55 protein-coding genes and 1 other RNA gene (2 of these 56 running past the window's edge) are annotated in these 57,671 nt (G+C 44.8%); 46 read left to right on the top strand and 10 right to left on the bottom strand.

What is annotated here, in order from left to right:
* Both D2910_RS02940 and recU read right to left on the bottom strand, forming a co-directional pair.
* Positions 1-2,820, bottom strand: partial view of a penicillin-binding protein 1A gene (locus D2910_RS02940; protein WP_117312356.1) — the 5' portion only. Its footprint begins 264 nt before the window's first position; 2,820 of the gene's 3,084 nt are visible here — the first part of the coding sequence; it begins with the start codon at positions 2,818-2,820; its stop codon lies beyond the left edge, outside the window.
* A 30-nt stretch (positions 2,821-2,850) separates the two neighbouring features.
* On the bottom strand, positions 2,851-3,462 hold the full coding sequence (recU, locus tag D2910_RS02935) for a Holliday junction resolvase RecU (RefSeq protein ID WP_117312355.1): 612 nt from the start codon (positions 3,460-3,462) through the stop codon (positions 2,851-2,853).
* 190 nt (positions 3,463-3,652) lie between these two features.
* Between recU and D2910_RS02930 the strand changes: the two genes are divergently transcribed.
* The 12 genes from D2910_RS02930 (at position 3,653) to D2910_RS02875 (ending at position 20,024) form a co-directional block, all read left to right on the top strand.
* Complete coding sequence (locus tag D2910_RS02930) at positions 3,653-4,018, top strand: YppE family protein (protein ID WP_117312354.1); 366 nt, start codon at positions 3,653-3,655, stop codon at positions 4,016-4,018.
* Complete coding sequence (locus D2910_RS02925) at positions 4,015-6,285, top strand: DEAD/DEAH box helicase (RefSeq protein ID WP_117312353.1); 2,271 nt, start codon at positions 4,015-4,017, stop codon at positions 6,283-6,285. The genes D2910_RS02930 and D2910_RS02925 overlap by 4 nt, the downstream gene beginning before the upstream one ends.
* A 6-nt stretch (positions 6,286-6,291) precedes the next feature.
* On the top strand, positions 6,292-7,551 hold the full coding sequence (locus D2910_RS02920; RefSeq protein ID WP_117312352.1) for a ribonuclease H-like domain-containing protein: 1,260 nt from the start codon (positions 6,292-6,294) through the stop codon (positions 7,549-7,551).
* Between the two features lie 190 nt (positions 7,552-7,741).
* Positions 7,742-8,035: a cell division regulator GpsB gene (gpsB, locus tag D2910_RS02915; RefSeq protein ID WP_084245584.1), complete on the top strand. Its 294-nt coding sequence runs from the start codon at positions 7,742-7,744 to the stop codon at positions 8,033-8,035.
* A gap of 48 nt (positions 8,036-8,083) precedes the next feature.
* Positions 8,084-8,464: RNase P RNA component class B (gene rnpB / locus D2910_RS02910), an RNA gene on the top strand.
* A 177-nt stretch (positions 8,465-8,641) separates the two neighbouring features.
* The gene (locus D2910_RS02905; RefSeq protein ID WP_117312351.1) at positions 8,642-9,775 is read left to right on the top strand and encodes a THUMP domain-containing class I SAM-dependent RNA methyltransferase; all 1,134 of its coding nucleotides are present in this window, start codon (positions 8,642-8,644) and stop codon (positions 9,773-9,775) included.
* Between the two features lie 53 nt (positions 9,776-9,828).
* Positions 9,829-11,745 carry an ATP-dependent DNA helicase gene (locus tag D2910_RS02900; RefSeq protein WP_117312350.1) on the top strand — a complete coding sequence of 639 codons (1,917 nt, stop codon included), beginning with the start codon at positions 9,829-9,831 and terminating at the stop codon, positions 11,743-11,745.
* A 44-nt stretch (positions 11,746-11,789) separates the two neighbouring features.
* Complete coding sequence (locus tag D2910_RS02895) at positions 11,790-13,292, top strand: carboxypeptidase M32 (RefSeq protein WP_117312349.1); 1,503 nt, start codon at positions 11,790-11,792, stop codon at positions 13,290-13,292.
* 183 nt (positions 13,293-13,475) lie between these two features.
* Entirely contained in the window at positions 13,476-14,051 is a 576-nt protein-coding gene (locus D2910_RS02890) for a lipoprotein BA_5634 family protein (protein WP_117312348.1), read from the top strand.
* A gap of 109 nt (positions 14,052-14,160) precedes the next feature.
* Positions 14,161-14,919, top strand: a complete 759-nt coding sequence (locus D2910_RS02885) for an SDR family NAD(P)-dependent oxidoreductase (protein ID WP_117312347.1) — start codon at positions 14,161-14,163, stop codon at positions 14,917-14,919.
* Between the two features lie 584 nt (positions 14,920-15,503).
* Positions 15,504-19,088 carry a dynamin family protein gene (locus D2910_RS02880; RefSeq protein WP_117312346.1) on the top strand — a complete coding sequence of 1,195 codons (3,585 nt, stop codon included), beginning with the start codon at positions 15,504-15,506 and terminating at the stop codon, positions 19,086-19,088.
* 3 nt (positions 19,089-19,091) lie between these two features.
* A complete protein-coding gene (locus D2910_RS02875; protein WP_117312345.1) occupies positions 19,092-20,024 on the top strand; it encodes a sulfurtransferase in 933 nt (310 codons plus the stop codon).
* An 80-nt stretch (positions 20,025-20,104) separates the two neighbouring features.
* Here the strand turns inward: D2910_RS02875 and D2910_RS02870 are convergent, their stop codons facing one another.
* Positions 20,105-21,403: a hemolysin family protein gene (locus tag D2910_RS02870; protein ID WP_117312344.1), complete on the bottom strand. Its 1,299-nt coding sequence runs from the start codon at positions 21,401-21,403 to the stop codon at positions 20,105-20,107.
* A gap of 178 nt (positions 21,404-21,581) precedes the next feature.
* Here D2910_RS02870 and D2910_RS02865 point away from each other — a divergent pair, with 178 nt between their 5' ends.
* From D2910_RS02865 to D2910_RS02855, 3 genes are read left to right on the top strand one after another with little or no spacing between them, the layout of a single operon-like run.
* Complete coding sequence (locus D2910_RS02865; RefSeq protein ID WP_117312343.1) at positions 21,582-23,153, top strand: amidohydrolase; 1,572 nt, start codon at positions 21,582-21,584, stop codon at positions 23,151-23,153.
* Between the two features lie 2 nt (positions 23,154-23,155).
* Positions 23,156-23,875: an SDR family NAD(P)-dependent oxidoreductase gene (locus tag D2910_RS02860; protein WP_240633540.1), complete on the top strand. Its 720-nt coding sequence runs from the start codon at positions 23,156-23,158 to the stop codon at positions 23,873-23,875.
* Positions 23,876-23,914: 39 nt separating this feature from the next.
* Positions 23,915-24,124 (top strand): hypothetical protein, encoded by a 210-nt coding sequence (locus D2910_RS02855; protein WP_084245608.1) that lies wholly within the window; start codon positions 23,915-23,917, stop codon positions 24,122-24,124.
* A gap of 50 nt (positions 24,125-24,174) precedes the next feature.
* Here D2910_RS02855 and D2910_RS02850 read toward each other — a convergent pair whose 3' ends face one another.
* On the bottom strand, positions 24,175-24,975 hold the full coding sequence (locus D2910_RS02850) for a TIGR00266 family protein (RefSeq protein ID WP_101802945.1): 801 nt from the start codon (positions 24,973-24,975) through the stop codon (positions 24,175-24,177).
* Positions 24,976-25,177: 202 nt separating this feature from the next.
* On the opposite strand from D2910_RS02850, the gene D2910_RS02845 reads away from it, so the two are divergent.
* The 4 genes from D2910_RS02845 (at position 25,178) to D2910_RS02830 (ending at position 27,398) form a co-directional block, all read left to right on the top strand.
* On the top strand, positions 25,178-25,435 hold the full coding sequence (locus tag D2910_RS02845; RefSeq protein ID WP_117312341.1) for a hypothetical protein: 258 nt from the start codon (positions 25,178-25,180) through the stop codon (positions 25,433-25,435).
* 190 nt (positions 25,436-25,625) lie between these two features.
* On the top strand, positions 25,626-25,835 hold the full coding sequence (locus D2910_RS02840) for a hypothetical protein (protein ID WP_084245614.1): 210 nt from the start codon (positions 25,626-25,628) through the stop codon (positions 25,833-25,835).
* A 34-nt stretch (positions 25,836-25,869) separates the two neighbouring features.
* Positions 25,870-26,880, top strand: a complete 1,011-nt coding sequence (locus tag D2910_RS02835) for a S66 family peptidase (RefSeq protein ID WP_117312340.1) — start codon at positions 25,870-25,872, stop codon at positions 26,878-26,880.
* 17 nt (positions 26,881-26,897) lie between these two features.
* A complete protein-coding gene (locus D2910_RS02830; RefSeq protein WP_117312590.1) occupies positions 26,898-27,398 on the top strand; it encodes a GNAT family N-acetyltransferase in 501 nt (166 codons plus the stop codon).
* Between the two features lie 1,007 nt (positions 27,399-28,405).
* On the opposite strand, the gene D2910_RS02820 is transcribed toward D2910_RS02830, so the two are convergent.
* The 4 genes from D2910_RS02820 to D2910_RS02805 form a co-directional block, all read right to left on the bottom strand.
* Positions 28,406-28,723 (bottom strand): hypothetical protein, encoded by a 318-nt coding sequence (locus tag D2910_RS02820; RefSeq protein ID WP_101802949.1) that lies wholly within the window; start codon positions 28,721-28,723, stop codon positions 28,406-28,408.
* A gap of 17 nt (positions 28,724-28,740) precedes the next feature.
* Entirely contained in the window at positions 28,741-28,950 is a 210-nt protein-coding gene (locus tag D2910_RS02815; protein ID WP_084245622.1) for a hypothetical protein, read from the bottom strand.
* Positions 28,951-29,037: 87 nt separating this feature from the next.
* Positions 29,038-29,433 carry a ribonuclease HI family protein gene (locus D2910_RS02810; RefSeq protein WP_117312339.1) on the bottom strand — a complete coding sequence of 132 codons (396 nt, stop codon included), beginning with the start codon at positions 29,431-29,433 and terminating at the stop codon, positions 29,038-29,040.
* Positions 29,434-29,436: 3 nt separating this feature from the next.
* Entirely contained in the window at positions 29,437-30,126 is a 690-nt protein-coding gene (locus D2910_RS02805; RefSeq protein ID WP_101802951.1) for a queuosine precursor transporter, read from the bottom strand.
* A 144-nt stretch (positions 30,127-30,270) separates the two neighbouring features.
* Between D2910_RS02805 and D2910_RS02800 the strand changes: the two genes are divergently transcribed.
* A complete protein-coding gene (locus D2910_RS02800) occupies positions 30,271-30,465 on the top strand; it encodes a zinc-finger domain-containing protein (RefSeq protein ID WP_084245628.1) in 195 nt (64 codons plus the stop codon).
* 58 nt (positions 30,466-30,523) lie between these two features.
* On the opposite strand, the gene D2910_RS02795 is transcribed toward D2910_RS02800, so the two are convergent.
* Positions 30,524-30,733 carry a cold shock domain-containing protein gene (locus tag D2910_RS02795; RefSeq protein ID WP_084245630.1) on the bottom strand — a complete coding sequence of 70 codons (210 nt, stop codon included), beginning with the start codon at positions 30,731-30,733 and terminating at the stop codon, positions 30,524-30,526.
* 146 nt (positions 30,734-30,879) lie between these two features.
* Here D2910_RS02795 and D2910_RS02790 point away from each other — a divergent pair, with 146 nt between their 5' ends.
* The 20 genes from D2910_RS02790 (at position 30,880) to D2910_RS02695 (ending at position 47,185) form a co-directional block, all read left to right on the top strand.
* Complete coding sequence (locus D2910_RS02790) at positions 30,880-31,515, top strand: HD domain-containing protein (RefSeq protein WP_117312338.1); 636 nt, start codon at positions 30,880-30,882, stop codon at positions 31,513-31,515.
* Complete coding sequence (locus D2910_RS02785) at positions 31,512-33,395, top strand: ABC-F family ATP-binding cassette domain-containing protein (protein WP_117312337.1); 1,884 nt, start codon at positions 31,512-31,514, stop codon at positions 33,393-33,395. Before D2910_RS02790 ends, D2910_RS02785 begins: the two co-directional genes overlap by 4 nt.
* A gap of 25 nt (positions 33,396-33,420) precedes the next feature.
* Positions 33,421-34,557, top strand: coding sequence for a conserved virulence factor C family protein (locus tag D2910_RS02780; protein WP_117312336.1), 1,137 nt, complete (start codon positions 33,421-33,423; stop codon positions 34,555-34,557).
* A 159-nt stretch (positions 34,558-34,716) separates the two neighbouring features.
* Positions 34,717-35,016: a hypothetical protein gene (locus D2910_RS02775; protein ID WP_101802955.1), complete on the top strand. Its 300-nt coding sequence runs from the start codon at positions 34,717-34,719 to the stop codon at positions 35,014-35,016.
* A gap of 96 nt (positions 35,017-35,112) precedes the next feature.
* On the top strand, positions 35,113-35,547 hold the full coding sequence (locus D2910_RS02770) for a BrxA/BrxB family bacilliredoxin (RefSeq protein ID WP_117312335.1): 435 nt from the start codon (positions 35,113-35,115) through the stop codon (positions 35,545-35,547).
* The gene (locus D2910_RS02765; RefSeq protein WP_117312334.1) at positions 35,547-36,320 is read left to right on the top strand and encodes a class I SAM-dependent methyltransferase; all 774 of its coding nucleotides are present in this window, start codon (positions 35,547-35,549) and stop codon (positions 36,318-36,320) included. Before D2910_RS02770 ends, D2910_RS02765 begins: the two co-directional genes overlap by 1 nt.
* Before the next feature lie 274 nt (positions 36,321-36,594).
* A complete protein-coding gene (locus D2910_RS02760) occupies positions 36,595-37,188 on the top strand; it encodes a YpjP family protein (protein WP_084245646.1) in 594 nt (197 codons plus the stop codon).
* Between the two features lie 495 nt (positions 37,189-37,683).
* Positions 37,684-38,628 (top strand): thymidylate synthase, encoded by a 945-nt coding sequence (locus tag D2910_RS02755; protein ID WP_117312333.1) that lies wholly within the window; start codon positions 37,684-37,686, stop codon positions 38,626-38,628.
* 12 nt (positions 38,629-38,640) lie between these two features.
* A complete protein-coding gene (locus D2910_RS02750; protein ID WP_084245650.1) occupies positions 38,641-39,138 on the top strand; it encodes a dihydrofolate reductase in 498 nt (165 codons plus the stop codon).
* Positions 39,131-39,865 carry a lysophospholipid acyltransferase family protein gene (locus tag D2910_RS02745; RefSeq protein WP_117312332.1) on the top strand — a complete coding sequence of 245 codons (735 nt, stop codon included), beginning with the start codon at positions 39,131-39,133 and terminating at the stop codon, positions 39,863-39,865. The genes D2910_RS02750 and D2910_RS02745 overlap by 8 nt, the downstream gene beginning before the upstream one ends.
* A gap of 109 nt (positions 39,866-39,974) precedes the next feature.
* Positions 39,975-40,814 (top strand): DegV family protein, encoded by an 840-nt coding sequence (locus tag D2910_RS02740; protein ID WP_117312331.1) that lies wholly within the window; start codon positions 39,975-39,977, stop codon positions 40,812-40,814.
* Positions 40,815-40,857: 43 nt separating this feature from the next.
* Complete coding sequence (locus tag D2910_RS02735; protein ID WP_084245656.1) at positions 40,858-41,661, top strand: GDSL-type esterase/lipase family protein; 804 nt, start codon at positions 40,858-40,860, stop codon at positions 41,659-41,661.
* Between the two features lie 6 nt (positions 41,662-41,667).
* A complete protein-coding gene (locus D2910_RS02730; protein ID WP_084245658.1) occupies positions 41,668-42,243 on the top strand; it encodes a YpmS family protein in 576 nt (191 codons plus the stop codon).
* A 16-nt stretch (positions 42,244-42,259) separates the two neighbouring features.
* Positions 42,260-42,787: a peptide-methionine (S)-S-oxide reductase MsrA gene (msrA, locus tag D2910_RS02725; protein WP_117312330.1), complete on the top strand. Its 528-nt coding sequence runs from the start codon at positions 42,260-42,262 to the stop codon at positions 42,785-42,787.
* The gene (gene msrB / locus D2910_RS02720) at positions 42,787-43,218 is read left to right on the top strand and encodes a peptide-methionine (R)-S-oxide reductase MsrB (RefSeq protein WP_117312329.1); all 432 of its coding nucleotides are present in this window, start codon (positions 42,787-42,789) and stop codon (positions 43,216-43,218) included. Before msrA ends, msrB begins: the two co-directional genes overlap by 1 nt.
* Positions 43,219-43,333: 115 nt before the next feature.
* Positions 43,334-43,549, top strand: a complete 216-nt coding sequence (locus D2910_RS02715) for a YozE family protein (RefSeq protein ID WP_084245664.1) — start codon at positions 43,334-43,336, stop codon at positions 43,547-43,549.
* 69 nt (positions 43,550-43,618) lie between these two features.
* Positions 43,619-44,323 (top strand): purine-nucleoside phosphorylase, encoded by a 705-nt coding sequence (gene deoD, locus D2910_RS02710; RefSeq protein ID WP_084245666.1) that lies wholly within the window; start codon positions 43,619-43,621, stop codon positions 44,321-44,323.
* Positions 44,324-44,433: 110 nt separating this feature from the next.
* Complete coding sequence (locus tag D2910_RS02705) at positions 44,434-45,978, top strand: lmo1851 family serine protease (RefSeq protein WP_117312328.1); 1,545 nt, start codon at positions 44,434-44,436, stop codon at positions 45,976-45,978.
* Positions 45,979-46,055: 77 nt separating this feature from the next.
* Complete coding sequence (locus D2910_RS02700; RefSeq protein WP_117312327.1) at positions 46,056-46,937, top strand: CobW family GTP-binding protein; 882 nt, start codon at positions 46,056-46,058, stop codon at positions 46,935-46,937.
* Positions 46,934-47,185 carry a hypothetical protein gene (locus tag D2910_RS02695; protein ID WP_240633539.1) on the top strand — a complete coding sequence of 84 codons (252 nt, stop codon included), beginning with the start codon at positions 46,934-46,936 and terminating at the stop codon, positions 47,183-47,185. Before D2910_RS02700 ends, D2910_RS02695 begins: the two co-directional genes overlap by 4 nt.
* A 72-nt stretch (positions 47,186-47,257) precedes the next feature.
* On the opposite strand, the gene D2910_RS02690 is transcribed toward D2910_RS02695, so the two are convergent.
* The gene (locus D2910_RS02690; RefSeq protein WP_117312326.1) at positions 47,258-48,616 is read right to left on the bottom strand and encodes an MATE family efflux transporter; all 1,359 of its coding nucleotides are present in this window, start codon (positions 48,614-48,616) and stop codon (positions 47,258-47,260) included.
* A 128-nt stretch (positions 48,617-48,744) separates the two neighbouring features.
* Between D2910_RS02690 and D2910_RS02685 the strand changes: the two genes are divergently transcribed.
* The 6 genes from D2910_RS02685 to D2910_RS02660 form a co-directional block, all read left to right on the top strand.
* The gene (locus D2910_RS02685; protein WP_117312325.1) at positions 48,745-49,827 is read left to right on the top strand and encodes an undecaprenyldiphospho-muramoylpentapeptide beta-N-acetylglucosaminyltransferase; all 1,083 of its coding nucleotides are present in this window, start codon (positions 48,745-48,747) and stop codon (positions 49,825-49,827) included.
* Positions 49,828-49,843: 16 nt separating this feature from the next.
* Positions 49,844-50,797, top strand: a complete 954-nt coding sequence (dapF, locus tag D2910_RS02680; protein WP_117312324.1) for a diaminopimelate epimerase — start codon at positions 49,844-49,846, stop codon at positions 50,795-50,797.
* 16 nt (positions 50,798-50,813) lie between these two features.
* Positions 50,814-52,475 (top strand): diguanylate cyclase domain-containing protein, encoded by a 1,662-nt coding sequence (locus tag D2910_RS02675; RefSeq protein WP_117312323.1) that lies wholly within the window; start codon positions 50,814-50,816, stop codon positions 52,473-52,475.
* A gap of 232 nt (positions 52,476-52,707) precedes the next feature.
* On the top strand, positions 52,708-55,518 hold the full coding sequence (locus D2910_RS02670) for a 2-oxoglutarate dehydrogenase E1 component (protein WP_117312322.1): 2,811 nt from the start codon (positions 52,708-52,710) through the stop codon (positions 55,516-55,518).
* A gap of 24 nt (positions 55,519-55,542) precedes the next feature.
* Entirely contained in the window at positions 55,543-56,820 is a 1,278-nt protein-coding gene (gene odhB / locus D2910_RS02665; protein WP_084245682.1) for a 2-oxoglutarate dehydrogenase complex dihydrolipoyllysine-residue succinyltransferase, read from the top strand.
* Between the two features lie 478 nt (positions 56,821-57,298).
* A protein-coding gene (locus D2910_RS02660) for a DedA family protein (RefSeq protein WP_117312321.1) crosses the window boundary here: on the top strand, positions 57,299-57,671 show its 5' portion. 224 nt of this gene lie beyond the right edge of the window; 373 of the gene's 597 nt are visible here — the first part of the coding sequence; the start codon lies at positions 57,299-57,301; its stop codon lies off the right edge, out of view.

Here is a 57,671-nt window from a genome sequence, read left to right as displayed (position 1 = left end):
TTCGCCGTTGGAATTTCCGTCATTTCCTTCATTATTATCGTTTCCGGGGTTGTTGCTGTTGTTGTTATTTCCATTAGCTTTTCCATTGTCATTGCCGTTGGAATTTCCGTCATTTCCTTCATTATTTCCATTCCCGCTATTTCCATTTCCATCTGTAGGAGGGACGGAAGCGCCGTTGGCTTCACCGTTGGAATTTTCTCCATCTCCGCTGCCGTCTTCGGGAGGAGTTTCGCCATCTCCTTCACCGTCTCCGCCATCTGCAGGAGGGGTTTCACCATCACCTTCGCCTTCACCATTTCCTTCATTTCCGCCGTTTCCTTCACCTTCACCGTTTCCTTCACCTTCAGGAGGGGCGTCGTCTTCCGGTGGAGCTTCATCTTCTGGAGGAGCTTCGTCTTCAGGTGGTTCTTCCTCATCTGCCGGTGGAGTTTCTTCCGGTTCCTCAGGCTCTTCAGGAGGGGTCACTTCAACAATGACTGAAGCTGGATCGCTTCGCTGGTCACCTTTTACCGCGGTTACGCTGAAAGTATAGGCTCGGCCTTCTTCAAGTGCTTCGTAGGTATAGGATTTATCGTCTGTAGTAGTGAGCACTGACCTGTTGCCGTCTGTTTCGACAGCAACTTCGAATTGCACATCCTCAACGTCACCGTAAGTCCATGTCAAATCGACGTTCGAACCATCAACAGATGCATTGAGTCCGCCGGGCGCATCCAAATCTTCCTGTACGAATTCTTCAGACACTTTTTCTGGAACAGTGCCGCGGACAAATAACTCAGTGCTCTTTTGATCCGATGGAGTGAAGTCGCTCGCCAATTGAAGTGGTTCTGTTCCAACTTCAATCGTCGCTTCCACTACTGACTCCGGCTGCTGGAATCTTCCTGCTTCAGAAGAAGAAATCTTCGACATTACATCTTTAAAGATTTGCTGGGACAATAAACGTTCATTGGATGCTGTGTCCATTGCTCCTTCACGGGAAGGATAGCCGCTCCAGACTGAAATTGAATATTCAGGAGAGTAGCCTGCAAACCAAATATCCGGAGCAGAACTGCTGTCATGTCCATATTTATCAAATTCTTCAGGGGTAAAGTTTGTTGTTCCAGTTTTACCGGCAATATCCAAGCCGCTGATTGCAGCTGCCTTACCGGATGCTCCAGCAATATTAGGGTCCACGACATCAAGAAGCATGTCAGTCACCATATAAGCTGTGCTGTCTTTCATGGCTGGAACTGATTCAGGCGCGACTACCTGCTCAGTAGTGCCATCCCTGAAAACGATTTTTGTTACAGTATGCGGCTTTGTATAAATACCATCGTTGCCGAAAGCTGCGAAAGCTCCAGCCATCTCAACCGTATTGATATTTTCCTCTGGCGAACCGATTGCGGCAGATTCGTATATGCCTCCAAAATTCAATCCTAATTTCTGGGTGAATTCTTTTGCATTTTTTGTGCCAACTTCATTCAAAGTCTTAACCGCCGGTACGTTGCGTGAACGGTAAAGGGCTTCGCGCATTGTCATCTCACCAAGGTAGTCGTTATCGAAGTTTCTGACTTCCTGGTCACCGTCTTCATATGAATAAGGTTCATCCACCAAAGTCTTGCCTGTCGACCAGTTAAGATATTCGATGGCTGGGCCGTAGTCAATCAGTGGCTTGATAGTTGAACCGATTTGGCGGTCACGGGCTGTCGCGTAATTGCGGCGGACATCTCCGCTGTATTCGCGGGCTGCACCGACTGCGCGGATAGCCCCTGTTTCAGTATCGACAACCGTCAAAGCGGATTCGACTTCATCGTTGAAGAAAATATTGGAAGCCAAAGTTTCGTTTACCGCTTTTTGTACATTTGGTTCTAGTGTTGTGTAAATAGTCAACCCTTCATCGAGTGAGATATCTTCATCCAAGGCTTCAATTTCATTTTCGACCATTTCCATGAAGGCTGTATATTCACCGCTAGGCGGGGCAGGGCGCTGTTCCTCCGGCAATAAAGTTTCAGTTACCGGGATCGCCTGTGCAGCCTCTTTTTCTTCTGTTGTGATTTTGCCGTGCTGTTCCATCAGGCGGAGCACCACATTGCGTCTTTCTTCGGCGCGCTCCGGATTATTGAAAGGGTTGTAGCCGTTCGGGCTTTGCGGCATGCCTGCAAGCATCGCGGCTTCATGCAATTCAAGTTCAGAGACGTGTTTGCCGAAGAAATTTTCGGAAGCTGTTCCAAATCCATAAGTGTTGCCCGACATCAGGATCTTATTGAAATACATTTCAAAAATTTCTTCTTTTGTATACTCCTGTTCGAGCTGGTAGGCAAGATAGGCTTCCTGAGCTTTCCGCTTAATAGTCTTTTCATTTTTCAGGAAAGAGTTTTTGATGACTTGCTGTGTGATGGTACTTGCTCCTTCAGAACCGAATCCATCGGTTACGTTCGCAATTACCGCACCACCCAGACGGATGATATCAATTCCGGGATGTTCATAGAAGCGGTTGTCTTCTGTTGCCAGAATCGCATCTTCCATTAACTTGGGAATCTCTTCGTAATTGACGTATTCACGGTCTTCACCTGTCATATAGGGTATTTCCGTTTCACCGTCAGCTGCCAGGAAGGTAGGGCTGATCGGGTCGCGCAGGAGTTCTTCGTCAAGTTCCGGGGCACTGCTGGCATAATAGGTGAAAAGGCCGATGCCGATGACCAGTCCGATGACTCCGACAATGAGTATTGCCAGAATGATCCGTTTAAACCAGCCGCCTCCGGAGGTTTTCTTTTTCTTGCCCTTTTTCTTTTGCTGTTCCATTGCTTTTCTGCGCTGTTCGCGCGACATTTGTTTTTCGCTCACTAAATGTTCCTCACTTTCGTTGGTGCTTGTCTACTGAAACTTATTCAAATGGGGCAGGTAATCGATGCGCGGAAACGCACCTGGTTTCAATTCAATACCGGTTTCTTCAATTTCCGTCAAAGTCACAGACTTCCTGCCGCCGCTCATCATTCTATTCCAAAAAAATTCAAAAGCTTCAAAAGGAACAATAAAATAACGGTCTATAGAAGAAAAGCGAATGATCAGGAAAGCCAGTCCATCATGTTTTACGACTTGTGCCATGTGCTGGATTTGGTGTTCGTGTATATTCTTCAGCGGAAAAGAAGTTTTGTTCTCCGTTTCCTTCGCCTCGAAATCAATGTATTTGCCGTTCCACACGCCATTATAGTCGGTTGTGGAGGGGGAACGGAAATACGCTTCTTTTATGACAGCGGCACTTCTGGATGGGTATTCGACCCTGACGATTTGGACAGGAACCGGTTTTTTGTGGATGACGGCATGTCCGAGCTGCAGATAATAATCGTTCGTCTCATTCAATTCATCCTCTAGTGTTTTACCCCGATTACTGAAAGAGAAATCTTTTTTCTTCTTTTTCTTTTTCTGGTCCACTGGCTGTTCTTTCTGTGGAATGAATTTTTTGCCGTTTGGATAATTGATTGCCATTGTGATACACCTCGCTTACTTTATCATATCACATAGATTTAGACGATAAATGAGACCCGAAGTTCCATTTCGCTAGGTTCATGATAGCCGATAGGCGTTTGAAAGCCAATTGAAAAGAATGTCTGTTCGTTCATAGTCGTCTCATCAAGGTGTATATGATAAACTGAGGACATTGGAGGGATCTTGAAAAATGAATATTCGTGAACTTTCTTCCTTATTATATGATGAATGCGGAAAATGCCAGGACCGCTTTTTTGATATGCGTGAGCGGGACGCGGTACCTGACTTTTACGAGGACGTAAAACCATACGCAGATTATTGGCACACTAAAATAAATCAATGGCAAGAGGAATCGCTCCTTTATATACAGCAAGAGCGGCCGAAATATGTCCATAAACCGCAGATTGATACAGCGGCAGAAGGTATGACACAATTTTTTGTGCAAAGTTTTTATAAGGAAACAAGCAAGAAACGTTTTATCCAAACCATACAGGCGGCTCAGTATACGTTACAGACGTTCATGCTGGCCATAGATGAAAAGAGCGATGAAAGATGATCAGAAAGAAAACATTGCCTCAGTTGTTGGATGAATGGAAAACCGAGCCCGATATGATGGAGCGGATTGTCCATTGGCATACAAAGGAAGAAAAGCCGGCGAGGTACGCCGATTTTCCTGAAGAGATGCATGACAGCCTGAAAGCTGCACTCAGAAAAAAAGGCATTGAGCAATTATATACACATCAGCGCCAAGCTTTTGACTTGGCTCAGGAAGGCAAGTCCTATACGGCAGTCACTCCGACTGCGTCCGGTAAATCATATTGCTACCATCTCCCGGTGCTTCATAAGATCCTCAACGATCCAGGAGCAAGAGCGCTGTATCTGTTTCCGACAAAAGCATTGGCGCAGGATCAGAAAAGCGACCTTCATGATCTGATAGAAAAAACGGAAAAAGAAATTTTATCCTATACGTATGACGGCGATACATCACCGGCAATCAGAACGAAAGTGCGAAAAGCGGGGCAGATTGTGATGACGAATCCGGATATGCTGCATTCCGCTATATTGCCGCATCATACGAAATGGGTTTCGTTGTTTGAAAATCTCCATTATATTGTCATAGATGAATTGCATACTTATAAAGGTGTTTTCGGTACACATGTCTCACATGTAATCAGACGCCTTAAACGGATCTGTGAATTCTACGGCAGCAATCCGGTCTTCATCTGCACTTCCGCGACAATCGCCAATCCGAAAGAATTGGCGGAAGCATTGACCAATGAAGAACACGCATTGATCGACCAGAACGGAGCACCTTCAGGCAAAAAGCATATCGTATTTTATAACCCGCCGATCATCCACCCGACTTTCGGGGTCAGAAGAAGTGCGGTGCTTGAAGTGCGGGACTTAGCTACAGTGCTGATAAAACAAGGGATCCAAACCATCGTATTCGCGAAAAGCCGTGTCAGGGTCGAGATGCTTGTGACATATCTTCAGGCGATCACGAAGATGAAGCTTCAGGATGAATCCATCAAGGGTTACCGCGGAGGCTATCTGCCGACCGAACGGCGGGCGATCGAGAAAGGGTTGCGGGATGGTTCGATCCAATGTGTCGTTTCGACAAACGCCCTGGAACTTGGCGTTGATATCGGCCAGCTGCAAGCCTGCATCATGACCGGCTATCCGGGGAATATCGCCAGCGCCTGGCAGCAGGCGGGCCGTGCCGGAAGGCGCCAGGATGAATCTTTGGTTGTCTATGTTGCACAGTCGACGGCCCTCGATCAATACATTATAAATAATCCGGCATATCTGTTGGACCAGTCACCGGAAGAAGCAAGAATCCATCCGGAGAATATCATCATCTTAATGGACCATTTGAAGTGCGCTTCCTTTGAATTGCCTTTTTCGACAGATGAAATGTATGGTGAATTCGAAGTGCAGGAATTGCTCGAGTATCTGCAGGAACAGGGAGTGCTTGTACGCACATCTGACCGCTGGCATTGGATGAGCGACCGTTTTCCGGCACACGACATTTCATTGCGCTCTGCGTCACAGGAAAATGTTGTCATCATCGACCAGTCCGTGCCATCTGATACCCGTGTAATCGGCGAAATGGACCGTTTCAGCGCATTGACATTATTGCATGAAGAAGCGATCTATCTTCACCAAGGGACTCAGTTTCAAGTAGAGATTTTGGATTGGGAAGAGAAAAAGGCGTATGTCCGTGAAGTGGATGTGGACTATTTCACAGATGCCAATCTGGCAGTCGAGTTGAAAGTGATGAGTGAGGACAAAACCAAAGGCATGCAAGGGGCGGAAGTTTTTTACGGCGATATCGCGGTATTGGCAATGCCGACCATATTCAAGAAAATCAGATTCGATTCTCATGATAATATCGGTTCGGGTCCCATCTCGCTGCCGGCTGAAGAGCTTCATACTTCCTCGACCTGGCTGAGTTTCAGCAAACCTGATGGATTCTCGGATTCAGAATTATCAGATATGATGACCGGTGCGGCATACGCCATCGAATCATTCATCCCGATTTTCGTGTCCTGTGACCGCCGCGACGTTCATGTGGTGCCGCAGGTGAAGTCCCCGCATAACGATTTGCCTTCATTCTTTATACATGATTCCTATCCTGGAGGCATCGGAATCAGTGAACGGATCTATGATATGTGGCTGCCGCTCCTTGATAAAGCGAGGAGCCACGTCGCTGAATGTCCATGCCTGGATGGCTGCCCTTCGTGTATAGGAGCGCAGGACGCAATGGTCAATATGAAGGAAAATGTCATCAGATTACTCGACGAGCTTCGCGAAGAGAGGTGAGAGCCGATGTCGTTCGAAAATAAGCTGCTGCAGATGAAAGGCATGCTGAAGAAAGACGCAGGTGCCAAGCCGAAGCAGAAAACACAAAAGCAGGAAAAGAAGAGGCCGCTGCATGAAGACAGATGGCAGGATATCGGCCTTGAATTGGTGGAGAACGAATTTGGATTCGTTTTTAAAAAAGTGATCAGCTATCCATTTGAAACGCGTCATGGAAAAATTGGGTTAAATGAATTGGACAGGGTATTGGCTGCATGGGAAAGTGCAGACTTCGACCATCCGTTCAAGTTGAAAAAAGATGAGCGGATTCTTTTTTTTGATACTGAAACGACTGGCCTCAGCGGAACGGGAGCTTATATCTTCCTTGCAGGATTATTGGAACGCACAGAAAAGGGATTTGAAATGGTCCAGTATATCATGCCGGATCCATCCAATGAAGCCGCTTTTCTCTTTGAGACCAATCTTTGGCAGTCGGAAGATCCGATCATCTTTTCTTATAATGGCAAGAGTTTCGATTGGCCGCAGCTGACCTCCAGATGGACGATGCACCGCAATATTTTGCCGAAGCTGAAAACGCTGCGGCGAATCGATTTATTCCATGGCACTAAAAGAATTTGGAAAAATGAATTGGCTCGGATGAAGCTGAGCACCATCGAGGAAGAAAAGCTTGGATTCACCCGGGAAGGCGATGTGCCAGGTTTCTTGATACCCGCCATCTATTTGGATGCGGTCAAAAGCGGCTATCCGGAAGCATTGGATAAAGTGCTTTATCATAATGAACTGGATATTCTTTCACTCGTCTCGCTATATGTCTTGTCATCGGATCTATTGATGGAAGACCTGGAATCTGAAACCTTCGGTGCTTATACGAATATCGGGAAATGGTACGCAGATCTTAAACAATTTGATCAAAGCGCAGCTTATCTCGAACATGTAACTGCAGAAAGGGGAGCTTCTTCGGCACTTGCCCGTTATTTTTTGGCAATTCAGCGCAAACGCAGCGGACAATACGAAGAAGCAGTGAAGCTGTTTACAGAAGCTGCGCCGAATCTGCGGGGACCTGTCGAAGTCGAAGCCTGGATCCATGCGGCTAAATTATATGAACATCAAGTCAAAGATTATGACAAGGCCTTGATCATGGCAGGCTTTGCGAAAGAATCCAGCAGCCACACTAAAATCAGGAAATCGCTTGTAAAGGATATCGATAAAAGAATGGCCAGGCTGGAATTGAAAAAACAAAAAAATCGTCCTTCAAATGAGAATTTTTGAAACACAAAAATTATGCTTATGATATACTTACCATAAGCATAATTTTATCCCGTATTAACGGTCATTAAGTCTGCCGCATCATTTTGCGGAAGGCCAGCTGTCCGTAAAAACCCGATTGGATCAACTAACATTCAGTGGAACATGAATCCCGCCGCTGAATGAAGTTTCTCTTTATGGAAGGACGATTTAAATGGACAATAAATTCACAGCTAAAGATATTTTAGAAAAAGATTTTAAAACAGGTATGCGCGGCTACAACCAGGATGAAGTTGATCATTTCCTTGATGATATCATTCAGGATTATGAAGTCTTCACCAAAAAAATCGATCAATTGATGAATGAAAACAAGCGTTTACGCGCTGAACTTGAAGATGCTCCACGCAAACAGGCGACACCTGCACCAGGAACAACGAATTTTGATATTCTGCGCAGACTCTCCCATTTGGAGAATCACGTCTTCGGCAATAAACTGAACAACGAGTAATACCCTTTGTTTTATTGATGAAAATGCAGTATACTGATGAAGCCATTGGAATTCCGGCAATCGCTCCGGCTACCGGCCGGAGAGGAAAGTCCATGCTCGCACGGACCTGAGATGGCCGTAGTGATCGCGCTTAGCGAAACAATAAGCTAAGGCAGCTGTTATGCAGCTGACGGCGGGTAGAACACCTAAGTCTTCGGATATGGTCGAAATACCCTGAAGGTGCCACAGTGACGGAGCTGTATAAGAAATTATACAGGTGGAACGAGGTAAACCCCGCGAGTGAGAAACCCAAACTATGGTAGGGGCACTTTTCCGAAGGAATTGAACTGAGGAAAAGGCAGGCATAGCCTTGCAGATAGATGATTGCCTTCCAAGTGTACAAGGCGAGAGCCGTTTGAGTACGTGGAAAACAAAACATGGCTTATGGAATTTCCGATGGTCTTAAATTGCAATTAAAAAAAGCTCTCCCCAGGGAGGGCTTTTCTTATGATTACAGGATGAAAAAACCGACTGGTACTAATCAATCAGGGGCTCAAGTTATAAAAATGAGAAACGATTTCTTCACATTAAAAGATGGAATATCAGTCAACAGGAAAGGGTGTAAGTATGGCTACATATAAATTGTTAGCGACTGCCGCAATGGGCCTCGAGTCCATTGTCGCCAGTGAAGTGAAAGACATGGGTTACGACACCCAAACCGAAAACGGTAAAGTTTTCTTTGAGGGAGACGAGCGGGATATCGCCAAAACAAATCTTTGGCTGCGTACAGCAGACCGTGTAAAGATTATTGCCGGTGAATTCAATGCTTATACTTTCGATGAACTATTCGAAAAGACGAAGGAAATTGAATGGGAAAAATTCTTGCCGGTGGACGCTGAATTTCCCGTACAGGGAAAATCAGTGAAATCGACTTTGCATTCGGTGCCGAATTGCCAGTCCATCGTCAAGAAAGCGATTGTCGAACGATTGAAAAAAGCTTACCATCGAAACTCTTTCCTGGATGAAACTGGTCCACGTTTCAAAATAGAAGTTTCCATACTAAAAGATAAAGTTCAATTATCTATAGATACCAGCGGCGCCGGCTTGCATAAACGCGGCTATCGTGTCGACCAGGGGGAAGCGCCACTGAAGGAAACACTTGCAGCGGCTCTGGTGAAATTATCACGCTGGACACCGGACCGCCCTTTTGTCGATCCATTCTGCGGTTCAGGTACAATCGTCATAGAAGCGGCAATGATCGGCCAAAACATTGCACCGGGCTATAACCGGGAATTTGACAGTGAAAAATGGCCATGGATCGGTGAAGCTATCTGGAACGAAGTGCGGGAACAGGCAGAAGAGATGGCGAATTATGATCAGCCGCTGAATATTCTGGGTACCGACATCGACCACCGGATAGTGAAGATAGCTGAACAAAATGCGCTGGAAGCCGGATTTGCCGATATCATCCAGTTCGAACAGCGACAAGTCAAAGATTTTAAAACTACTGAAGAAAATGGTGTTGTAATCGGCAATCCTCCTTATGGTGAACGAATCGGCGAAATTGAAATTATTGAAGAGATGATCCAGGATATGGGAAGGATATTTTCGAAGCATCCGACTTGGTCTGTTTATATCCTTTCTTCAATGGCAAGATTTGAAACGCTTTATGGCCAGCCGGCTACAAAGAAAAGAAAATTGTTCAATGGTTTTATACGCACGGATCTGTTCCAGTTCTGGGGAGAGCGTCCGAAAAAATAAAAATGATGGAACGGAAGAGCATCAGCTCTTCCGTTTCTCTGTGAGGAGAGTTTATGAGACAACCTATACCATTTCCGTTATCGAAAGATAAAACATTCTTTGAGTCTTTGAATGATTGGATCGGAGACGTTTTTTACGATGAGCTGCCGGAAAAAGGGTACGATCTTCGCGATGAACAGATCTTTATGGCTTTTCAAATGGAGAAAGCCTTAAAAGAAAAATCGGTAATGTTTGCGGAAGCAGGCGTAGGCACAGGGAAAACGCTTGCCTATCTGCTCCCGGCAATCGCCTACGCCAGATATACAGGAAAACCGGCGTTAATTTCCTGCGCCGATGAAACACTGATTGAACAGCTTGTTAAAAAGGGCGGGGATATTGACCGTTTGGATGAGCTCTTTAACTTGAACCTGGATGTCCGGCTGGCAAAATCACGTGACCAATATCTATGCCTGCAGCGACTCGAAGGTGCAAAGAAAAGAAGCGGAGCGGATTTTCTGGATGACATAGAATCCAGGCTGCCGGAATTCGTCAACAAAACGTTTTCAATGCAGAACACCTATCCCTACGGTGAACGTTCCAGTTTTCCGGAAATCAATGACGATCAGTGGCAGCAGGTCAACTACCACCCGATCCAAAACTGTGCAGCTTGTGAACTTCGCAATAAATGCGGTCAGACCATACACCGCAACCATTACCGGGAAGCGACTGATCTCGTCATCTGTTCCCATGATTTCCTGATGGAGCATCTGTGGACAAAAGAAACACGTATCCGGGAAGGACAGACACCGCTATTGCCTGAGTTCTCCCAAATCGTTCTTGATGAAGGCCACCTCTTGGAATTCGCGGCTCAGCGAGCTTTAACATATGAAGTTCAGGAAAGCACACTCCTTGATGTCACAGAAAGTATACTGGCAGATAATGTCCGTGAAAAGACCTTGAACATGATTGAAGAGACGATCGATCTGCACAACGAATTTTTCCTCTTGCTCCGGAAAAACATAGTGGCAAGTGATGAAGACCGAAAGGCGATTAGCAGAGATCCGGCGTTGATCAGTTTAGGCAAAGGGCTGGTCAATCACATTAATCTCTTATTAGAGGAATTTGTTTTTGAAGGTGAACTATTTACAATCCCTGAATATGAATTGCGTCTGGCGGAAGAGTTCTTTGAGAAATACATCTTCTCGATGGGTTTATTCACGGAAGAGGGAGACGCAGTGCACTGGCTCGAAATAAAAGATGACATTGAAACACTGGTCATCATGCCTCGTCTGGTGACAGATATTCTGGACGAAAAACTTTTCGATGGAAAAGTGCCGATCATTTTTTCATCTGCGACATTATCCATTAAAAAAGATTTCAGCTATTTGTCGGACAGCCTGGGCATTGATAAATACCAGTCATTTACTGTACCTTCGCCTTTTGACTATGAAGATGTCATGAAAGTGCTGAAACATCCACTGGAACAGCGGGATAAATTCCAACGTGCCTATGATTTACTGTCGAGTGGAGAACAGACACTGATTTTATTCAAATCAAAAATGGATATGGAGAATTTCAAGCAATCATTGCCGCTTGACCACGCTTATAAAATTGAATTCGAAGGTGATCGTGAATTATCTACCGTCGTCAAGGATTTCCAGGATGCCAAATTCCAGGTGCTTTGTTCTTACCATCTGTGGGAGGGGCTGGACTTGCCGAAAGAAGCTTTGACAAAAGTCATCATAGTCGATTTGCCATTCCCGCCGCAGGATCCCGTTTTTGAAGCAAAACGGAAATTCAGCTCCAATCCGCTTGAAGAAATCGATCTGCCGTTCATGCAGCTCAGAATTCAGCAGGGCATCGGGCGATTGATCCGTACGTCTGAAGACCACGGCGAAATCCACTTGTTGTTAAATGAAGATGAACTGGCCCTTGAGCACCTTTGGCAAGAGGTGTTGCCAGTCACTGCTCAAAATTTTCTAAAATTGTAATCCATTCATGATATAATAGACCCATTCGACAAAGGGGGATTTATATGTCATTGGAAATGCAATTTACGGATCATATGAAAAAATTGAAAGCTTATAATGAAGCTGTTTCATTGCTTTATTGGGATTTGCGCACTGGCGCACCGAAAAAAGGTGTCGATTTGCGTTCAGAAACAATCGGTGTGATTTCTTCTGATATTTTTATTATGTCAACTTCAGATGAATTCGGTGAGCTGATAACTTCACTGGAAGCGAAAAAAGAGGAGCTGGATCCGGTAATGCTTCGTTCTGTTGAAGAAGCGCGGAAACAGTATGATTTAAGCAAAAAGATTCCAGCTGATGAATACAAGGAATTCGTGATCCTTCAATCCAAAGCTGAATCTGTTTGGGAAACAGCCAAAGATACAGATGACTTTTCTTTATTCCAGCCTTATCTTGAAAAGATGGTGGCTACGACGAAAAAAATGATCGGCTATTGGGGAGAAAAGAACGGCAGTGCCTACAATACGCTGTTGGATCAATATGAACCTGGCATGACTACTGAAATTCTGGATGAGGTATTCGGCGACTTGCGCAGCCGCATCATCCCACTGGTGCAGAAAATTGCCGATTCACCCAACAAACCACAGACAGATTTCCTGTATCGCCAGTTTCCGAAAGAGGCACAGGAAAGTTTCAGTGATAAGATTCTGGAGCAGCTTGGCTATGATTTCGATGCCGGACGGCTCGACGAAACGGTGCATCCTTTCATGATCGGCATCAATCGCCAAGACGTTCGGATCACGACTAAATATGATGAAAAGGATTTCCGTACGGCAGTATTCGGCACTATCCATGAATGCGGACATGCATTATATGAACAGAATATCGGGGAAGAGTTAAGTGGAACATTAGTGGAGACTGGCGCATCTATGGGCATTCATGAATCCCAATCGTTATTTTTCGAGAATTTTGTCGGCCGCAGTGAAAAATTCTGGGAAAAGAATTATGAGATGTTAAAAATGTTTTCACCGGAACAATTCGGACAGGTGTCACAGGAAGAGTTCATCCGTGCTATCAATGAATCCAAGCCTTCACTCATCCGTATTGAGGCGGACGAACTGACTTATGCACTTCATATCATGATCCGCTACGAGTTGGAGAAAGGGCTGTTCAATGGCGATTTGGAAGTGAAGGACCTGCCGCAGCTATGGAATGATAAATATGAAGAATACCTTGGTGTCCGCCCTTCCAACAATTCTGAAGGCGTGTTACAGGATGTCCATTGGGCTGGCGCAAGCTTCGGGTACTTCCCATCATATGCGCTCGGCTATATGTATGCAGCGCAGTTCAAGAATGCCATGTTGAAGGACCTGCCGAATTATGATGAACTTTTGGCTGCAGGAGATATTGCACCAATCCGGAACTGGCTGACAGAGAATGTGCACAAACATGGTTCGATGAAAAAACCTCTCGAAATTTTGGAGGAAGCGACCGGTGAAGGGCTGAATGCAGAGCATCTGGCGAAATACCTGGAAGAGAAATATTCAAAAGTCTATCAATTAGTATAAAGTGAATGCTAAGGCCGTCCCGGCTGCAATCGGGACGGCTTTTTTTATTTATGACGAAACTGTAAGATTAGCGTCATCTTCGGTAAATGCTGCCTTTTAACATCCGTCCTATACTGAAGACATCCCAGATTGATCCTGATAATTAACTGTGGATGTAAAAATAAGATTTGAGGAGAGAAGATCATGAAAAAGATCACATTATGGATAACGGCATTGTGTGCGGGGGCGATAATTTTGTCAGGCTGCAGTATATTAGACAAAGCAAATGGAATCATCCTTTACGGGGATGAAGAAAAAGTTTTGGCCTCGCTTAAAGAAGAGCATAAAGGCCAAATTGAAAAAGATTCAATTTTGGTAAAACTTATGGAGGCTGACGGAGAACGGCTGCTGATCATGGATGTAACTTCTGCGCAATATCTGATCGACAAGGAGTTGCTGAGAGAAGTGGAGGATGGCAAAGATAGTGAAGCTGTTCCATCACTTCCCGAAATAGCAGAAGGCGAAGCGATTCTTTTTGCCAAAAAAGCAGACAGTAACATCCATTTAGACAGCTTGGCAGTTCAGGTGAACTATGAGGGGAATGTCATTATTGGTGACGGCCGTGTGTATGCAGACTTTTTTTTAGTTCTAGCTGATGAGGAATTTCAGGAATTTGAAGCCGAAGAGAAAACGATGGGTATTATTCAATATAATAAAGACCCGGATGGCATCGGCGGCTTTGATGTCGAAAAAGAACAGCTGGTAAAGATTGAAGGGTGACAGAATCGTTTTATTTTCCTGAAAGAATCTTTTCCTCTGCCCATCTAATTGAATCGTGGCGGGACAATTACCGGAATTTTCGATTATAATAGGAGCCGGAGGCGATAAAATGTTGAAGTCATTCAGTTTAGAAGGAAAAACAGCAATTGTGACAGGTGCGGGTAAAGGGATCGGCCAGGCTATTGCGCTGGCAATAGCGGAAGCAGGCGCCAACGTTATGCTTGTTGCACGGACGGAATCAGATTTGCAGAATGTAAAGGAACTGATCGGCAATGACCGGACAGAATATGCAGTTGCTGATATAACCGACCGGAGCCAAATTCGCCGGGTGGTTGAAAATACGATGGAACGGTTTGGCGCACTAGACGTTCTTGTAAATAATGCAGGCATGAACATCCGTTCAAAGCTGCTGGATGCGACGGATGATGAATGGCATAAGATTATGGATACTAACGCCCAAAGCGTTTTCATGTTTTCACAGGAAGCAGCAAAGAAAATGCAGAGTGGCGGCTCGATCATCAATATCAGTTCAGTCGGCGGTGAGCGGGCATTAAAAACAGGCGTCGTGTATGCCGCATCAAAAGCAGCCATCATCCAGATGACTCGTGTAATGGCAATGGAATGGGGCGAGAAGAATATTCGTGTCAATGCCATCGGTCCTTGGTATTTCCGGACGCCTTTGACGGAAAAACTGTTGAACGACAAAGAATATCTGGATTCGATTTTGGCAGTAACTCCGATGAAGCGCGTCGGTGAACTTCCGGAAGTTGCCACGCCGGTCGTATTCCTGGCATCAGAAGCATCCAGCTATATAACGGGCCAGACGCTGTTTGTAGACGGAGGCATGTCGATACATGGGTTTTCTTAAAAAAAGCGGAAACGCCCGTTTTGCCCAAACAAGCTATTGATGATTCTGAAGTAAATAGAAATATCTATAGCTGGCAAGAAATTAAGTAAGTAAATAAGTAAGTAAGTAAGTAAGTAAGTAACCGATATTCCGCAAAACAGCTGCGCTTTCCTGGGGGCTTGCACTGAGCTAACTCGGTCTCGTTCCACTTCACCCGAGTGGATCTCAGCACTTCGCTCGAAACAGAGTAGGTAAACCAACTCTGTTTCTAATCCCCTGGGAGTCTTCGCTGTTTTGCTTCATATCTTAGATCACTTTCTATAAAAAATTTCGCTTCAGCTTAATTCTGGTTTAGAAGTAAATCCTTTATTTCAAAATATAATCAGAATGAAGTGATAGCCGCTCCTTACTGAAAGTACTCGTCTAAAACGGAAATGTTATAGAAGTAGACAGTGTCTAGTCAGCATAAGCACTTGCATAAAGCGAAATGACTTTCAGTAAATGGAAATTCAACCACATCCTCTCCTTAAATGGAGGGGATGTTTTTCGTTTATCGCGATAAATGGTATGATAAAAGGAGTATAAAATGAAGGGGATACCGGAATATGACAGCTTTGGACCATCATAATGAATTAATAGAAACTGCGCGGCTGCACCGCATCTTTGAAGAGAACGACGACACTGACCGTGCAGCGAAAGCGAAATTGTTCGGAAAGAAAATATTGAAAAATCAGTTCATCATCGGTTTTGCGGGACATTTTTCTTCGGGAAAATCATCCATGATAAACGCATTGACTGGCGAAACTTTATTGCCATCAAGTCCGATACCGACCAGTGCCAATATCGTAAATGTGCACAAAGCAGATTCTGATTTTGCCATCGTCAATAAGACGGAAGGGAAGCCGGTTTATTTTCCTGAAAATTATGATTTTGATGCCGTTAAGCAGTATTGCAAAAGCGGTGATGTGACACAGATCGATATCGGCCACAAAGACTCAGTTTTACCGGATGGTGTTAGTGTCATGGATACTCCGGGAGTGGATTCGACAGATGATGCACACAGGATCTCCACTGAATCTGCACTGCATATTGCAGATATGGTTTTTTATGTAATGGATTATAACCACGTCCAATCCGAATTGAACTTCAATTTCACAAAAGAATTGCAAAAATACACGGACCTTTACCTGATTGTCAATCAAATCGACAAGCATCAGGACAGCGAACTGGATTTTCCGGCATTCAAAAAATCTGTAGCGGATTCTTTTTCAGCTTGGGGAGTCGAACCGAAAGGCATATTCTTTACGTCACTGCGGGATTTCGAAATGGACGGCAATGACTTTGAATCAGTTAAAGCACTTGTTTCTTCATCAATGGAAGGCTGGGAAGGAAATGTCGGAAAAGCTGCGGAATCCGCGCTTTCCCAATTGAAAGATGAACATCTGAACTTTTTAGAAGATGAAAAGATGGAAAGGCTGGAGGCTTTTTCAAACGTGTTGAGCCCGGAAGAATGGGAAATGCGTGAAGATGTCAAAGCAGAGACTAATAAAGTGGAACGGCGATTATCTGTACAGGATTTTGAGAGCTGGAAAGGCGATTTCGAAAAGAACCGCAAAGAATTGCTCGAAAATGCCAATATCATGCCATACGAGTTGAGAAATTCCTTAACGCTTTATCTGGAAGCCATGCAACCCGACTTTAAAGTCGGCATGCTGTTCAGCGGCAAAAAGACGGAGGCTGAACGTGATGCCCGCCGGGATGACGTCAAAGAAAAACTGGGAACTGTTATTCCTTCTCAAATCACCGTGCATCTGAAAAGATTGATGAAATCCGCTTTGAAGGATGCAGCGTTATTGACTGACCAGGATTCCCTGGCAATTGATGATATGGAACTGGAAGTACCGTTTTCAGTAGTTGAAGACCAACTGCCAAAAGGTGTCCTGATAACTGGTGACACAGTCCTTAATTTCGCAAATAGTTTAAGTGTCGGCATACAGCGCTGGTTCATAAAAGAAACCGAAGGCTGGAAAAATGCGCAGAAGGAGAAATTCGAATCAATCCCTGAAGATGCAGGTACAGAAATTGGCATGAAGGCTGAAACGCTGAATCAGAAGCTGCTTGCCATCAGTACGCTGGAAGAAATGAATGAAAGAATTGAGCAAGTTGAGCGTGCATTCTCCGCGATGCTGCCGAAACAAAAGGCGGCTGCGGAAACGCTTCTGGAAGAATGGCGCAGCGAGTTCCAGGCTTCGACAGATGAAATGGTCGAGTTTGATCCCTCAATGCTGGCAGCTGATGATAATGCAGTCGAAGAAAAGGTTGAGCAATATGCACAAACTGTCGGCACCGATCAGCATGATGAGAATGCGGTGCTGAGTCGTGCTCTGAATACGTCATCCGCGCTCAGTCCGATCAGAGGCTTTGAGGAAACAGCAGATTATTTGAAAAGAAAAGCTTCGCGACTAGAAGGACAGGAATTCACAATTGCATTATTCGGTGCTTTCAGCGCAGGAAAATCCTCATTTTCAAATGCGCTGATGGGCGAAACTGTCTTGCCGGTCTCTCCTAATCCAACTACAGCGACGATTAACCGCATCCGTCCGGTCAGTGAAAATCATCCTCATGAAACGGCCGATGTACGCTTGAAGACAGTACAGGAAATGACGGAAGATGTGCGCAATTCCTTTGAAGTATTCGGTGTTAAAGTTCAGACATTGGACGATGCTTACCGAAAAGCCGGGGATCTGCCGGAAGCCGGCGGTACTGAGCAGCAAGTGCATAAATCCTTTATTGAAGCTTTCAAAGCCGGCTATCGTGATTTTAAAGACCGTTTGGGAGAAACCATCCGAACAGACCGGGAAGAATTCGGTTTATATGTCGCCAAGGAAGAACGCAGCTGCTTTGTGGATGAAATCGATTTTTATTACGATTGCGAGTTAACGCGCAGCGGTGTTACATTAGTCGATACCCCCGGTGCAGACTCGATCAATGCCCGCCATACGAATGTAGCTTTTGAATACATCCGGAATGCAGACGCCATATTGTTCATCACTTACTATAATCATGCCTTTGCAAGGGCAGACCGGGAATTTTTGATTCAACTCGGGCGCGTGAAAGATGCTTTTGAAATGGATAAGATGTTCTTTGTTGTCAATGCCATCGATTTGGCGCAAAACAAAGAAGAGCAGGAATCGGTCGAGAATTACGTGAAAGAGGAATTGCAGCGTTTCGGCATCAGATTCCCACGGCTGTTCGGAGTTTCAAGCCTTCAGGCGCTGAAAAATCGTGAGCAATCAGGAATGCCGGAATTCGAAGAAGCTTTCCAGCACTTTTTGAAAGATGAGTTAAAAGGGATGGCAGTTCAATCCCTGGCAGAAGAAGAACAAAAAGCGGTTGCACGCTTCCGATCATTGATTGAGCATACCGATTCCAATATGTCCCGCAAAGATGAACGATTGGCGGAACTGAAGCTTCTGGAACAGCAGCTGCGTAAGCAATTTGCGGATTCGCCTGCTCCGGTAATGATCAAGGATGCGATGCAGGATCTGAGTGAATTGTTATATTATGTGAATCAGCGTGTGTTTTACCGATTCAATGATTTTTTCAAGGAATCATTCAACCCTTCCTTATTTGCCGGCAAATCGGCACAGCAAGCTTTAAACGCGGCTTTACACGAACTGGTGGAAATGACGGCATTTGATTTTGAACAGGAAATCAGGGTCACTAATTTCCGCCTCTCGCAGCGGATAGCGAAAAACATTGAAAGCCGCTTCCGGGACGAAACTGAAAAACTGCGGGTGCAAAATCCTGATTTCTCATTCACTCCTTACGAAGTGGCAGAAGCATCGATGCTTGAACCTGATAAGGCCTTTACAGGTACGGATTATTCTTCGGTAAAATCCTATTATCGAAACAATAAAAGCTTTTTCGAGAAAAATGAAAAAGAAAAACTTCGTGACGCTCTTCAAGCTCTGATGGAGCCTGATGCCCAAGTTTATCTCGAAAAAGAGAAACGGAAACTGGCTGAATGGGCAGAATTCTGGATTGAACAGGAAGCGGAAGGGTTAAGGCAGCATATTATCAGACAAGGCACTGACCAGATCGATTCTGAGCGGACGTTATTGCAGCAGGAAGAAAAATTGGCGCAATGGAAAGAAATATATACAAATCTGATAAGCGAAAGGGTGTAGGAAATGAAAGTATTCATAGAAACGCTGGATACGGATCAGTATCGCTGGATCGATACCCGGTATGAACTGGGCAAGCCGGAGACGGGGGAAACTCTTTATAGACAGGAACATATCGAAGGTGCGATTTACTGGGACCTCGAAAAGGATTTGAGTGATATGGCATCTGAAGCCGGCCGGCACCCGATGCCTTCAAACGAGAAATTAGTCGGATTGATCCGGCAAAGCGGATTGTCTGCTGACGATCATATTATCGTATATGACCAGGGAGGAGCGCCTTTTGCCGCAAGAGCCTGGTGGTTATTGAAATATTGTGGATTCGAGAATGTCTACATCAGCAAAATGGGCTTTTCGGAAATGAAGGAAAATGGAGCGGCAGTATCAGAAGAAATTCCTGAATTCACTCCTTCGAATTATGAGCCTGAATTTAAAAATGAAATATACGCGGACCGTGAGTATGTTAAAACTGTGATTAAAGGTGATGAACTTGGCATTCTGCTTGATGCAAGGTCTCCAGAACGCTATGCGGGAATCGAAGAACCGCTGGACCGTGTAGCAGGACGGATCCCAGGTGCGCATAATTTTGACTGGAGCCAGTTGGTCAGCCACGGGAAACTGGATACCGAAGTGGACTTTTCATCTGTAATTCAGCAAAATGAACCGGTAGTTGTTTATTGTGGCAGTGGCGTTACGGCAGCTCCTTTATACGCTATGCTGGCTGAAAAAGGTTATGACTCGTTGCGTCTGTATACAGGCGGTTATTCCGACTGGATAACGGATCCTGAAAATGAAGTGGAGATTGACCGGGAGCACCAGCCGGAAGCTTCGGATGAAGATACACGCGCTATACTCGCAAAATTGATTGAAGAAGGTTACAGCGGTGAAATGCTGATGAAGAAATTCGAATATGAAAAATCGCTACTGCAGGACAAGAAATGATGCGCGCAGGATCATAATAAAAGGGGTGCCGGAAAAAATCCGGCACCCTTTTATATTTGAAGAATATTCATATGATCACTTTACTCATGCTTAACAAGCAGCAACCTGATTATCTGATGATTTTCCATTTCACGTACGGTAATGGTATGGCCGGGAAGTTCCACTTTTCCGCCTTCGCTGATTTCTGTATTCATCATTTGTACCCAACCGCCGATGGTGTCCACATCTTCACTGTCATAAAAATTCAGCGCAAAGCGTTCCTCAAGATCTGACAATAGGACTCGGCCGTTCAACAGATAACGGTTAGCATCCAGGACCTTGATTTCATCCCGTTCATCTTCATCGAATTCGTCCCGGATTTCCCCGACTATTTCTTCAAGTATATCTTCCATTGTGATGACGCCGGCTGTGCCGCCGTATTCATCAACCACTATCGCCATGTGGACATGCTCTTTCTGCATTTTGACCAATACGTCTTGAATTGGAGCCATATCATGTACAAAAGGGATATCGTGCATCGCAATGCTTTTTTTCAGATCCATTTCCTTTGTATAGTTCGTCAGCATTTCCTTGACGTTGATAAAGCCGATGATATCATCTTTATCTCCCTGCTCCGTAACCGGATAGCGGGTGTACTGATGCTCCCGTACTATTTCCATCAAATCGCCATGATCCATTTCCATAGAGATGGTCTCCATTTGTGTGCGCGGAATCATAATATCTTTTGCCATTCTTTCATCGAAAGAAAAGATATTCTGCATATACGACAGCTCTGTCTGATTGATTTCACCGCTGTTATAACTTTGGGTCATGATGATTTTCAAATCTTCTTCGGAATGCGCCTGTTCATATCCTACTGTTTTGATGCCAGCAATGCTAAGCAATCCTTTGGAAGTGCCGTGCATAATGCGGATGGCGGGTTCCATGAATCTTCCAAAGAAATAAAGAGGCCATGCCACTCTTAAAGCGATATGCTCTGCATTTTGAATCGCCATCGTTTTAGGGGCCATTTCACCAATCACGACGTGGAAGAAAGTGATGATGGCAAAAGCCACTCCGAATGAAAATAAAGTGGTAACAGGTTCATTGGCATTCAGCGTTTCGAACAGCGGACGCAGCAACTGTTCAATCACCGGTTCACCGAGCCAGCCCAGACCCAGGGCAGAAACCGTGATTCCAAGCTGGCAGGCGGAAAGGTAGTAATCCAGGTTATCAATAATTCTTTTGGTAATCGCCGCGCTGCCATTGCCTTCTGAAATCAATTGATCGATGCGTGAAACACGAACTTTGATAATGGCGAATTCCGCTGCCACAAATAATGCTGTCATCGCTATCAAAAGCGACATGATGAATAAATTCAAGATAAGTAAACTGTCCAATTAATCCTCCCGAGACAGGAGGTTCACCTCTGCTTTCCAAATATGGAACCATTATAACATATCGTGCCAGTCCATAAGTGTCTGGCGGGTCAGAAGGAAAATTTCAATAATAGATGTGGGAATTATTGAATATCCTGTGAATTCAACTTATGATGAATGAGAGAAAAGGAGTGAGTCGATGAAGACGTTATGGCATGGAGGAATTATTTATACGATGGCGGCAGAAGGGGAGACAGTGGAAGCTGTTTTGGTCGCTGACGGTAAAATAGAAGCAATGGGTTCATTAAAGGAACTGAAGGATGAAGCTGATCTTGAAATCGATCTGAAAGGAAAAGTATTATATCCAGGCTTTGTTGACAGTCATATGCATATGATAGGACACGGTGAAAAATTGCTCCGCGTGGACCTTTCAAAAATCGATTCTTCTGAAGACATGAAACAGCAGCTCATCGAATCCACCGAAGGTTTGGCGTCCGATGAATGGTTTATCGGGGAAGGCTGGAATGAGAACAATTTTCCGGACAGGAAAATCTTCCACAGAGTTGAACTGGATGAAATCTCAACATCTCCGATGCTGCTGAAGCGTGTCTGCAGGCATGCCATACTGGCAAACTCCAGCGCGCTTGCATTAGCAGGCATAACTAAAGATACGCCCGATCCGGAAGGCGGACTGATTGTGCGTGACGCTGATGGGGAGCCCACCGGCTACTTATTGGACGCAGCTCAGGATCTTGTAGCGGACGTTGTGCCGGAAGTGAGTGTGGAATATCTGACGAAAGCATTGCAGACATCTGTGGATGATTTACTGGCTTTGGGACTGACCGGTGCACACACAGAAGATATGGGCTATTATGGCCATTACTCAAAACCATTGCAGGCATTCAAGAATGTATTGGGAGGAAAAACCAAATTCCGCGCCCACTTGCTTCGGGCTCATAGTGCATTTGAGGAAATGATGAAAAATGCCTCATATGTGGAGCCTTTTGTAGATCCGGGACCGATGAAGATTTTCGCTGACGGCTCCATTGGCGGACGGACTGCGCTATTAAGCAAGCCTTATAATGACGACCCTTCCACCAGCGGTGTTGCAATCCATTCAGATGAAGAATTAAAACGTCTGGTGTCTGTAGCGCGAAAACATGGTGAAGCTGTGGCTATCCATGTCATAGGTGATTTGGGAATGGAAAAAGCACTCGATGCGATTGAAGCTCACCCGGTGCCAAAAGGGAAGCGGGACCGGTTGATCCACAGCATGGTCCTGCGGGAAGATCTCGTGGAGCGCATGGAAAAGATCGATGCGATTCTTGATCTTCAGCCAAGTTTTGTGACGTCGGATTTTCCGTGGGTCGTTGAACGGCTTGGAGAAGAGCGCCTTGAATGGTCTTATGCATGGAAAAAATTGCTCGACCGCGGTTTGATTTGTGCCGGAGGATCGGATGCTCCGATCGAAGAAGTGGATCCGAAGCAGGGAATCTATGCGGCTGTAACGAGACGCAGACCTTATGAAACCCATGAAGGATTTATGCCGGAAGAAAAGCTCAGCCGCTTTGAAGCCGTACAGCTTTATACGAGCGGCAGCGCGGCTGCCATTTGCAAAGAACATTCGAGAGGCATCCTCGCTGTAAAATATGATGCTGATTTCAGCGTCTTTGATCGTGACCTGTTTCAAGGGAACGAGGAGCAGATTCTCGAGGCTCAAGTTGAAATGACGGTGGTAGACGGCGAAATCATGTACGAGAAAGGGGAATGACGATGGAGGCTTACATAATTACAGGGGCTTCCAAAGGCATCGGCAATGCCCTCAGCAGACAATTGACAGACAAAGGCCATCAGGTATACGGCATAGCGCGTTCTTTTTCAGAAGATTGGCCAGGAACCAAGCCTTTTGAATTCGATTTATTAAATACATCTGACATCCCAGAATTGATGGGCAGGATTTTCGATTTAATTTCTGAGGATGTCACCAGTCTGACCCTCATTAATAATGCGGGAACAATTTCACCCATCGGCTTTGCAGAAAATAACCAGGCAGCCGAAGTAAGCAATAGCGTCACTTTGAATCTGACTGCACCAATGATCACTAGTGGCGCGTTCATTTCATTGGCCGCAGATTTTGCGGCACAAAAAAGAATCATCAACATTTCCTCAGGCGCCGGCAGGAAGGCTTACGAAGGGTGGAGTTCTTATTGCGCAGGTAAAGCGGGACTCGACCATTTCAGTTTATGCCTCGCAAAAGAATACAAAGACATCAAAACCATGTCAATCGCCCCTGGCATCATCGATACGGGGATGCAGGAGAAAATCCGTGAAAGCTCAGAAACTGATTTTCCTATGATTGAGAATTTCAAAATGTATAAGAATCAGGGGATGCTCAGCACCCCTGATCAAACGGCTGAACAATTGATCCGTCTTTTGGAGAGGGAAGATTTTAAAGTTCTGGAAACCATAACGGATATCCGCGATTATGTTTAATAAGGCTACAGTGACATTAATCTTGAAAGGAGCCAATCAATGACTAATATACCTCCGAACATTCTGGAGCTTTTAACGGATGCAGATCAGGCAGGAGTAAATATGAAAAGCCCTAAAGCCGTTGTCACTCATTTACTGGCACATGGCGAAAAGGAATCGATCCTGTTTTTCTACAAGCCCAATAGTCTTGAATTCGATTTTGATAAATACAATGAAGCCGTCGAAGTCATGAGAAAGCAAAGTAATTAAAACAAAAGGTCACACTTGCCAGACTTTTGGCGAGTGTGACCTTTTCTCTATTATCTGCCACCCAGTAAATCGAATAGACCGCCGGCTGCACTGCCTTCGCCTTTGGATCGGCCAGCAGGATTTTGAGGAGCTGCTGCAAATACCTTGCTTGCAAGGCGGCTGAAGGGCAGGGATTGCACCCATACGCTTCCTGGTCCGCGAAGAGTGGCAAAAAATAAGCCTTCTCCGCCGAACAGCGCAGTTTTCACGCCAGGCACCATTTCGATATTATATTCCACGTCTGCCGTCATAGCGACCAGGCAGCCCGTATCTACTTTCAACACTTCACCTTTTTGAAGATTTTTTCGGTAAAGGGTTCCACCTGCATGGATGAAGGCCATTCCATCGCCTTCCAGTTTTTGCATGATGAACCCTTCGCCACCGAAAAATCCTGTACCCAGTTTCCGCTGAAATTCAATACCGATGGAGACACCTTTCGCTGCAGCCAGAAACGCATCTTTTTGGCAGATGACTTTACCGCCGAGTCTGCTAAGATCGAGTGGCACAATTTTACCGGGATAAGGGGATGCAAAAGAAACGGTCCGTTTGCCGTTCCCTTTATTGGTGAAAGCAGTCATGAACAAGCTTTCACCCGTAATGATCCGTCTTCCTGCCCCAAGAAGCTTGCCCATGACGCCGCTGCCTGCATCATTGCCGGAGCCATCCCCAAAAATCGTTTCCATTGCGATGCCATCTTCCATCATCATCAATGCGCCTGCTTCTGCAACCACTGTCTCATTCGGATCCAATTCCACCTCCACAAATTGCATGTCATCTCCGTACAGTTTGAAATCAATTTCGTGGTTATTCATCTTATCCTCTCCTTTGTTCTCTGACTGTCACTATCTACTATATAAGTAATTAAGGAATAAATGAATGGCTTCCTGTAAAATTTACAGAAGCTTCAAATAATCTTCCCGGAATTTATTCGCTGAAAGCTTTTCCACGACTATATCGAATGTTCCGAAAACATGGTAAGATTTAAGAAAATCTTATAGTGAATGAGGGGTACTGATGGGAACTATTCTATCTTTGGCAATTATAGCTGCAGCCATATTTGCAGCTTATGCATTGAAGAAATTTTATGACAGGCCGTATATCGTGAATTTTGCACTTACTGCAATGTTATTGCTGATCGTAATCAGAACATTGATGCTGCAGCCGATTACAGGCTTAGGCTATGCGGCTATTATTATTTGCACAATCGCCGGAATTTTCCAGGCGGTTCTCGGAATTAAAAGTTATAAAGCTGTTCAACAAGTCCAGGCATAAGCGAGAATCCCTTAGTGGGATTCTTTTTTAATGGAAAAATGCGCTTTCTGAAATTATTTGGATACAATTATTATTTTTCTGACCAATTTTTCGGAATTATTAGAAAGTAGGTCTTTCATATCATTGTAAGTTTAGTATAATGATTAATATCACATAATGAATATACAGAAACTGATTGAGGAGGGGTTTTATGGAGCCGAGGAGAAGCAGGAAGGAATTTCGGAAAACAAAGCAGCATTATAAGGAAACAGGACTGTCTTATGGTGTAGCCAATCTGGATGCCAAACCGCTTGACCGTGAAGGCAATAAATTTCTCGAATTTTTAGTGCATGTTTTTTTATTTCTGCTCGGAGGAGTCATCTTATGCGGCATGCTTCTGGCATTGTTGACAATGACGTAAAACTTGAAGAGCAACCAGGAAATGGGGTTTTCATATGATTCAATATCCATCAACTGATATAAGGACTCTTGCAATTACCGCTCCATCATCCGGGGTGGACAAAGAGCTTCATCCACTTCTTGAGCAGACGATCAGCCGTCAGCAGGAGAATGGTTTTGAAGTGAAAATCGGCAAGACTGCCTGGACGCAGGAAAATGCTAAATCCGCCCCTGCGAAAGAAAGAGCCCATGAATTGATGGAAATGCTTAATGATTCGACGGTTGATGCCATCATCCCGCCATGGGGAGGGGAATTACTCATCGAAATCCTTGAATACTTGGACTTCAGTAATATAAGTCCTAAATGGATCCTCGGCTATTCAGACACCAGCCTGCTGCTTCTTACAATAACTTTGAATACGGGCATCGCCACTGCCCACGGCACTAATATCATTGATTTGCGCGGTCCGGAAAAAGATGAAACCACAGCTAAATGGATTGATGTTCTTACAACTGAAAAAGGTGGGGAAGTCATCCAGGAATCATCAGCATTCCATCAAAAAAGCTGGGATCATCAAAATCCATCCCCAATGGTCTTTCATTTGACAGAGGAAACGGAATGGAAGACAGTTTCCGGCAAACCGTTAAAATTTGAAGGCAGGCTGCTGGGAGGATGCATCGATGTAATCCATCATCTTGCCGGGACGCCTTATGGCGATGTTAAAAGTTTCAGGGAAAAGCACATTCCTGGAGAGTCTGTAGTCTGGTATCTTGAGAATTGTGAAATGTCGGTAGCGGATTTAAAGCGGTCATTGACTCAGATGAAATATGCTGGATGGTTCGACAATTGTGCAGGCATTCTCTTTGGCAGAAGCGCAGCAAATCATCCGACAGAAGGTTACACTGCTGAAAAAATGTATATGGATTTTGAAGCAGAGTCAGGGATACCGCTCATCTATGATGTGGATTGCGGACATATGCCTCCTCAAATCACTTTTGTAAACGGTGCACTCGCAGAAGTGGAAGTCAAGGAAGGCAAAGGAAGAGTCACCCAGAAATTCATATGAGAAGGATGTAAATGTTTATGGAAATTAAAATCGTCACACCGAATGAAGCTGAGTCATATAACATTTTGAGGCTCGAGGCCTTACTGGACACCCCTGATGCATTCGCCGTTTTATATGAAGATGCTTTAAACAAACCAATTGAGAAAACTCGTGGACAATTGGCTTCGGAGCATTCCGTAACCTTCGGTGCATATGATGATGGCAAACTGATCGGCAACATGACGCTGAAGCGTAATACTGTGCCCAAGATGAATCACAGAGCTTCCATCGTAGCTGTTTATGTCAGCCCGGCTTATCGGGGTACAGGAACTGCTAACGATCTTATGAAAAAATTGATGGAATACGCTGAAACGTGGGAAGGGCTCGAACAGCTTGATCTGATGGTGGCAAGCCATAATTTGAGGGCAAAGAATTTTTATCTGCGGTACGGTTTTGAGAAATATGGGACAGAAGTTCATTCCATGAAAACAGGGGACAGATACATTGATGAAGATTTGATGGTGAAATTCATAAAGTAGATGCATTGCTGCTTGTAATCCGGAAAGTAGGTGCTATATGAGGAATTTGTCGAAGATTGCCTTATTTGTATCATTATTTTTATTAATCGGATTTCCAATGATTTTTATGATTATTTCCATGTTTACCGATCAGTGGATCTTTATGTTCTCCGGATCCGTACCAGCTATGCTGGCTGGAACTTTCGGGATTTTCTTTATAGTCCAGCAAGCCAAAAAGTCTGGTGAAGAAGAAGCATGAATATATTATCCAAAAAAGCGCGGAGAACGTCTCCGCGCTTTTTCAGATTGTAGAAAAATTGTAGAATTCTTCAGTTATTGCGCACAAGGCATGCGCGTCCAACTGGGAAATGCCAAATGCTCCTCATTCGCTACGAAAACCCAGTGCTCATTTCTCTGCATCGCTGCCTTAACTTCGAGACATGAAAAACCGTTGCAGTGCTCGGCGTTTCGTCGGAAAGGTTCGTTCGAATGCTGTTCGATCAAACCTTTCCTGTGGGGTCTCAGGCCTTGCATTGAATCCAGCTGGAAAGAGAATGCCGAAGCTTGTGAGGACAAGTCTTTGCTCTTCGCCGCCTGCCGCTATATTTTAATGTAGAGCAGAATCTATTTGTCGGCTTTCTCATTACTAATTTAATTTTATATATTGCTACTTAATTGAAAGCATTTCTAAGATATGGAGCAAAATAGCGAAGACTCCCAGGGGAGCAGTAACGGAGTTGGCTTACAACTCCGTTACGAGTGAAGTGCTGAGATCCACTCGGGCGAAGTGTAACGAGACCGAGTTAGCTAAGAGTTGGCCGTAGCTTGCAAGGCCGGCTCTTTGCGACGAAGCTAGCGTAGCGATGCAGGAGCACGGGTTTTTGCAAGCCCCCAGGAAAGCGTAGCTGTTTTGCGGAATATCGGTTTCCCAGCTTTCTTTCCCGACACGCTATAAAAGCTAAGAGAACGTCTGCGCGCTTTTTGCTGTTTTAATATCATGATTTTTATTCATCAAGAAAAAACAGGCTTCACTTGGAAGCCTGTTTTTTGCCTTGCATAATTTCTATGATGACGAGACCGATTGTGATTCCGAGGAACACATTGATGAATAATGGTTCCAGGAATTGATCGCGGAAGATGAATGCGACAGTCAAGATATAAAAGGCACCTTGCGTGACTTTGGCGGTTGCTGGAATTTTATCTTTTGGATATCTCACGCGTGCCAGCTGAAATACGACAAAAGAAGCCAACAGCAGCAAAAAATGAGGCCAATAAAGATTATCCACCGTATTATTCACAATCGCATAAATGATGAGCGGAATTATATAGAAAAGAACAGAATTCACAAAATCACCTTTCCGGACTACTTTCTTGTATTGTCTTGCTGTTTGCCGCTGAACAGAATATATAGGTTATAGATGGCGAATATCACAGCCAATGTTACGATGACGATTGAAATGATGGGGTAGACCGCTGGTCCGCTTTCCATGATTTCAATAATTCTTGTATAGATAATCCATGGTCCAATGACCAGTATGAATATATCCAATGCAGTCCCCAATTTTGTTCTCATCAAATTCCTCCAATAGCATGTACTCTCTATATCATATCAGAAACAGCCGGAGCTGGGCATTGATTGGAGGAAGATATTTGAATACTTTCATTCTTTTCGGTTGGCACGCAGGGCTGTGCCAGCCAACTCGTGGGCTGCGCGATTCTGGGAATCAGGAATCCATTTAATGAAACAGTATGTGAAAGTTTTGGAGATTTTCAATGCTTCTTCCAGCAGCGGTTTATAAAGAGGATTTTTGATGAATTCTTTTTCGAATGCATCGACAACCACTTTTGAATCGGACTTTATCGAAACCATTTCCGATGTCAATTCCGCTGCAATTTCAAGTCCTTTTATCAAAGCTGTAAATTCTGCCACATGGTTGTCCATTTCACCGACAAACTCTTTGTGCTTGATCGAATGGCCTTCGCCGCGGATGAATACACCAACGGCACTGACCTTTGGAGAACCGGCAGTTGCGGCATCGACAAAAACTTCAATCATTTGCTACACCCGCTTTTCATCATTTGGCGTGATCATTTTGGCAAGATAGCCGAACGGCGTATCAAGAATGGACACGATGAATTTTAGAATATATGTCGAAATGAAGATTTGGATCCACACATCGAATGGGAATAAGCCGTAAAATGCGATACTGGTGAAAATTAAAGTATCCAGCAGCTGGCTCAATAATGTCGATCCATTATTACGGATCCAGAATTGGCTGTCTTTCGGAAAGATCTTCCGGAGAGCAGAGAAAATCAGCACGTCGATATGCTGACTAGCCAGATAAGCGATCATACTCGCAAAAGCGATTTGCGGAACCAGCCCGAAAATAGTTTCCAGTGATCCGTGGGCGAAATCACTTTCTCCAGGAATGAATTGGAGTCCGAATTGCATAGCGATGACCATGACCAGCAAGGCTGAAAATCCAAGCCAGACCGCTTTTTTCGCTTCTTTTTTTCCATACTTTTCATTCAGTATATCTGTAGCGAGAAAAGTCGAGGCGTATAAACTGTTTCCCAGGGTAGCAGTCAAGCCGATGATTTCGATTGTTTTAGTCACTTGGATATTAGCCAATATTGTCGACATGGCCACCCAGGCGAATAAACCGGATTTTCCGAAGAACTTGTACATAATTATAAGCATTGCAAAATTGGCCACGACAAAACCGAGGCCCAAAAATTCATTGAACAAATTATTTCCTCCTTAGTTTTGGTGAAGCGGGAGTTCACGAACCGCTTGGACATTAAAATATCCTTTGACAGTATAACTATTGTTGGAATAAAAAACAAACAAGTAGTAAAATGATGAAACGGCAATTTAATAAGAGGTGACTGTGTGAATAAATTATCGATTATAAACGAAATAGATGAAATGTTAAATACGTACTGTGAAGGTTGCTTCGTCAGGGCGCAAATCCGTAAAGATGAAGGCAAGACCGCCGCCCACCGTTTCTGTATTAGCAATTGCACCATCGGCACCCAATTGCAATTTTTAGGCAATGAGTTGAATAAGACAGGATCAAACAAATAAAAAAGCAGAAACGGAAACCCCGTTTCTGCTTTTGCTATGCTCACATAAATTCTTTAAATTACTCCGAGTCCAGCTGAACTACATTTGCGGCTTGCGGACCACGATTTCCATCAATTATCTCGAACGAGACGGGTTTGCCTTCCTGCAATGTGCGAAATCCTTCGCCTTTAATGCCGGTAAAGTGGACGAATACATCATCGCCATCGTTATACTCAATAAAACCATAGCCTTTTTCCGTGTTAAACCATTTTACGATTCCCTGGTGCATGCACGTTCCCCCTCGGTATTGAGTACTTTCGTGGTACCATTAATATAGTAATAATGGATGGCTTATACTATACACGAAGCCCATGGAACCGTCAATTTCACATTGCAGACACAAGAAAAATGTTTTTTAGACAGAGGAGCGGGAGAATGCAGAAAAGTATATTAAGTAAATGCAAAGTAAAAGTGAAAGAGGTATATGACACTTTTGATGCCAGCCATGATTGGCAGCATATAGAAAGGGTTCTTGCCAATGCGGATCGTATCATGGAAAAAGAAGCAGCTGATCCATTCATCGTTGAATTGGCAATCCTGCTCCATGATGTTTCCGATCCCAAATATAAGGAAGGAAATTCAGATCCCGAATCGGAAATTTTGGATTTACTTGATTTATCAGTAGAGCAAAAGAGCCGGATCACCGACATCATCCGCCAGGTTTCATTTAAAGGCGGCAACGGGGAAGCACCTTCAAGCATCGAAGCGAAAGTCGTCCAGGACGCTGACAGGCTTGATGCGATAGGGGCTGTCGGAATCGCCAGGACTTTTGCGTACGGAGGGGCCCGCGGGCGAAAACTTTATGATTGGGATGAAAAGCCGAGAAACGAAATGAGTGAGCAGGAATACCGCGACAAGCCGACAAGCAGCGCAACACATTTTTATGAAAAATTATTGCTTCTGAAAAACATGATGAATACTGGCACTGGAAGGCAAATAGCTGATGAACGGCATCAATTTATGCTATCCTTTTTAGAGCAACTTAAAAAAGAAACGGATGGTAATGCATGAGCCACTTAAATATTACGAAACTGACCAAAACGGTCGGAGCTAAAACTTTATTCAAGAATGTTGAATTTTCATTATATCCAGGGGACCGTGCCGGATTGATCGGCGTCAATGGAACTGGCAAGTCGACATTAATGTCAATTGTGGCTGGTGAGATGGATGCGGATTCGATTGCGATGGATCATCCTAAAAAATACGAGATTACGTATTTAAAGCAAGACCCTGAATTTGATGAATCATTGACAGTGCTTGAAACTGTATTCTCCGGAGACTCGCCTATTCTTCAGTTGAATCGATCTTATGAACAGGCTTTGTCCAATATGATGACCGACTCTAGTTCAACTGAACTGCAGGACGAACTGATGAAAATACAGGAAGGCATGGAACGCGAAAATGCCTGGGATATCAATGCATTGGCAAAAACTGCGCTTACTAAACTGGGCATCGATATGTTCGATCGTCCGATTGGTGAATTATCGGGTGGACAGCGGAAGCGTGTAGCGCTTGCAAAAGCATTGATCGAGCCCTGTGATCTGATCCTGTTGGATGAGCCGACAAACCATCTGGACGCCCTGTCAACTGAATGGCTGCAGGAAACATTGCTGCGCATGAATTCGGCCATGCTTTTCGTGACGCATGACCGTTACTTCCTGGATGCGGTTTCTACGCATATATTCGAAATAGCGGACCAGACCATGTATACACATAAAGGGAATTATGGAGACTATTTGGAAAATCGTGCATTGCGCGAAGAAATGGCGGCAGCTTCCCAGCAAAAACTTGAAAACCGCTTCCGTTCAGAACTGAAATGGATCCGGCGCGGAGCCAAGGCGCGTTCGACGAAGCAGAAAGCCCGTATACAGCGCTTCGATGAAATTAAAGAGAATGTACAAAAAGAAAACGACAATACTTCTCTTGAGTTGTCGATGCAGAGCCAGCGTCTGGGCAAGAAAATCATCGAAGGGAAAAACGTCGGTATGGCCTTCGGTGATAAACAAGTTTTCAGCGGATTCGACTTCCTGCTTCAGGGTGGTGACCGTATCGGGATTGTAGGTCCTAACGGAGCAGGTAAATCCACACTTATGAAAATTATCGCCGGAGAATACGAGCCGACACAAGGCAAGCTCGAATATGGAAGTACCGTAAAAATTGCCCATTTCACCCAACATCTGCCGGAGATGAATGAATCCCAGCGAATGATTGAATACATCCAGGAAATTTCCAATGATTATGAAGCGGAAAAAGGTGTCCGCCTTTCTGCCACTCAGATGCTCGAGCGTTTCCTGTTCCCATCCAATGGCCATGGAACGCAGATCGGGAAACTGTCAGGCGGTGAACGCAAGCGTCTGTATCTTTTGAAATTATTGATGGAGCAGCCGAATATCTTATTGCTGGATGAGCCGACAAATGATCTCGATATCCAGACACTCGGTGTTCTGGAAGATTTTCTTGAGAAATTCCCCGGTGTTGTGCTGACGATTTCGCATGACCGGTTTTTCCTTGACCGTATCGCCCGTAAATTATGGACGACCGGTACAGGAAGAATAGAAGAATATCAGGGCTTGTATTCTGAATTCATTAAAGAAAAGCAAGCACCTTTAACAGAAGATAATAAAATACCGGTGGCTGCCCTGACACCGGATGCTCCGAAAACGGAGCCTAAAAAGAAGATGACGTACAAGGAACAACAGGAATACAATACCATTCTGGAAGACATTTCATCCTTGGAATCAAAAATTGAAGAACGAGAGAAAGAAATGGCTGAAGCTGGAGCGGATTACGATAAATTACGGGAACTCACAGCTGAAGTCGATGAATTGACTGAAAAATACGATGAGAAGCTGGACCGCTGGACTTATCTACAGGAGCTGGCTGAGGGATGAACCAATAGTTACAGGAGGGATTTTTGTGAAGATCAAAACGATTGAACCTACACCAAGCCCGAATACGATGAAAGTGATCATAGATCAGGAGCTGCCATTCGGCAAAAGCCATAATTATAGCCAGGACAATCCCGAAGGTGCACCAAAGGAAATTCAAAACATCCTGGCGATCGAAGGTGTAAAAGGCGTGTACCACGTCGCAGATTTCCTTGCGGTCGAAAGGATCGCCAAATTCGGCTGGGAAAACATCCTTGCCGATGTCCGCAGAGCACTTGGAGAAGACAGTGACAATATGGAACAGGAAATAGCACTGGATGAGCATTACGGGGAAGTATATGTCCACGTTCAGGAGTTCAAAGGCATACCGCTGCAGGTGAAAGTATTTGATAACGCTTCAGAGGAACGTTTTGGTATGCCCGAGCGTTTTGTCACAGCAATGAGCATAGTCATGGATCCGACAGAAGAAAACTACCTGCTGCAGCGAAAGTGGGCGGATTACGGTGTACGATACGGTGAAAAAGATGAAATCGGCAAAAATGTCGTGGAAGAAATCGAAGCGGCTTATCCGCAGGAGCGGCTGGATGCATTGACTCAGCCTAAAGATGCTGAAAAACAGGAAGCCGTTTCACGCGGAAGAAAAGTGACGGCGGCAGAATTCGATGTACCCGAATGGGAAACGCGTTTCCAGTTGCTCGACCAGATGATCGAAGCGGATCTTGAGGATCTGCCGCTGCTGGATAAGGCGCTTGATGACGAAAAAATGTCGATCCGCAGACAGGCTGCGATCTATCTGGGAGATATTGATGACAAGGCGGTCGTGCCGTATATCGAACGTGCAATGAAAGATAAAAGCTGGGCAGTCCGCAGAACTGCAGGTGATACAATCAGCGATTTAGGATTCGCAGAGTTCGAACCGATCATGATTGAAACTTTAAAAGATAAAAACAAGCTGGTCCGCTGGCGTGCCGCTATGTTCCTTTATGAAACCGGCACAGAAACAGCGCTTCCTGCACTTAAGGAAGCTGAAAATGATACGGAATTTGAAGTGAAGCTTCAAATCAAAATGGCGATTGCCCGTATTGAACAAGGCGAAGAAGCGGAAGGTTCAGTGTGGAAGCAGATGACTGAAGCACGCCAAGCCATGAAGGGGCAAAACCAATAGTAGAGTAATTGAGAAAATGACCAGCGGCTTACATAGCCGCTGGTCATTTTTTGTAATTCTGCTTTCCGATTTCGGAGGGAGATGTTTCCATGCATCCGGAAAGAGGTATTACCTTCTGAAACAGCTATTTTTGTTTAATTCAGAAGGAGGGCTTTTAACATGGAAGGAAATATCTTTTCAATTGAAATAATCAGCCAAGGAAAATATGAATCATGGGAATTTAAAAATGAAGAAGCCAGGGATGAGCTTTTCAATAAAATTTTGAAGCGATTCAATGACCATGCGATTGCAGATAAAAATGACGATGTGGATGACAGCCGAATAGTGCAATTATCAGCTACCAGCTTAAAGATCAAGGAAGATGGGAACGTCGACCAGCAAGTGCCATATGAATGGTATGAGGCAGACCAATTCGAACAGCTTCTTGAATTCATCAATAATGAGTATCCGAAATATTAATAACCTCAAATGCATGAAAACACCTGATGATTCCGTTAGAATGGAAGTAAGAGCTTCAGTGACAGGGAGCGAATATACACAAAGGTGGTAAGTGGAATGAATGCATATGATGAGTATATGAGAGGCATCGTAACACCGATGCGCAAAGAATTGACTGACCATGGCTTCAAGGAATTGCTGACTCCGGAAGATGTCAACGAACACATCAGCGAAGCGAAAGGCACGACGCTGGCGGTTATCAATTCGGTGTGCGGCTGTGCAGCAGGACTTGCAAGACCTGGCGTAATTGAAGCATTGAACAGTACGGAAGCGAAACCGGATCATCTGGTGACGGTTTTTGCAGGGCAGGAAAAAGAAGCTACTGCGCAGATGCGCAGCTACTTTGATGAAGTGCCGCCATCATCGCCGTCCGTTGCGGTTCTAAAAGATGGGCAATTGGCATATTTCATTCCGCGTGAACAGATCGAAGGCTATTCGGTGGAATATATCCGTGATAATCTGAAGCAGGCCTTGGAGCAGGTCGCTGAATAATGGCAACGATTATCACCACAGCATATCGCCCAACTGCAGCTTCTGCTGCAGAAGCTGAAAGAATTGCTGAAGAGCTGGATATCCGCTTTATTATCCGTAATAAACGATCGGTTGAAAAAATGCATGAAGATGAACAAGCGGATATCCTCGTGGCTTCAAAAGAACGGCTTGAATTTTATCCTATGGGTAAAACAGAGCCGTTCTTTTTTCACCCGAATTCAGCGGCTTTCCGTACCAAACGGCCATTGGAAAAGGATCCGCTTATAGAAGTATCAGGGCTCGCGCCAGGAGACAGCTTTCTTGACTGCACTCTTGGCATGGCTTCGGATGCCATTACGGTGTCGCAGTATATCGGTTCTGCCGGCAGCATCGTGGGCTGCGAAAGCAATCCGGATATAGCCTTCATCCTTAAAACAGGATTGTCCCGGTATGATGCCATGCCGCATCTCACAGAAGCGATGAGAAGAGTGCAGGTAGTCAGCTCGGAAGCCGTGGATTATTTAAAAACACTGAAAGATAACGTATTCGATGTTGTCTACATGGATCCGATGTTCACTGAAGAAATCAAAGAAGCGTCCAATTTCACTCCCGTCCGCTCCAGTGCCAATATGGGCCAGCTCACTGATGAATGGATGGATCAGGCAATAAGAGTCGCCAGAAAAGCGGTTGTTCTGAAGGCGCACTTTCGTTCGCAGGATTTTGAAAAATACGGATTTGAACGGCGTGTCCGACCCAATACGAAATTCCACTATGGAGTCATCAACTTAAATTGAAATAGCAAGAGCCCTTCCTGAGAACAGGAAGGGCTCTTGCTTGTGAAATCTTAGTCAGTGAAGCTTAATGAAGTCAAGTACCCGAGCATAAGCAGGAGACCCAGGCCGATAAGGATCGATGCATCCATGAAAAATTCCTCCTTTTTCAAAAAAACAGCGCGTATTTGCTGATTTTATTGTACAATGAATTTCAAGAAGATGAAACCTTTACCATTATAATTCGTATAATTAAACAAAGGTGTTTACAAATTGTTCGAAATTGAAGGTGATTGAGATGAAAAATTGGTGGCAAAAATCGCTGGTGATTGCAGTAGCTGTCCTTAGCCTCGGCACGATTCCTCCAAACCATACGATTTGGGAATCTTTGCTCGATGACAAGCCGGAACTCAAAACCCATGCGCAAAAAAGTCCGAATACTCAAAATACATATGACTGGCTGGACCCATCGGAATTCTATTACACCAACCCGACGATTCTGGATACTGTCCATCAGACTGCCGAAGAGCAAGCCTATATGAAATTCGGCTCCCGCATCGGTCCGGTTATCGAAGATGAATTCAAGACAGCTATTCTGCCGAACATCCAGCAGGCGATCGACTTGCATCTTGCTCAGGTTGATTCGGAAAGCTTGCGCAGGCTGGCGATTTCTCAGAAGCCTTCCGGTGAACATTCCGAAAAGATTTTCCATATCTATGATACGGAAACGAATAAAGATAAGATCCGTTTCCACGTCCGCACAGAGAAGAAGCCGCAGGAAGGATATTATTTCAACTTCCATTACCATTTGGAGGAAGATGATTTCCAGCAGCACATCACATTGGGCGATATCTATTGGTCCAAAAATACTCCGCCAAAATGGCTCTCGTAAAACCGTTATATTTATAACGGTTTTTTTAACTTGTTGAGAAAAGATAAAGATAAGTAATCGATATTGCGCATAACAGCTTCGCTTTCCTTGAGCTTCCGCTGAGCTAACTCGGTCTCGGTCCCCTTCGCCCGAGTGGATCTCAGCACTTCGTCGGCATTCGCCTGCTCCCTTGGGAGTCTCGCTGTTTTGCTCCATATCTTAGTATCTCATTCCATAAAGAGATAGGTTAAATAAATTTATTTACTGAGAAGATACTCACATATTTCTACAGATATAAAATGCAGCAGCAGGCGGCGACTCCTGCAGGAAACAGAGCGAGTCCTGAGACCCCGCAGATAGCGTAAGCTATCGAGGAGGCTCAGGCAGCTCCCTGCGGAACGCGTCCGCCTGCAGCGAAATGATTGCAGTAGATGATGTTTTTCGACAGCCTGGTAAAACCGTTATATTTATAGCGGTTTTTTTGTTATGATTAATCTTATAATGGAGGCGAAATGAATGAAACAATATTTGGATTTATGTGAGCATATTTTAGAGAACGGCACGAAAAAAGAAGATCGCACCGGAACAGGGACTTTAAGTGTATTCGGTTATCAGATGCGCTACGACCTGACAAAAGGCTTTCCATTGATGACAACGAAAAAAACAGCTTTCCGCCTCATCGTTTCAGAACTCCTTTGGTTCATCAAAGGAGATACGAATGTGAAAACGCTTCTAGAAGATAATAATCATATCTGGGATGAATGGGCTTTTGCCCAGTGGGTTTCGAGCAAAGAATATGGCGGGCCGGATATGACTGATTTCGGTCGCCGTGCACAAAAAGATGCGGAATTTGAGGTTCTTTATAAGGAACAAATGGCCATTTTCCAGAAAAACATACTTGAAAACGATGATTTTGCAGAAAAGTACGGCGATCTGGGTCCTGTATATGGCAAACAATGGCGTTCATGGCAGGCGACCACTGGCGACACGATCGATCAATTGAAAAATGTCATTGAAGCCATCAAGAAAAATCCGGATTCTAGGAGACACCTGGTGACTGCCTGGAATCCGGAATTTGTTGAGGACATGGCATTGCCGCCTTGCCATACGATGTTCCAATTTTATGTGGCGGACGGAAAATTATCCTGCCAGCTATATCAGCGGAGCGCTGATGTATTTTTGGGAGTGCCCTTCAATATCGCTTCCTACGCCTTGCTGACGCACCTGATTGCACGCGAATGCGGTCTGGATGTAGGTGATTTTGTCCATACTACAGGAGATACACATCTCTACCTGAATCATATGGAACAAGTGAAAGAACAGCTCAGCCGAACGCCGAAAGAGCTGCCGACATTAAAAGTCAACGAAGACGTCGAATCGATTTTTGATCTGACAATGAACGATATCAGCATAGAAGGTTACGATCCACATCCGAGGATTTCAGCACCTGTAGCTGTATAGGAGGAAAAACAAATGATTTCATTGATGGTAGCACATGATCCGAATCGCATTATCGGACGGGACAATCAATTACCATGGCACATACCGGAAGATCTTGCTTACTTCAAAAAACATACATTGAATAAAGGCATTGTAATGGGGCGCAATACGTACGAATCAATCGGAAGGCCATTGCCGAAACGGCGCAATATTGTGGTCAGCCGCCAGCAAGGCTTGGCGATCGAAGGAGTGGATGTCGTCCATTCCATCGATGAAGCTGTAAAACTTGCAGAAGAAGTGCATTCGGAAGTTATGGTGATCGGCGGAGAGCAGATTTTCAGATATGTCCTGCCAACTGCTGATCGCCTCTATGTGACGCTTGTTCACGATGAATTCGAAGGGGATACCTATTTTCCGGAGTACGGCGACGGTTGGACTCTTGTTTCCGAGTCGGAACGCCTTGAATCAGGCGGTGTTTCCTTCAGCTATTTGATATTCGAACGCAAAAGCGGAGGATCTGCACATGCTTAATTCGATCAGGACTTTTTCTTTTTTGTTCGGTTATTTGCCGGTTGCAGCGGTGAAGCTGAAGAGTTTCCAAAAGAAAAAGCCTCATTTGACAATCACTGAATATGACGAGCTGATTCATACAGAACCGAGGAAATGGGCGGCAGGCATCATGAAACGCACTAAAAGTGAGGTGTCAGTGACCGGCCTGGAACTATTGCCGGAGGGGCCAGTTCTAATAGTCAGCAACCATGAAGGTAATTTTGATATACCGGTTATACTCTCCAGCATACCGAAGCCTTTTGGTTTCATTTCCAAGAAAGAAGTGAAAAAACTGCCGGTGATTCCGGTCTATATGGAAGACATGAATTGCGTATTCATCGACAGGACAGACCGAAGAAGTGCTTTGAAATCGATATCCGATACAGCTGAGAAGTTAAAAGAAGGCCATTCGATATTGATTTTTCCTGAAGGCACACGAAGCAAAGGAAATGGGCTAGGGGAGTTTAAAGCAGGCTTCATGCGTATCGCGGCCGATGCCGGAGTGCCGATATTACCGCTGGCTATCCAAGGTACGGCTGATATCATGGAGAAAAACAATAACAAGATCAAGCCGGCACAGGTCAGATTACAAATCCTGGAGCCGATTGCGCATGAAACATTCAAATCCATGCCTTCCAAGGAAGCTATTCAATTCGTGAAGGATAAAATTGAAGCGGCACTTCAGAATGCCGGGAATCTGCAAAAATAGTTCAGTATGGAGTTCTGCTGGACGCTAGAGTCAGCCATATCATTTGCTATGGTTCTCTTATGTTTTTAGAATAGGAAATAAGGTATATAAGAAAAAAGGAAGTGAAGTCATGTCAAGGATTCACATAGTGACGGATTCGACTTCGGATCTGCGTCCTGAAGTATTAAAGCAGTATGGCGTGCATATGGTGCCATTATCCATTCAGATCGGTGATAAAACCTATCTTGACCGGGTTGATCTTGAACCGGAATCATTTCTGGAGCTGATGGCGGAATCCGAAGAATTGCCGAAGAGTTCTCAGCCTGCACCAGGTGTTTTCAAGGAACTTTACGATGAACTCGGTAAAGATGGTGATCAGGTATTATCCATCCATATGACGGGGGGCATGAGTGGGACAGTCGAGTCTGCCCGTGCTGCAGCGGAATTGACCGATACAGATGTTACAGTGATCGATTCCAGATATATTTCCTATGCGCTTGCTTTCCAGGTGATCGAAGCCTCGAAAATGGCGAAAGAAGGAAAGTCGATGGAGGAAATTGTGGCCAAAGTCGATGAAATCAGAAGGAACACGAAGCTATTTGTGGTAGTGGATACGCTGGATAATCTTGTGAAAGGTGGTCGCATTGGCAAAGGTCGCGCAATGGTCGGCTCATTCCTCAAGATCAAACCGATTGCTTCACTTGATGACGGCGAATACACACCAGTCGCAAAAGCCCGCAGCCATAAAAAAGTGGTGGACTATCTTTTTGAGGATTTTATAAACCGCACAAAAGGCAAGACGGTAAAGGGTGTGGGATTGGTGCACGCTGGTGGGTTAGCGATGGCTGAACCGCTGCGTGAACGAATCATCGAATCAGGGTTCAAAGATATAAAATTTGATTTCACTACTCCGGTTATTTCAACTCATACCGGATTGGGAGCCATAGGTTTCATGTTTTATGCCGAATGACATGACTTTATAAGATTTTGAGGAAGGTAAAGGAGAGAAATAAGTGAAACGCATCCTGTATATTGTCTTATTAGCCATAGTTTTGTTAGCGGGATGCAGTTCCTCCTTTATTTTTGGCAATGATGAAGCGGCACCAAGAGTCCAGACGGTTTTCGCCGGCTACCAGGTGCCGCCGAACTTTGTTCCGCAGGCACTGGTCATCACGGCCTTGGGTGATTCATTGTCGCAAGGTGTCGGTGATGAAGCGAATAGAGGCGGATATGTAGGCCGGCTGGCTGCGGAAATCAGGGATTGGCCCGGGGTCCGGGGGGCAGCTGTTGAAAATACAGCGAAACGCGGACGCAGAAGCGACCAGCTATTGTCAATGTTTCAAAAAGGTGAATTGACAGGCCCTGTCACAGAAGCGGATTATATCGTCATGACGATAGGCGGCAATGATATCATGCGGATTGTGAAGCGGGATTTATTCAATTTGAATCTTGAAGCTTTTCGGGAAGAGTTGCTTCTGTATGAAAACAGATATGAGAATATTTATGCCACTATACGGGAAATGAACCCTCAAGCTCCCTTGATCATGGTTGGCGTCTACAATCCATTTTCGCTTATCACTGATGAAATCGAAGAGTTCGATGAAATCATGGAAGCCTACAATGGGGTCATGCAAGAAGCTTTGGCGGACGATCCGCAGGCATGTTTCGTACCGGTCCAGGACTTATTTCAAGGAAATGATAATCTCGTCTATCATACAGACTTTTTCCACCCCAATGGAAATGGATACGATTTAATGACGGAACGCATATTGGAACGGATGGAAGAATGTGGATTGATATTTGAAGACAGGGGGTGAGGGGTTTTGAAAATTTGGCGCACAGCATTTACTATCCTGCTGGCTGTTAACTTATTGGCATTGATAGCATTTATTTTTTATGTGACGATACCCGCTAAGGATTATATCAGTTATGAAGCGGAAAAACGCGCGTTTGCAGAAGGCAATACGTTAACAGTCAGAACTTCAAAAGCAGATTTTGAAGGGATTGCGAACACTTATATACAGGATGCGATGAAAGACCAGCCTATACCGTTGACATTATCGGTGAACGATGACGTGGCATTATCCACTGAATTGGAGGTGTTTTCCATGACCTTGCCGATATTGCTCAAATTTGAACCTTATGTGCAGGATGATGGCAATCTTTTGCTTGAACAGAAATCAGTAAATATCGGTATGCTCGACATCCCCCCCGAATCGGCTTTGAAACTGCTGCGAGATTCGGTTACATTGCCGGAGTTCATGGAAGTGGATCCCGGTTCTGAGGAAATTTTGCTTCGTTTGTCTGATATCCCCCTTGATGATGGCATCAGTGTGAGAGCGGAAGCCTTTAACCTTGAAGAGGATGATATCCGATTACGTGTTACCATAACCCAATAGGAAGAGGTGCAGGAATATGAAAACCGAAAAAGCGACATTTGCAGGGGGCTGCTTCTGGTGTATGGTCAAACCTTTCGACAGCTTGCCTGGAATCGAATCGGTCGTCAGCGGCTATACGGGCGGAGAGTTGGAAAATCCAACATACGAACAAGTCTGTACGAATCTGACAGGCCATAAAGAGGCGGTTGAAATTGTATTCCAGCCTGAAATCTATCCTTATGAAAAACTGCTGGAAGTTTTTTGGTCGCAGATTGATCCCACGGATGGCGGCGGTCAGTTCTTTGACCGCGGTTCTTCATACGCGCCGGCAATTTTCTATCATTCGGAGGAACAGCGGGCTGCTGCTGAAAAATCAAAAGCTGATCTTGAAGCTTCCGGCAAATTCGATAAACCGATTGTGACGCCTATTCTGGAAGCCAAGCCGTTCTATTTGGCTGAAATGTACCATCAGGATTATTATAAGAAGAATGCGGCGCATTATGAACGATATTCCGTCGGATCCGGAAGAGCCGCTTTTATTCAACGAAATTGGGGTGAGCAATAATGAAGGATGAATTAAAACAGAAATTATCACCGATGCAATATCATGTCACGCAGGAAAATGGAACGGAACCGCCGTTCCAAGGAGAATATGATCAGCATTTCGAAGACGGCATCTATGTGGATATCGTATCCGGAAAACCGTTATTCAGCTCTAAAGATAAATTCGATGCACATTGTGGATGGCCGAGCTTTTCAAAACCGATTGAAGACGAAGAAATGAAAGAGAGTTTCGATACCAGCCATGGCATGCGCCGTACCGAAGTGCGGTCGGCTACTGCTGATTCACATCTTGGACACTTATTCCCGGACGGCCCGTCGGAACTTGGCGGATTGCGTTACTGCATCAATTCCGCTTCCCTGCGTTTTGTTCCGAAGGAAGACCTGGAGAAAGAAGGCTATTCGGAATACAAAGCATTATTCGAGCAGGAATGATGTTGGCTCAAAGCAACAGTCGATTATCATAGCAGAATAGCTAATATAGAAATTGTTAGCCCCGGGCCGGTTGTCCGGGGCTTTCAGTTTGAGATGAAGGAGGGAATTCATACCGATGGACCGGTCGTTTTATCATTTTGCTTTATCATATCGGGGGAAAACGGAGGCCGATGATTTTTCACGGTTTGCGGATGCAATGTTTTTAGATCATTCGTTTCCTAAAACAACTAAGGATTTTGAAAAGATTTCAAGATATCTCGAGGAACGGGCTCATCCCGTCATGAAAGCATCGGTTTTCGATGATTTGTGGGATGAATACACCAGTCTTTAAAGCTCTTCGTTGCACTCAATGCCAAAAAACAGTATGATTAGTACGACTAAAATAAAGTGAGGTTTTATCATGAGTGTTCATATCAATGCTAAAAAAGGCGATATCGCCGATACGATCCTTCTTCCGGGAGATCCGCTTCGCGCGAAATATATCGCTGAAACGTTTTTGGAAGATGTAACTTTGTACAACGAAGTCAGAAACATGTTCGGCTATACCGGTACTTATAAAGGCAAACGCATTTCCGTACAAGGTACAGGAATGGGTGTTCCTTCAATCTCTATCTATACAACTGAATTGATGAACGAGTACGATGTGAAAAAGCTGATCCGCGTAGGCACTTGCGGCTCAATCCATAAAGATGTAAAAGTCCGTGACGTAATTCTGGCACAAAGTGCTTCTACTGACTCGAACATGAATTCAATCATTTTTGGCAATGTGTCATATGCTCCGACCGCTGATTTCAACTTATTGCTTAAAGCTTATAACGCAGGCGTTGAAAAAGGTTTGAACTTGCGCGTAGGCAACGTGTTCACTGAAGACGTTTTCTATAACGACCATGCTGAACATGAAAAATGGGCGCAATACGGAGTTCTTGCCCTTGAAATGGAATCTTCTGCATTGTATACTTTGGCAGCTAAATTCGGTGCGCAGGCATTGTCGATTTTGACAGTAAGCGACCATTTATTGACTGGCGAAGTGACGTCGGCAGAAGAGCGCCAAACGACGTTCAACGATATGATCGTTGTTGCACTCGAAGCGGCAATCCAGGAATAACCAATACTGCGCAATAAAAAAGGAGACTGTTCAAAGCAGTCTTTTTTTCTAATATAGAAGTCTGGCTGAAGCGTTAAGGTTTGCCGGCAATTACGAAAGTGGTGAAATAGATGGATGATAAACGTCCAGAAGAGGGAAATGAGCAATTGCCTCCAGCAGAAGAATCACGGGGCCATTATATACGCCTGAAAACTTTCTCCTTCATCATGCTGGTGGTGGTACTGATACTGGCTACTGCGGGATTAACAGTTTTTGCACTGACCTTCGGTGATGAAAAAGCAGTGGAAGTGAACTCGCCGGAACGACGGGAGTTCCAGAAGCTTTACACTGCATACGATGAAATCCAAAATAATTATTATGAAGATGTCGACCGGGAGGAATTGATCAATGGTGCCATCAACGGCATGGTCGATTCATTGGGCGATCCATATTCCGATTACATGAACGAAGAAGAAGCTTCTCAATTCCTTGAAGGCATTTCTTCAAGCTTTGAAGGCATCGGAGCAGAAGTCCAGGAACGGAACGGCTATATTACAATCGTTTCACCGATAAAAAATTCACCTGCTGAAAAAGCGGGCATCCAGCCGAATGACCAGGTCATCGCGGTCGACGGCGAAAGCATCCAAGGTTTCAGTACGACTGAGGCTGTGATGCTTATCCGCGGCGAAAAAGGGACAGAAGTTACATTGACGATCATGCGTGGAGACATGCAGGATCCGATAGATGTGACAATCGTACGCGATGAAATTCCGATCGAGACAGTCTATTCCGAAATGATCGGTGATAATGTAGCGCATATTCAGATCACCAGCTTCTCTCAGGACACATTCAGCGAACTGGAAACTGCTATCGCTGAGATGAAGGATGAAGGAATGGAAGCGATGGTAATCGATGTTCGTCAAAATCCAGGTGGTCTGCTCCAGTCAGCACTGGATATTTCAAACCTGTTCATTGAAGAAGGCAAAGAAATGTTCGAGGTCCAGGCTAAAGGCCAGGATCCTGAAATCTATTTGGCGACTGATGGCAATAAAGTCGAAATTCCCGTGACCCTGTTGATTGATGGCGGAAGTGCTTCCGCATCTGAAATTTTGGCAGGAGCCATGAGTGAATCTGCTGACATTAAGCTAGTCGGAGAAAAAACTTTCGGTAAAGGCACTGTCCAAACCGCTAACGATCTTGCCGATGGATCAAATTTGAAATTCACGACTGCCAAATGGCTGACACCTGATGGCAATTGGATCCACGAAAAAGGAATCGAACCGGATGTGGCAGTTGATTATCCGGAATACGCTTCCTTGCCGTTTATCGATGCTTCTATTGAATTGAAGGATGGTACGATTTCAGAGCAGGTGCGTACAGCTGAAAAAATGCTGGAGGCACTGGAATATGAAGTCGGTGAAGTGGATGGCGTATTTGAAGAAGAAATGACGCAGGCAGTAGAAGCGTTCCAGGAAGACCAGGAACTTGAAGTGACTGGCATCCTCACTGGTGACAGTATTTATGCCTTGATGGATGAACTTCGCGCTAAAATCGAAGAAGAGGATCCTATGCTTCTTGAAGCTAAGAAATTAGTGATGGAAGAAGCCGGTATTGAAGCTTCTGAACCGGAAACGGATGAAGAAGCCGAAGAAGCCGAGGAAGAATCTGCAGAATGATTTAAAAGGCCCGCAGAAGCGGGCCTTTTTGTTTTGAGGCAATATGTTAAAATTTAAGGAAATAGAGGAGGGTTTTCATGATTGATGTGTATTTATTCAGCGGATTTTTGGGGAGCGGCAAAACCACTCTTTTGAAGAATATGCTGATCCAAATAAAAGATGCCGGTTTAAAGCCGGCTGTTTTTATGAATGAACTGGGCGAACTGAATGTCGACTCAGATGAAGTGGAAGACGGCGTCCCCCTTAAGGAACTGCTTGACGGCTGCATTTGCTGCACAGGTTCTGAAAAATCTGAGGCGCAAATTCAAACATTGCTCGCAGAAGAAACATTTGATGTTCTCTTGATTGAAACGACAGGGGCTGCGCACCCGGTGGAAGCGCTGGATGCAATCTTTTCCCCGCTATTCGCTGAACAATTGAATTTCAGGGGTATTGTTACAGTCGCTGACAGTAAACGGTGGCTGGACAGAGACCGCATGTCTCCCCAAATCCGTTCATTGTTCCTAGAACAGATTCGCCACGCCGATCTGATCCTGGCGAATAAAATGGATTTGCTGGATGAAAAGGAACAAGGCGATGCGGTTTTCGGTATGCAATCCTTGAATTCAAAAGCCCGGATCGTCCAAACTGCCAATTCTAAAATACCATACGCATTATTAGAGAATCTGACCGCAAGAACTAAAGGGACTGTAGAAAAAGCAGAAATCAGCAAACTGAATTTAAACACGAAAGTGCTACGGTTCAGCCAACCGGTCAATCGTGAAAAATTCGAAGACTGGTTAAGAAGGTTGCCTGAGACTGTTTACCGGATAAAAGGCTATGTTCCGCTTGACGGCTATAAATATCCGCATGCATTCCAATATGCATATGGAATGGCTCAATGGCTTCCAGAGTATATGAAGATGCAGCCGCAGATTGTCGTAATTGGAGAAGGCATTGACGGAGTCGAGCTGCCATGAATATCCTGGAGGCTTTCAAAAAAATCTGGCCGCAGCGGCATGCGACAGCCAACATAGAATCAGAAGAGGATATGCAGCGTTACATTGTTATAGAATTAAAGGATGAACTGACTCACCCGCGGGTCCGCAAGACAAAACAGCAAAAGCTGGAACTTGCGGTTGAACGGATCAATGACTCACCGCTAAAGCAGCAGGAGAAAGCGCAGCTGATTGAAGAGTATAAAAAAATAGCAGCCCAGTTGGACTGAGCTGCAAAAGAAATAACCGCCCCAAATCAGGGGCGGTTATTTTTATTCTATGAAATTTGTATGATTCAATCCTTAATACAGCTGACTCATTTTAAATTTCTTTTGTATGATAAGCAGTCTGATGGATAATGTGATGGCACCGGCGGTCAGGCCGGCGATCAATCCGATCCAGTATCCGAATGCGCCGAAATCCGTGAACCGTGCCAATAGGTAACCCACAGGCAGGCCGATTACCCAATAGGAGATCAGGGCCATGATAAACGTGATGTTGACATCTTTATAACCACGCAGTGCACCTTGTACAGGTGCCTGGACTGCATCTGACAACTGGAATAACGCCGCGAAAACCAGGAATTGTACAGCGAGGTCAATAACGGCGGGATCCGAAGAATACAGTTGTGCAATCGGTTCCCGCAGGAAGAACAGAATTCCTGCAGATACAAAGCTGATTGCAATGGCTGTCGCTACACTCAACCAGCTGTACTGCCGTGCATCTTTGTAACGCGCCGCACCGACTTCATATCCGACGAGGATAGTGGCGCCCATTGAGATGCTGAGCGGCAGCATATAAAGCAGGGAAGTGAAGTTCAAAGCGATTTGATGCGCGGCTATGGTGATAGTCCCATATACGGCAAGCATGAATGTCACAGCGGAGAATATGCTGGTCTCGGCAAATATGGAGATTCCAATCGGCACACCGATGCGGCTGATTTCTTTCCACCGTGTGAACGAGACCTTTTCCCATTTCCTGAAGATCCGATAAGAGGAGAAAGGGGATTGGGTATGGATGATGGCCGAGGCAATCACCAGTACCAGCCAGTATGTAATAGCGGATGCAAGTCCTGCACCTGCCCCTCCAAGTTCAGGGAAACCGAAATTTCCGAAGATGAACAGGTAATTGAAGAAAACATTGATCGGTGCTGACAGTAAGGTAATCACCATGGTAACACGGGTGGCACCGAGCGCATCGATATAAGAACGCAGAGCGTTGTATACGAACAACGGTATAAGGCCGAGGCTCATGGCAAATATGTATCTGCTTGCCACATCAGCTACAGCCGGTTCCAGGTCCATGAAACCGAGTAATGAATCGATGAAAAGGAAGAAGAACATAAAGACTATCGCCGCCAGTAAAATCGCCAGATAAATCCCTTGCTGCACAGCTTCTTTAACACTTTCTTTTTTCTTGGCCCCCATCAATTGTGCTACAATTGGAGTAATGGACATTAAAATTCCGGCAAGTCCGATATAAACCGGAACCCAGAATGATGAACCTATTGAAACTCCGGCCAGATCATCTGTGCCGTAACGGGCGGTCATATAAATATCGAAAAATGTCACCAGATACATAGCGACTTGCGTGATTAAAATTGGAAATACAATTTTTACCAATAATTTCAATTTATCTGTTTTGGTGTTTGTTTCGTACATGATCCATCCTCCTGAAATACTCTATCTTAAAGGCAAATTAAGACAAGTATAGCATAGAAACCATCGATATAAATTTACACAAAATTGAATCAATCAGACCAATCAAATGATGAAAGTAGGATTACAGAATGCATAAACGCACAATTATACTGACTGGCGGTGGAACTGCCGGCCATGTTTCATTGAACCAGGCATTGATCCCTGAAATTACCGGCATGGATTATAATGTCGAATATATCGGGTCAAAGGATGGCATCGAACAAGAATTGATCGTCGACTCTTATCCTGATATTAAATACCACGCAATTTCAAGCGGTAAATTAAGAAGATATTTTTCAATGAAGAATTTCACGGATCCATTCAAAGTAGTTGCCGGTCTAGGGCAATCGATGAACATCATCCGGAAGACGAAACCGGCTGCTATATTTTCAAAAGGCGGCTTCGTATCAGTGCCGGTTGCAATGGCAGGGAAACTGATGGGCATTCCTGTCATCATCCATGAGTCCGATGTAACCCCGGGGCTGGCGAATAGAATAGCCATGCCTTTCGCAGATCATATTTTCACCGTCTTCAAAGAAACGATGCAGCATGTGCCAAAAGAGAAATCAACGTGCACCGGCTCAGTCATCCGCAGTGAATTGATGGATGGATCTGCCGCGAAAGGGCGCGAAATCTGCCATTTTGAAAATGATCTCCCGGTATTGATGATCATGGGCGGCAGCCAGGGATCTGAAGTCATCAATACAGCTATCCGTTCAAACCTTCAGGCAATCATGCAGACATTCAATGTCATCCATCTTTGCGGTAAAGGGAACATCGACGAAGGACTGGAAGGCATCGCTCAATACTGCCAATTTGAATATGTAACACATGAATTATCTCATCTTCTGCATATGACCGATTTTGTCGTATCTCGCGCAGGGTCCAATTCGATATTCGAGTTTCTGGCCCTGAAAAAGCCGATGCTGCTGATTCCGTTGTCCAGACAAAAAAGCAGGGGCGATCAGATTTTAAATGCTGAACTGTTCCGTAAAAATGGCTTCGCATTGGTCCTTGAAGAAGAAGAGGCATCTCCCGAGCGTTTTATGAAAGCCTTGGATCAGCTGAAAGCGGATGAAGAATTGCTGATTGAGAAAATGACGGATGCCGAACCACCCAAAACGGCATATGAAATGGCGAAGTTAGTCGTAGCACATACAAAGAAACGCTGATATTGGAGTGAATGGCATGAAAATTACTTTGGAAAAAGTCCACGGATCAATGAATACGTTTTACATGATTGACAGCGATGAAAGAGACGATTATGGTGATCTGGCGCTGCAGCTCTGTGAGATCGATCAAGGAGTTGACGGACTGCTGGTGATATTGCCTTCGAAGTCAGCGGACGCAAAGATGCGGGTTTTTAACCGTGACGGTTCGGAAGCATCGATGTGCGGCAACGGGCTCCGCTGCGTGGCGCGTCATGTCTGCGAGAAGCTAGGGATTGAACAGGCAGTGATTGAAACCATGAAAGCTGATTTAACTGTCAGAAGAGAAGAGACCTTAATGGATGGAATCGAGACTTACTCAGTTCAAATCTCGCCGGTTTTATTTGATTTGAAGGCTTTGCCGATGGAGTATGGAAATCAGTCGACTTTGATACAACAGGTGATTCCGGAAATATCACAAGACATCCAGTTTTCTGCGGTCGCGGTGCCGAATCCCCATTTAATCGGCATCGTCCCGAAAGATATCCAGAAATCGCCGGAACATCAGAAGAAATGGGCGAAAAAATTCAATGGCGAGAATGATTATTTTACTGATGGCGTGAATGTCAGTTACGTAACGAAACTGGAAGAAGGCATATTCGTGCGTACATTCGAACGGGGCGTCGGCTTTACTAATGCATGCGGCACCGCTATGACCGCTTCAGCTTTGATCAGCTGTATGTCCGGTTTGGTGCCGTACGGGGAAGTGGCAGTCTACAATCCAGGCGGCATGGTGAAATGTACAGTCGATCGAAACGGTGATGACATTAAATTACTGCTGACAGGAAATGCGACCAGACTTTCGGAACATGAATTCAATTGGTCGAAAGATAAAGCGGAAAGCGGATTTACTGCATCCCGAAATCTTGATGAACAACGCCGCTACGAAAAATTCATTAAAGAAATTTCTGTGGTTGTTGAGCAATTTGCCTAAAGAAAAGAGTGATTCTATGCAAGGCCCTTTCACGAAAGAACAATTGGATCTTTTATATGGCAATGCGGAAGATCTGGTTTTTTTCATGCGCAAATTGGGCAAGGGATATGTTTATGAATATGTAAATGCCCTTTGCACCAGTACATTCAAGCAGGAATTGGCAGGTCGGACTGTGGATGACAGCATGCCGGCTTCCGTAGCTGAAGAAATAAAAAAACAATACATGATTGCTGAATCGATGACAGGTACTTACCGTTACAGGGACTACAATTTATTCAGTAAAAACAATGTAGCCAACGAAACTGAAATTACCACTTTCATGCATGAAGGTGAGTTGTTTTTGCTGGCGGTCTCCAAGAATGTCAGCAAGCAGAAAACGATAGAAGAAGACTATCTTTTCTATCAATCGCTTGTGCAGAACTCAGTCGACCCGATGATCATGATTTCTTCCGATTTCATGGTCATTGATATGAACCCTGCATACGAGAATATATTTACAGTCATCAAACAGCAATGGATCGGAAAATCGTTCATGGAGCTTCCATCCAACAGTGAAAAGTTTTTGGATAAAGTCCATTCCGAATTAGGGGAAGAAAAGTTTGAAAAAGGCAGTTCTTCCTTTATTACGAGTGCCAAGATGAAGGATGGTCCAGACGGAAAATTCTCAGTCAGTTTCTCTCCTGTCAAAATCGGGGAAGATATCCGGGCTTATCAGATTGTGTACCGCGAATTGACGGATGAGGTTCAACTTAAAGAAGAATTGAAGAAAACAGAAAATATACTGGATAGTTACAAAGATGCATTGAATTATGCCGCGATGGTGGCGATATGGGAGCCGTCCGGCATGATCATTTTTGCGAATGATAATTTCGAAGGAACAACCGGCTATGAAAAAGAGGAACTTTTAGGGATGCAGATCGCTGCAATTGGCCGGGCGGTCATACCTGATGCTTTTTATGACAATATCCGGGACATTATATTCAAAGGTGATATCTGGCGCGGTGAGATGAAAAGCCTGAAAAAGAATGGGGATTTTTTCTGGGTGGACACGACGGTCATTCCGTTGAAAAATGAGACAGGGAAAATCTATCAAGTGCTGGCCATCATGTTTGATATAACGGACCGGAAAAAGCTTGAAGAGAAACTGCATTTCATGGCTTATCATGACAGTTTGACGCGGCTGCCCAACCGCCGGCTGATGATGGAGGAATTCGAACTGCTCGAAAGTGATGCTGATCAGGATGACAGATTGATTGCATTACTTTATATCGATGGCGACGATTTCAAATCGGTCAATGATAATTTCGGCCATAATATCGGGGATGAATTTATCGCTTGTTTCGGTCAGGCGTTGACACAGAGCATCAGATCAGGGGATATGGCAGCTAGAATCGGCGGAGATGAGTTTGTTATCGCAGCGGCAGGCATAAATTCTGAAAAAGCGGGAATGCAAATTAAGAACCTGATTAACAGGATCCATCAAAAACTGGCTGAGGGCTGGGATATCGACGGTCACCATTTTGCTCCGACCGCTTCGATTGGAATAGCATTCTATCCCAAAGATGCGGATAATTTCGAGGACCTTGTCAAGATGGCGGATTCCGCTCTTTACGAGTCAAAAAAATCAGGCAGAAATCAGGTCAGGTTTTATGAAAAAAATAGTGAACGCACACATTGATTTCCATTTTTCACATTATATTATGTTTGTAAGCGCTTAACATTTTGTTATGTGAATAAATTCACTCAAAAGGATTGTATTTTCTAACGGAAGTAGTAAGATTGATATGGAAAATTGTTCTTCAATGGGTTTAACGCCTTCTGCTTTGTGTATAGCGGTTTGCGTGATAAAATATGGAAGACATATGTATTTATAGGACTGCCTTAAAGGCAAAATAGTTGGAGGTTTTTTTATGTCTAGCAATTATTCAGATTCGAAATCCCCATGGAGTTCCATTACAGGTCCAAACCTTGGGTATGTTATGGAAATGTATGACATTTATCAGGAATCCCCGGAATCGATCGATCCGGAATTCGCTGAGCTATTCAAGCAATACGGACCTCCGGTTGAGCCAAGTGCTGAACAGCAGCCGGCAGCAACAGCTGAAGTGAAATCCGATAAATTCGGTAAAGTCCTCGGTGCTATCCAATTGGCTGAATCGATCCGTGCACACGGACATCTGGCATCGGATATTTATCCTTTGAAAGATCAGCCCCGCGAAACGGAACGCCTGGAACCTTCGACATATGGACTTACGGAACAGGATTTGAAAGAAGTCCCGGTTTCATTGTTGCTGGAAAATGCACCTTCGGAAGTTAAAGATGGTCTGGCCGCCATTGAATACCTGAAATCGCTTTATACGGACAAAGTGGCATTTGAATTCTCACATGTCGTTCAGCCGCAGGAGCGCAGCTGGCTGCAGTCCAAAATCGAATCAGGCGAAGTGAAAAAATCGCTTGATGCAGACAAGAAAAAAGAAGTTCTTGAACTATTGACTCGTGTTGAAGGATTTGAAAAATTCGTCCATCGCACGTTCGTCGGCCAAAAGCGTTTCTCAATAGAAGGTGTCGATACATTGGTTGTATTGATGGATGAACTTGTCCGTCTTTCCGAAACAGCAGGCACTGAAAAAATCATGATCGGGATGGCGCATCGCGGTCGTTTAAATGTGCTTACACATATCCTGCATAAACCGTATGAAATGATGTTTGCCGGATTTGCCCACATCGGCGATGAAGCATTCCTTCCTGAAGACGGTTCATTGCAGATCACTAAAGGCTGGTTTGGCGATGTGAAGTATCACATGGGCGCGTCTTATAAATCGCCTCAAGGAACTAACATCAAATTGGCGTATAATCCATCACATCTTGAAATTGTCAGCCCAGTGGTTGCCGGACAGACCCGCGCGGCACAGGAACTGACAGAACAGAGCGGCCTTGCGCCGATCGATGCCAATAAAGCCTATGCCATCATGGTGCACGGTGATGCAGCGTTCCCGGGTCAGGGAGTCGTTACGGAAACATTGAACTTCAGCCGGATCCGCGGATACCAGACTGGCGGTTCAATCCACATCATCGCTAATAACCTGATCGGTTTTACAACTGAACAATACGATTCCAGATCCACTCATTATTCTTCTGATCCTGCAAAAGGTTTTGAAGTACCCGTCATCCATGTCAATGCGGATGAACCGGAAGCAGTGATTGCGGTAGCACGTTTGGCATTTGAATATCGCCAAAAATTCAGGAAGGATATTTTGATCGACTTGATCGGATATCGCCGCTACGGCCATAACGAAATGGATGAGCCGCTCGTTACCAACCCTACGATGTACCACGGTATCCATGAACACGGTACAGTGCGTGAAATTTATGGTGAAAAACTGTCTTCTGATAAAGTCCTTTCTGAAGAAGATGTGAAAAAACTGGACAGCGATATTCTTGCAGAAATGCAAAAAGCTTATGATCATATCAAAGAGAACAAATCGGACGATGCTCATGAAGTTGTCATTCCGGAAGCTGTCATGCAAGGATTCCCTGAAGTTCCAACAGGCGTCGATAAAGATGTCTTAACCAAAATGAATGAAGACCTTTTGTCATGGCCAAGTGATTTTTCCGCTTTCGGCAAACTTGCCCGAATTCTGAAACGCCGTGAAGATCCATTCAATGGCAAAGGTAAAATCGACTGGGCACATGCTGAAACACTGGCATTCGGTTCGATCCTCCAGGAAGGCAATCCGATTCGCCTTTCCGGCCAGGATGCGCAGCGAGGCACATTCGCTCACCGCCACCTGGTGCTGCATGATGAAAAGAACGGCAATGAGCTTGTGCCGCTTCATCATATTTCCGATGCGAAAGCGTCATTCGTTGTATACAACAGCCCGTTGAGCGAGGCTTCGGTTGTCGGCTTTGAATATGGCTACAATGTAGAAAACGATAAAGCCCTTGTCATTTGGGAAGCTCAATACGGCGACTTCGCCAATATGGCACAAATGATGTTCGATCAGTTCATTTCTGCAGCCCGCGCCAAATGGGGCCAGAAATCTGGCTTGGTTATGCTGCTTCCACATGCTTATGAAGGACAAGGACCTGAGCATTCGAGTGCGCGACTGGAACGCTTCCTTCAAAATGCCGGTGAAAACAACTGGACAGTAGCCAATCTTTCAAGTGCGGCAAACTACTTCCATATCCTTCGCAGACAGGCGAAGATGCTTGGAGAAGAGTCAATTCGTCCGTTGATCATCGTTACACCTAAATCCCTGTTGCGCCATCCATTGGTTGGAGCGGATGTTGAAGATCTGACAGAAGGCAACTTCCAGACCATCATCGAGCAGCCGGGTATGGGAGAAAACACGAAAAAAGTGGAGCGTCTTTTATTCGCCAGCGGCAAGATGGCAATCGATCTGGCTGACCGCGTAAAAGATGGAGCTGAATATCCGGATACGCACATTGTCCGCGTCGAGCAGCTGTATCCATTCCCATCCGAAAAAATCCAGGCGATCATTAAGCGTTATCCGAAGCTTAAGGAATTGGCATGGGTTCAGGAAGAACCGAAAAATATGGGATCATGGTCATTTGCGGAACCGAAGCTACGTGAAATCGCAGATGGCATTGATATAAATTATTATGGCCGCGTCGTCCGTTCAAGCCCGGCTGAAGGCGACGGAGAAATGCATAAAGTGGAACAGGCACGCATCATTGATGAAGCATTAGCTAAATCTTGAACATAATCTAAGGAGGAATTTTTTGTGGCAGAAATCAAAGTACCAGAATTAGCAGAATCGATTACAGAAGGAACGATCGCGCAGTGGCTGAAACAGCCAGGCGATACAGTTGAAAAAGGGGAATTCATCGTTGAACTTGAAACGGATAAAGTAAACGTTGAAGTCATTTCCGAAGAAGCTGGAGTTGTTCAGGAGCTTATGGCTGCTGAAGGCGACACAGTTGAAGTCGGCCAGGTTATTGCAATCGTTGGAGAAGGTTCCGGCGAAGCTGCGGCATCTGAGCCAGCTGAACAAAAAGAGGAAGAAACCAAATCGACTGGCGTACCTGCTGAAACATCTGCTCCGGCAACGCAGGAAGCTGTTGAAGAAGCACCGGCTGCTGAAGAGCAATCTTCTTCTGACCGTACAATCGCAAGCCCTGCTGCGCGCAAACTTGCACGCGAAAAAGGCATCGACCTTGCATCGATTTCACCAGTAGACCCAATGGGCCGTGTACGTGTTCAGGACGTTGAAGCACATTCGTCTAAACCGGCTGAAAGCGCACCGGCTAAAACGGAAGCGCCGAAAGCGGCTGCATCTGGAGCATCTTCTGATGAAGAAAACGGCCGCATCGTCCGTGAAAAAATGTCAAGACGCCGTCAGACAATCGCTAAGCGTCTGCTTGAAGTTAAGCAGTCTACAGCGATGCTGACTACTTTCAATGAAATCGATATGACGAATGTTATGGCTCTGCGCAGCCGTAAAAAAGATGATTTCCTTAAAAACAATGACGTGAAACTTGGTTTTATGTCATTCTTCACAAAAGCGGTAACTGCTGCTTTGAAAAAATATCCTTACGTGAATGCTGAACTGGATGGCACTGATGTATTGCTGAAGCAATTCTATGATGTCGGGATTGCCGTTTCTACTGAAGAAGGACTTGTTGTTCCGATCGTCCGCGATACTGACAAGAAAAACTTCGCGGAAATCGAAGCTTCAATCGGCGAGCTTGCGACAAAAGCACGCGATAAGAAACTTTCAATCGCTGACATGACAGGCGGCTCGTTCACTATCACTAACGGTGGTGTGTTCGGCTCATTGATGTCGACACCGATCCTTAACGGTACCCAAGTTGGTATCCTTGGAATGCACACAATCCAAAAACGTCCGATTGCTGTTGGAGACAATATCGAAATCCGTCCGATGATGTACGTGGCTCTTTCTTATGACCACCGCGTAATCGACGGAAGCGATTCTGTAGGCTTCCTGAAAATGGTCAAAGACTTGATCGAAAATCCGGAAGATCTATTGCTTCAAGGCTGATAAAATCAATTCAAACCGCTCACCGGCAGAAGCTGGTGGGCGGTTTTTAATATTTATTATTGAGGTAATTATACAATCGATATTCCGCAATACAGCTTCGAAGACATTAGCCGAAGCTAGCGAGGCTAAGTCTTTGCGACGAAGCAGCGAAGCGATGCAGGAGCACGGTTCTTAAAGTTTCGCTCTGACAAGGATTTGTCTTCGCTGTTTTGCTCCATATCTTCAGAGGTTTTCTCAAGCGATATTAATTTATAAGAAAGATTATTTATAAAAATTCTTAGTTTTCATTTAGCAACAATATACTTCATTCATCTTCATGTTATGTTTTAGAATTTGATAGATAAACTCACTGTTACTTAAACCTTAACAATTTCCTGTCCGGGCTTTGGTAAATTTAGGCTTACGGGAGTTCTGCGTTGCAGGGTGTCGTTAATTTTGTCATGATGAAGTAAGAAGAGCCAAAAGGCGGTCGATTGTGATGGACTTATCATTTTTTATGGAGATTGTGAAAGAGTATGGCTATATCAGCATGTTCATCTTCAATTGGCTGTTATTATTCGGCATGCCGATTCCCAACGAAGTGGCTGCCGCTTTTTCCGGAGTTCTTACTGAAATCAGCTATTTCAAGCCGGTTTATGCTTTTATTTCTGCATATCTGGGGCTGATTACCAGTAATACTTTCGCTTATTTCATCGGTCGATTCTTCGGCCAAAAGCTGTTGGATCGCTTAAGCAGAACGTGGCTGGAAAAACCGATTGAAAAGTTTTCCGGCTTTTTACAAAAACATGGCGAAATCGCTATATCCTTCAGTTTTTTCCTGCCGGGCATTCGATGGGCAATGCCATATGTTG

Origin of the sequence: Planomicrobium okeanokoites (assembly GCF_003428875.1) — a bacterium.
GTDB lineage: Bacteria > Bacillota > Bacilli > Bacillales_A > Planococcaceae > Planococcus > Planococcus okeanokoites.
This window is presented reverse-complemented; position numbering and strand designations above follow the sequence as displayed.

Excerpts from the sequence above, each read along its gene's own strand:
- D2910_RS02795 (WP_084245630.1), bottom strand. The coding sequence starts at position 30,733 with ATGCACCAGGGAATCGTAAAATGGTTTAACACGGAAAAAGGCTATGGT.
- recU (WP_117312355.1), bottom strand. The coding sequence starts at position 3,462 with ATGGCAATCAATTATCCAAACGGCAAAAAATTCATTCCACAGAAAGAA.
- D2910_RS02875 (WP_117312345.1), top strand. The coding sequence starts at position 19,092 with ATGAAAGTATTCATAGAAACGCTGGATACGGATCAGTATCGCTGGATC.
- D2910_RS02695 (WP_240633539.1), top strand. The coding sequence starts at position 46,934 with ATGAATATCCTGGAGGCTTTCAAAAAAATCTGGCCGCAGCGGCATGCG.
- D2910_RS02760 (WP_084245646.1), top strand. The coding sequence starts at position 36,595 with ATGAAAAATTGGTGGCAAAAATCGCTGGTGATTGCAGTAGCTGTCCTT.
- deoD (WP_084245666.1), top strand. The coding sequence starts at position 43,619 with ATGAGTGTTCATATCAATGCTAAAAAAGGCGATATCGCCGATACGATC.
- D2910_RS02700 (WP_117312327.1), top strand. The coding sequence starts at position 46,056 with ATGATTGATGTGTATTTATTCAGCGGATTTTTGGGGAGCGGCAAAACC.
- D2910_RS02840 (WP_084245614.1), top strand. The coding sequence starts at position 25,626 with ATGGAGCCGAGGAGAAGCAGGAAGGAATTTCGGAAAACAAAGCAGCAT.
- D2910_RS02785 (WP_117312337.1), top strand. The coding sequence starts at position 31,512 with ATGAGCCACTTAAATATTACGAAACTGACCAAAACGGTCGGAGCTAAA.
- D2910_RS02925 (WP_117312353.1), top strand. The coding sequence starts at position 4,015 with ATGATCAGAAAGAAAACATTGCCTCAGTTGTTGGATGAATGGAAAACC.
- gpsB (WP_084245584.1), top strand. The coding sequence starts at position 7,742 with ATGGACAATAAATTCACAGCTAAAGATATTTTAGAAAAAGATTTTAAA.
- D2910_RS02860 (WP_240633540.1), top strand. The coding sequence starts at position 23,156 with ATGGAGGCTTACATAATTACAGGGGCTTCCAAAGGCATCGGCAATGCC.
- D2910_RS02900 (WP_117312350.1), top strand. The coding sequence starts at position 9,829 with ATGAGACAACCTATACCATTTCCGTTATCGAAAGATAAAACATTCTTT.
- D2910_RS02770 (WP_117312335.1), top strand. The coding sequence starts at position 35,113 with ATGAATGCATATGATGAGTATATGAGAGGCATCGTAACACCGATGCGC.
- D2910_RS02920 (WP_117312352.1), top strand. The coding sequence starts at position 6,292 with ATGTCGTTCGAAAATAAGCTGCTGCAGATGAAAGGCATGCTGAAGAAA.
- msrB (WP_117312329.1), top strand. The coding sequence starts at position 42,787 with ATGAAGGATGAATTAAAACAGAAATTATCACCGATGCAATATCATGTC.
- D2910_RS02790 (WP_117312338.1), top strand. The coding sequence starts at position 30,880 with ATGCAGAAAAGTATATTAAGTAAATGCAAAGTAAAAGTGAAAGAGGTA.
- D2910_RS02810 (WP_117312339.1), bottom strand. The coding sequence starts at position 29,433 with ATGATTGAAGTTTTTGTCGATGCCGCAACTGCCGGTTCTCCAAAGGTC.
- D2910_RS02890 (WP_117312348.1), top strand. The coding sequence starts at position 13,476 with ATGAAAAAGATCACATTATGGATAACGGCATTGTGTGCGGGGGCGATA.
- D2910_RS02835 (WP_117312340.1), top strand. The coding sequence starts at position 25,870 with ATGATTCAATATCCATCAACTGATATAAGGACTCTTGCAATTACCGCT.
- D2910_RS02755 (WP_117312333.1), top strand. The coding sequence starts at position 37,684 with ATGAAACAATATTTGGATTTATGTGAGCATATTTTAGAGAACGGCACG.
- D2910_RS02715 (WP_084245664.1), top strand. The coding sequence starts at position 43,334 with ATGGACCGGTCGTTTTATCATTTTGCTTTATCATATCGGGGGAAAACG.
- dapF (WP_117312324.1), top strand. The coding sequence starts at position 49,844 with ATGAAAATTACTTTGGAAAAAGTCCACGGATCAATGAATACGTTTTAC.
- D2910_RS02745 (WP_117312332.1), top strand. The coding sequence starts at position 39,131 with ATGCTTAATTCGATCAGGACTTTTTCTTTTTTGTTCGGTTATTTGCCG.
- D2910_RS02815 (WP_084245622.1), bottom strand. The coding sequence starts at position 28,950 with ATGAGAACAAAATTGGGGACTGCATTGGATATATTCATACTGGTCATT.
- D2910_RS02775 (WP_101802955.1), top strand. The coding sequence starts at position 34,717 with ATGGAAGGAAATATCTTTTCAATTGAAATAATCAGCCAAGGAAAATAT.
- D2910_RS02670 (WP_117312322.1), top strand. The coding sequence starts at position 52,708 with ATGTCTAGCAATTATTCAGATTCGAAATCCCCATGGAGTTCCATTACA.
- D2910_RS02930 (WP_117312354.1), top strand. The coding sequence starts at position 3,653 with ATGAATATTCGTGAACTTTCTTCCTTATTATATGATGAATGCGGAAAA.
- D2910_RS02855 (WP_084245608.1), top strand. The coding sequence starts at position 23,915 with ATGACTAATATACCTCCGAACATTCTGGAGCTTTTAACGGATGCAGAT.
- D2910_RS02905 (WP_117312351.1), top strand. The coding sequence starts at position 8,642 with ATGGCTACATATAAATTGTTAGCGACTGCCGCAATGGGCCTCGAGTCC.
- D2910_RS02850 (WP_101802945.1), bottom strand. The coding sequence starts at position 24,975 with ATGAATAACCACGAAATTGATTTCAAACTGTACGGAGATGACATGCAA.
- D2910_RS02765 (WP_117312334.1), top strand. The coding sequence starts at position 35,547 with ATGGCAACGATTATCACCACAGCATATCGCCCAACTGCAGCTTCTGCT.
- D2910_RS02675 (WP_117312323.1), top strand. The coding sequence starts at position 50,814 with ATGCAAGGCCCTTTCACGAAAGAACAATTGGATCTTTTATATGGCAAT.
- D2910_RS02690 (WP_117312326.1), bottom strand. The coding sequence starts at position 48,616 with ATGTACGAAACAAACACCAAAACAGATAAATTGAAATTATTGGTAAAA.
- D2910_RS02705 (WP_117312328.1), top strand. The coding sequence starts at position 44,434 with ATGGATGATAAACGTCCAGAAGAGGGAAATGAGCAATTGCCTCCAGCA.
- D2910_RS02865 (WP_117312343.1), top strand. The coding sequence starts at position 21,582 with ATGAAGACGTTATGGCATGGAGGAATTATTTATACGATGGCGGCAGAA.
- D2910_RS02685 (WP_117312325.1), top strand. The coding sequence starts at position 48,745 with ATGCATAAACGCACAATTATACTGACTGGCGGTGGAACTGCCGGCCAT.
- D2910_RS02895 (WP_117312349.1), top strand. The coding sequence starts at position 11,790 with ATGTCATTGGAAATGCAATTTACGGATCATATGAAAAAATTGAAAGCT.
- D2910_RS02885 (WP_117312347.1), top strand. The coding sequence starts at position 14,161 with ATGTTGAAGTCATTCAGTTTAGAAGGAAAAACAGCAATTGTGACAGGT.
- D2910_RS02750 (WP_084245650.1), top strand. The coding sequence starts at position 38,641 with ATGATTTCATTGATGGTAGCACATGATCCGAATCGCATTATCGGACGG.
- D2910_RS02880 (WP_117312346.1), top strand. The coding sequence starts at position 15,504 with ATGACAGCTTTGGACCATCATAATGAATTAATAGAAACTGCGCGGCTG.
- msrA (WP_117312330.1), top strand. The coding sequence starts at position 42,260 with ATGAAAACCGAAAAAGCGACATTTGCAGGGGGCTGCTTCTGGTGTATG.
- D2910_RS02830 (WP_117312590.1), top strand. The coding sequence starts at position 26,898 with ATGGAAATTAAAATCGTCACACCGAATGAAGCTGAGTCATATAACATT.
- D2910_RS02740 (WP_117312331.1), top strand. The coding sequence starts at position 39,975 with ATGTCAAGGATTCACATAGTGACGGATTCGACTTCGGATCTGCGTCCT.
- D2910_RS02845 (WP_117312341.1), top strand. The coding sequence starts at position 25,178 with ATGGGAACTATTCTATCTTTGGCAATTATAGCTGCAGCCATATTTGCA.